We start from the raw sequence: 57,671 nt of genomic DNA on the forward strand, positions 1-57,671 counted from the left end.
GCCGTAAGGGACTTGGTTTGCGGAACCCATCAGGGCCAGCGGTCAAAACCGCGCAAACAGGCCGGACACACGACTGCGTCTGACAAATGCACAAATCAGATCAAAAAAGTCTTGCTATGCAGGAGCCATCCACACATGACATTCGCTGCAGCCGCATTGATAAGAAGTCGGCATAGCCAAAGCAGACAGTCAGGATCCATTGTCAAAGCCACCTTCAGGAGCGGAAGTGATGCAAAAGCATCAACTGCCTGATCTGTTGCACTATCTCAGACATACACGTTTAATGATCGCAGCGTTTTAATTTTCTATGTTTGGAATCAGGAAGATGACTGAAGGACTCCCGGAATTTCTTAAACAAGGCGAAGCTGCGAGGCTCTTCCCAGTATTATCCACGACTTCAAAAGAAGGGAGGACAACGTCGATAGTCCTTGCCTGCCTTTCTGTTGTTCGCGAGCTTGGAAGTGACCTATTGAAGTCTATCGGGCAAAACGTTGGTGTTCGAACGAAGGTCGAATGCTACACGGAAATTGTTTTCCGCAATTCTACGGCCCCACATGAAGATCGGCCAGATGGTCTAATTGTTGTCAGCAATGGAAACCGACAATGGCGTGCCTTAGTCGAAGCGAAAATCGGCTCTGCAACACATAGTGTTGAACAGATTGAAAAGTATCGAAAATTGGCACAGGAGCAGTCCGTTGACTGTGTGATCACTCTTTCCAATCAGTTCGCGGCACAACCCCAAACACATCCACTTGAACAAGTTAGAAAGAGCCGTTCGCGGATACCGGTATATCATTGGTCATGGATGCATATCTTGACGACCAGCGATCTTCTTTTGACAAACGAAGCTATTGCAGATGACGACCAGAAGCAGGTTTTGTCCGAACTTCGGAGATTTCTGACGCACGAGAGTGCAGGAGTACGTGGCTTCGAAAGAATGCCACCCGAATGGTCTGAGCTAAACAAACTGGTATCAAGTGGCGGTTCGATACCGGCTAAATCACCGCTTTTGTTGCCCGTTATCTTGGCATGGCATCAAGAAACACGCGATCTTTCGCTAATTCTTTCTCGAATGACAGGCGCGCGTGTTTCTGAACGATTGCCCAGAAAACACCAAAAAGACGCAGCATGTAGGGTCAACGATGACAGTCAGAAGTTGAGGGACGAAGCTTGCCTTGAAAGCCAGCTTATGGTTCCGGACGCGGCAGCTCCTATCGAAATCTCCGCTGATTTGCGTCGAAGGTCCATCGATGTTGGGATGACACTCCGTGCGCCAGACGACCGAAAATCTACTTCCGCTCGCATTAATTGGTTACTTAGACAAATCAAACACGAACAGGTCGACGATTTTCATGTCAGGTTGCAGTGGCCTGGAACAAGTGGGCCTACGCAATTTCAGCTTTCGGAGCTGAGGGAAAACGTTCAAATTGCCGAGGTCGACAAATCACACCTGAGCCCGAACGGCTTTCACATCTTCCTGTCAAAGCGGTTGGGTGGTCGTTTCACTCAGCAAAGCAATTTCATTTCTGATCTAGAGCAAATCGTACCCGATTTCTATGGATCCGTCGGCTCGGCACTTCGGCAACATCAAAAGAAAGCGCCTACACTTAGACCTGATCGCAAACAGAGTGATGATGTAACGCCTGAAGCTATTCATGAGGAGTCTGATGAGACAAAAGAAAATGGCCCCGGTGATACTTAGTGTTTGATTTCCAGGAAGGCAGCCAAGACGTCGTCGATGCGGTTCTTACCGTCGCGGCGCTCCTTACGGACGAGTGGGTTCCGGGGCTGGTTGCTCTAGCAATGATCGGAGCGGCGGCGCTGCTATTCTTGGTTATGTTGAAAGTGACTGACGCGCAGTTGCGGTCACTTCGCTCGGCGACAAAACTAGTGACCAATACGACTTCGGAGCTCGAGTTCGCTGGAAAATTCTCAGAGATAAGTGCGGCTCTCGGTGTCGGTAGTCCAAAGATCAATGGACCTAAAAGACGCATCGCTGATGTTTGGCGTGAGTATCGCGAAACTCTGATCGAGCCGACTGAAGAGGGGCGGCCAATTCAAAACTCTATACGGCCATCTGCCTTCTTCAACATTGGGAATCTTGGTTTTGGTCTTAGAAGCTGGCGATTTTGGCCAGGTTTGTTTGTCTCGATAGGTTTGCTTTTGACCTTTCTTGGTCTTGTGGCGGCTTTGCAGCAAACCGGTGGGGTGCTCGATGCAGCCGATGGAGGCTCACGTAACAATGCGATGGGCGACGCGCTGAACGACTTGCTTACTGTCGCATCTGCGAAATTCATCATGTCGTTGTCTGGACTATTTGTTTCGATCTTGCTCATCGGTGCAATTCGGTGGCGGGATTCCAGTGTCGATCGAGCAGTGAGCCACCTTGCTCATTCGCTCGAAGATCGATTGCAGTTTGTTAGTCTGGAGCGGCTGTCACAACAGCAGTTGGAGGAAGCCAAAGAAACGCGCACACATATGGCCAAGCTCAACATGGAGCTAATCACAGCCCTGGCGAAACCTCTTCAGGACGCCGCAGAAGCTGGCGGAAATGCTGCTGTTGGCGCGATGAAAGGTGTCGCTGAAAAAATTTCAGCAACGTTGTCGGACACGGTCACAGAGGCAAGCGAGAAGATGGAAGCGGCTGCGACGAGTATGTCAGAGACAACCGTCGGGTTGGACAGCGTTTCACGCCGTATCGAAATGGTTGTTGGAGAGCTCAATTCTGCGGCCGAGGCTCTCTCGAGCGCGGCAACACCCGTTGCAGACAGCATTTCGCAGACCGAACAAATGACACGCACTATCGCGAAGTCGAGCGTTGAGCTGGTGGAAAACGCTTCAGCAGCACTAAAGAGTCAAACAGAAGCGGTGGTAGTGGCAGCAGAGGCCATCAGCCAACAAGTTCGAGCCTTTGAAGAGCGCGCGAAGGCGTATGATGGTGACATGGCGAGAGCTCTTGAAGGTTATCGAAAGAACTTGGATGCCGCCGTTGAGAAGGTCTCTAGGTTCTCCGGTGACGTTCACGCAGATTACTCTGATGCGCTTCAGCGCTTACGTGCAGTCATTGATAGCGCTCGCTCCTTTGAACCTACAACTGATGATGTCGCTGTGCAGGCGAGTGATGTAGATCAGGAGACACTATCGTGAGAGGTGCCGACTACTACCACGCAGAGGAAGTCGAAGAGGAAGAAACAGCATTTGTCACGATGACAGATATGACTGTCAGTATTTTGTTCATACTATTGATTCTTCTTGCTTTTTTTGCAAGCCAATTGCGTCCCGAAGGCGTCAAATCCGAAGAGATCATCGAAGGACTAAATGCACAGCTTGATGTGCTCCAAGATGAGAACACCGAACTCAAGGCACTTCTGTCAGACCAGGACATCGATTTTTCTACGTTGTCGGAAACAAAATCCAGTTTGGAGGCTGCAAACCGGCGATTAGCGGAACTGGAAAGTATCCTGTCAGAACAAGAAGATATTGAGACGCAGCTTCTTCAAGCCATGGCAAAAGCTGACCTGCTTAAGAAACAACTGGAAGAGTTCAGCGAAAACCGCCTAGATCGTCTCGAAATTTATAATTCAGCCGTCCGCGACACGCGAGTTGGATTGTTACAAACCCTAAAATACCAGATTGACGCGGAGTACCCTGAACTACGGGTGCGACTGAGTGCAACGGAAGACGCGCTTCAATTTGTTGGAGAGGGCTTGTTCGCGTCCGGCAGTCGCAGCCTTTCGGTGTCAAGCACGGACAAAGTCCGTAGAATCGCTGAAATATTAGAAAATTCACTGTCATGTTACACTATTGGTTCCCGCTCAGCATTCGCCGAGGAGTGCAACGAAGGTTACGCGCTGATCGACGCCCTGCAAATTGAAGGTCATACTGACAGTGATGGAACGCTCAGCTTCAATACCAGACTTGGCGCAGACAGAGCGGCGGCGACCTACGGCGCAATGGTCGAGCATCTCCCAGGGTTGACGGACCACCGCAACTTCGCAAGCCAACCGGTGCTGTCTGTAGCTGGATACGGAGAAGACCGTCCTGTCGCACCAAATGACACAAACGACAACAAAAGCCTAAATCGCAGGATAGACTTACGCTTCATAATGTTGCGGCCATCTAGCGTCGAGGAAATCGACGAGATTAAGAGCGTTCTGCGAACCTATGCGCCGGGACTGATCGATCCATGAGTTTAGCAAGCGCCATTGTTAGCCTGTCTGCCCCCGTTCCAGGCCGCACTACATTGTCTGCGGCGCGGCTCGAAGAGGAATGCCGTTCAATTCGGGACAAATATCCAGCGCCAACACTTGTAACAGACAGCGCATTGAGCGCATTGGTTGAGCTGTGCCTATCTCGCGTAACAAGTGGCAATTGGAGGGGTGTTACAGAAGCAAACGTACTACCGCTAGTACATGCACTTTGCCGCGGAAGTATAAGTGAGCCTACAAAACTAGTTGAATTCCTTAGCCGCGAAGTCAGTCTGACGCGCCGTACGTCGTTCTTGGCAGCCGCCATGGAAGGTTATTTGGAAGGTTGGTGCGGAGGCTCGACACATACACGTCGTGCAGCAATACTGCTTCAAGAGCGCCAGCGCGACTTACCGGAACCTTATTCAGATTGTGTTTCCCAGGCTCCAGAGTGCCTCGATCCCGAGTCCGGCGCTCGAAGCATTGCGGCTCGAATCTTGGAAAGCGATGAGCCTTTGGAAGCAATGTCCGACCTTGGGTTTGGAGAGCCGTTTTCTCCGGGTTTTGCAACCGAAGTCGGCAACAGCTTCGTCCAGGATTATCCGTCGCCAGAGTCTCTTGCGCTTGCTCAACGCCTAGCTCGTTGGGCGCGGCCAGAAGACGGCGGCGGGATCGGAGGCGAGGGACTGATTGGTGCGCTCGATAAGCTTCTGTCGCCATGGCATCAACGTGTGCCAACCGAGGAAATTCAGGCATGGCTACTTGATTGGGTTCTCAAGCATATTGGCGACCCCCGAAAGCCTGGAGAAAGCGGGCGCTGGCTAACGGCATCGGAGACGAGCAAGCGCACCGTTCTTACTTGGTTAGCAGGTCAGAGCATAGAAGCTTTCATGAACGTCATTTCCGCGGTTGAAATTGAGCGCCCCGACATGTGGAGTGAGCGCAGAAATTTCTGGATGTCTCTATACAAAGAAGGGGTAATCACCGAAGCTTGGGTGGCCCTACATCCAGCTGCGCAACGAGAGGCAAAACGTCGATTTGACGAGACGAAGGAGCCCGCGTTCGAAGCCTTTGCGCAACAACTGGGAGGTCGCAAAGACACGTCCCTTCTCATAATGAGAGCTGGCGATCACATTTTAGTCGAAGGTTCAAAAAACTATCGAATACATGTTTTTGATCGCGACTTTCCGGGCCGTCCCGAGCTGTATCGGGATTCCTATCGTGATCAAGACATAACGCTTTCGCCAAGCAATCATCCGGCCACGAAGTACCATCGTGGAGGGATCAACAACTGGGGCAGCTGGGTTCGGAGACAGTTACGATGAGCGGTCTTCAGGTCAGGGAGATTTTTGAGAACGGAGTCATTCTGGAACCTACGCGCGGGAATCGCGGCGCTTGGAACAGGTTGCGCCGTTCTCCCGTCATCGACCTTCGAAATCCGCTCCAAGAGGACAAGGATCTTTCCTTTGCTCTGGCCCGCATTCGAACGCTTGATCATTCCGGCAAGGACGCGGTTATTCGGCCAGACAGCCTGACCTTGTCGCACGGTATTGTTGCCAAGATCGAAGACGTTTTCGCGCCCGCACTCGGACTGCCAAAATTAGAGGATCAATTAACCTTCGCAACGAAATTCTTGGGCACGCTTGGCAGTTCGGACGCGCGCCTAGAATGGCACTGGGAGAGGCTGGGCAAGCCAGAAATGGTGCCACGCCGAGGAGCCTTTCTTTTCCCAGATACACCAGGTTCGCGACGACGGATACCGGCCACCATTTTGCAAGCCATTGAGCTATCGGAGACATTTGACCCTACTTCTCCTTTGCCTGCACACTGGCGCGCTTTGGCTGCATTTCGCGACTGCCTGGGAAGCGCAGGCAAACGCGCATCTCCGGACAGATTTCTTTCGGACTTGAGGATTACTTCCGTTGCTAGGATTGGCATTGAAGTGGACACACAGGATGAGGCCGCGTTTGCTGCTGTACCAGTCGGTGCTAAGGCGGAAATTGGCGAAACCGATGAACCACTGTTTTCTAAGGCTGTGCGAAAAAGCTTTTCGGATGCGGTCGCAGACCATGGTGCGCTTCCAGCGTACCGCTTGTCGGATGGTACATTTGCAGTCGTTGATCAGAGTGCTGCCCCAGTGCTCGAACTCGTTGCAAAGGCCATGAGGGGAGACAGAGCGCAACGCAAAGCCTTTATTCTGGATGCTCCCAGACTGATCGAAGAAGCCCTGGAACGTCATTTCTTAGAAACTGGTCAGATCAATGAGGATACTACGCCTGAGCAATCGGCTGAATTGGTTGCGACCGCGCTTGAAGACGGCTGGGCGGAAACCAATGGCTGGTCGGAGCGGGTCATTGGCATAGGTGCCGTCGCCAGACTTGAAATGGAAATTTCGGTGGGTTCAGGGTTGCCTTGGCTCCCAGATACTCTTGAGCAGTCACTAGGTGAACTGCTGGGATCAATTGCGGATGATAAGCTAGAGGCGGCTATTCAGGCTCTTCAGAGAGCCATTTTGAATGGCGAAGTGAGCATAGAGTTTGACGAGGTCAGTGTACCAGTCCACCCCGACGTAATTGAGGCACTCAGACGTCGCTTGGCCATGCGCGCAGATACGACCGAGGTTCGCGGTGAGCCAGATGAAGCGCTCTTGCCATTGGTGCACGCTAACCTTCACGATCTTGACTATTTCGCGCACAAGTCTCCTAGAGGCCGTGCTGAGGAGGGCCTACCTTCTTCAGTCATATCCGTGTTGCGCCCATATCAGTTAAAAGCGTTCGACTGGCAGCTAGCCGCGTGGACAAAGGGTATGCCCGGACTCCTCAATGCCGACGAACAAGGCCTAGGTAAGACTCTTCAAACACTGTCATTTCTTGCTTGGCTTACTCGCGAGATGCGCAATGGCAAAGTCGCGCCGAGGCCGATACTGGTGGTTGCTCCCACGTCGTTGTTACGCAATTGGCAAGACGAAATCGAGCAACACCTAGATGCCGGAGCTTTGGGGCCGATTCACCGTCTGTACGGAACTGAACTGTCAAAATTCCGAGGCACGCGTGGACGCGACATAGTAGACGGTGAGACCCATCTGGATTTGTCGGATTTGGTCGGAACAGTTGGTGTAGTTGTCACAACTTACCAAACACTCGCAAACTACGCAGTCAGCCTGAATCAACTGCATTTTGGCGCATCCGTCTTTGACGAGATTCAGTTCATAAAGAACCCAAGAACACAAAGAGCAACAGCCGTCAAAGGCGTCAACTCCGATTTTCATATCGGTTTGACTGGGACACCTATAGAGAACCGAACTCAAGATCTTTGGTCGATAGTAGATACTATAGCACCAGGCTCACTGGGCGCTCTGGCGGGCTTTAATCGCATTTTTGAGAAACCGGACGGGGCACGCTTAGAACAATTAAGAACGGCACTGTTTGACTCTGCGGGAGGCGGAACACCGCTTTGCCTCCGGCGTACAAAAGAGGAAGCGGATCCTTCCATTCCACCGAAAGTGAGACTGCTCTATTCGCGAGACATGCCTCGCCCACAGATGTTGAGGTACGACGAAGCGAGGGCGAAAGGCGGTGGTATCTTGCAAGTTTTGCAACACATTCGACGCGTTTCAGCACACCCCGGAATGCTGGAGGGTGAACTTACAGACGATTTTATTGGTGCTTCGGCGCGAACCGAAGCAACCCTTGATATTTTGCGCTACATTGCGTCGAAAGGTGAGCGCGCCTTGGTCTTTGTCGAGAACCTTGATCTGCAAGCCTGGCTCGCTGAATTCCTAAAGATCGAATTCGGTCTTCGTGAGGTCATGGTGATTAATGGTGGAACTTCGATAAACGACAGGCGCGAAATCACGAGAAGGTTTCAACGGCACCTGAAAGAGGACGAAGGCTTTGATGTACTTCTGCTTGGTCCAAGAGCCGCTGGTACTGGCTTAACCTTGACGGCTGCTAACCATGTAATCCATCTCACAAGGTGGTGGAATCCAGCAGTCGAAGAGCAGTGCAACGACCGAACTCTCAGGATTGGTCAGACGAAACAGGTTACCATCCACTTGCCAATGGCAATTCACCCGGGTCTTGGACCTGCTTCGTTCGACTGCCTTCTTCATCGCTTGATCTCAGGCAAAAGAGCATTGGCCTCTAACGTGATGCAGCCTTCGCTTGTTTCTGAAGGTGATCTGCGACTTCTCCACAATGCTGTAATATCTGGAGAAATCACAGACGACCTACCAAAATCAAACGCGGAAATAAACTTACCTGATCGCAATGATCTGTCGGTTGAAAACCTTGCTGAGAACGTAATTCAAATTTCGGGAAGCAGTTGGAAAGGCACAATTTTGGTTGGTTTTGGTGACGCGATCAATGACTTAGCCCAGTACCAGACCAAAGATACGCTGTGCGCAATTATGGTTTCGCCGCAGGCTATCGAATGGGATTTAGATATTCCACTTAGCAAGGTTACTGACCAGCGTCTTTGGCCTGACCTCGCACTTCCATTCTAGATCATGAACAGGCGCTAGACTGCCAATTTGTGCCAATCTGAGCTTGGTTCATTCCGGTTACAACCGATACGAGTTGATTGCTACATGATCGACGAACTGCTGCTTTGGGGAATGCCGCATTGCGGCCAAAGGGCCTTGACCAATGTCGAATCTAGGTCGCCCCAGTAAAAATTCGGGTACCTCCTCCATGACGTGGAACCGCCAACCAATGCTCCGTAACTCAGCCTCACTATTAGACCCAATATTGGCATTACCGACCAAAGGGCTTGGAAATGTCCAAGTTCTTTTCCTTTGATTGAGCTCTGGCCTGCGGCACAATGAGGAAATTGAATCACTAGAGCCGCCGATGCAAATTTCCAAAACAGATTTCATCCAATTCCTGCATTGCCCGAAGTCTCTTTGGCTGCTGAAACATAAACCTGAGGCTTACCCACATGGCGAGTTTTCCGACTATGCCGAGAAACTCGCAGCTGAGGGTTATGAGCTGGAAGCCTATGTGCGCGAGTTGATCGAGGCTGGTGTGGATGCAGCGCAGTTCTCCTTCCAAACGGTCTTCCAGACGGAACGCGGCCTCTACGCCAAAACGGACATAGTTCGAGAGAACGAAGACGGTACCTTCAATCTCTACGAAGTTAAGTCTTCAACTAGGGTGAAGGCGGACGCGAAGCACAATCAGATTAAGGATGCCTGCTTTCAGATGATCGCCGCTGAGGAGGTTAGAAAAGACGTCCGCGACGTCTTCATCGTTCATCTGAATGGAGACTATGTACGTGATGGTGAGATCAATCCCGACGCCCTTTTGACCTTTGCCAAAGTCACGTCCAAGGTGCGCGAAATCGAAGCTGAAACGCGAATTGAAATCAATAAAGCCCTGGACCTTCTGCAGACTGCGGAAATCGACGAAAGCTGTTGCTCATGCCTGACGCTGAGCAAGGCCAACCATTGCGACAGTTTCGAGCATTTCAACCCAGGCATCCCCAAACCATCGATCTACAATCTGCCGCGAATCTCCAAGGCCAAACTTGAGACCTTCGCTGGCGAAGGACGCTTTGATCTAGAGGATATCGGTCTCGACGAAGTCACGGAAAAGCAAGCGTATGTTTTACGCTCAGCACAGCTAAGGGAGCCGGTGGTTGACCAAGGCGCTTTGGCGCGCTGGTTCAGCAGAGCGAAGTATCCGCTCTACTTCCTGGACTACGAAACCTATTCCTCCGCCATCCCGATTGTGGACGGTGCCCGCCCTCAGTCTCCAATCCCCTTTCAATACTCGCTGCACATCAAGCGTACGCCTGACGATCTGGAGTTGGTTCACGTCGAGTATTTGGCTGAAGAGGCGACATTACCGCGCGCCATGGTCGATCACATGCAGCGGCACATCGGGCCAAAAGGCAGTGTCATCTCTTGGCATGCCTCGTTCGAGAATACCCAGAACAAGACAATGGCAAAGCAGTTTCCTGATAAGGCGGAGTTCCTACAAAGCCTGATGGACCGGACGCTCGATCTCGAAGACCTATTCGCAGCGCCCTATGTCGACATCGCATTTGGCGGGTCGACATCAATCAAGAAGGTGTTGCCGGTGCTAGCTGGCGATCTTGACTATGCAGGTATGGACGTTGCAAACGGGACGGATGCGATGAATGCATGGAAGCATCTCATCTCAATGCCCGACGGTGACGTGCGTAATCGCCTCAAAGAGTCCATGCTCGAATATTGCAAGCTCGACACTTACGCCATGGTTCGGATTTTCGAAGAGATGGAACGCGTTTGATAAGATTCTGTCGGCAGTTTGCGAACAAGTGGCTTTCCTTTCAGAACAGGGCAGCCTGTCCAAGCTAACAGACAGTTTTGTCCGTTGTTATCAGGCTCGGGTTCGGAAGCTTGCTAGTAACCTGTCTGAGCCAGGAACGATGGGGTATTGTCCCTTTGTCGCCGCTTAAGGCCTGGCGGACAGCCGCCACAGCTCCATTCTCGCAAATGCAGCGAACGGCGGCTATACGGGCTGCGATCGCAGCGATCGAGCGCCGTGTTCAAGGTTGCCTTTGGGCCGGGCCATCTCCACCATTTTCAGCTAAGAGTTCCTGATGACAGACACTTTGGATGCATGGTGCGACCGTCTGGGAACAGCACTGAGCCGGCTCGCGGAGGTTCAAGCACCCTTTCTTGAGAAATATTGGCAGGCGAAGTCATACCCGACACGAGTGTCATCCAATGGAGTGGATGAAACACCCTTTCCAAAAGATGACTTGGCTGACCTCTATGATCTCGCGCGCTTGGCCTCGCGACCCGTCGAAATGAAGTACTACAAGCCACTTCGTGATGCCATAGACCCAGTGAGGGGCATCCTGCGGTCGCACCCATCACTCGCTAGGGCGCTTGGAAACCGTATTGGAAATGATGAATTTCACGTCGGAATATTGAACGGGACATCGCTGACTTGGCTGACACGGATCGTAGCCGGTCTATTTGAACGTGCCGATGCCCACGGTGATGGTGGATTCAAGAATGCTGCGAATGAACTTGGATCGATCCTTGATCGGAGCTCGACGACTTTACAAGTTGGTGTCCCGAATGGTCTCGATGTGGCCTACGACGTTCTGCTCTTCCATGGTCCCGAAATTCGCAAAGAATTTGAGATTCAGGAGGGTTTAATCGTCAAACCTGCTGCCATGCTCTCAGGCTATCTGGAGCGCGAATGGATCCGGGATTCTGTGCCTAAGGAGATGGACCGGCGTGATTGGCGACAGATTGGAGCGGTGGTGCGACCGTTCCACTGGCGACCGGTTTTTCGGAGGAAGACTGCCTATCGGGAGGAACCGGCTAGCCGGCCACCGAGGTTTGAGGATGACGCTCTCACGTTTCTTGAAATCTTATCCGTTGCGAACCAAACGCCGATTTTACCGTTCAGGTTGATGAGCGGATGTGTGCATCGTTCCGCAAATGGCTTGCTGGGTTTAACTCATAGCCACGGTGGCTCGCAGCCGATCCGTCAAGTTGGACCTCGTTACGATTCTTTTCGATCCCCTCCAAAGCTTCAGTCCCGCTCGATCGACTTGGCTAAACAGGCCTATAACAGCCGAGGCGACGGTGAGTTCGAACGCCTTGAGCCAGTTATTCATCGACTTTCAGAAGCTCTGGCGCGATTGGGTCGCTTTGGGGCCAACGACCGCATTCTCGATGTTTCGCAATCGTTAGAATTGATGTTCAGGCCGAAGAGCGGTGGGATCAGTCGACAGCTCCAGGATGGGATGGCCGAACTGCTCGGCGTCGATGAAGGCCACAAGGAAGTTATACGAGCTGCAATCAAGCAGTTCTATGACGTTCGCTCAGCAATCGTTCATGGCGCAACCGACGCAAGGCGCAAACGCAATTTGGAAGATCGGCAAAGCGCATTCATCAAGGGCTTCAATCTAACTCAACAAGCGCTATTCAAGATGCTATTGAGCAAACCAAGCGCCCGTGACTAATTCTGCGCAGCTACGATTTCCGCGTGTCGTGAGTTCGAAAACATCCGGATTGTGCCCCTGCAGTCAATGTCCGCTAAGCGGGCTGCGGACGCAGCGATAAGAACGTTGCGCCAATGTCTGAAATGGGCCGCCCGTGAAGGCGGCCCATTTTGCTAGATTTCGATCGCTTCAGCGATGGCGAGTGCATCCTCAAGCTCGACGCCAAGATACCTGACCGTGCTGTCCATCTTGGTATGGCCGAGCAGAAGCTGAACAGCGCGCAAGTTACCTGTCTTCTTGTAAATCTGCGTCACCTTGGTTCGGCGCATCGAATGAGTTCCGTATGCTGTCGCTTCGAGGCCAATCGAAGTCACCCAATCACGAACGATCCGCGCATACTGGCGTGTTGAGATGTGGAGACGCTCATGAAATCGTCCAGGCCAAAGATACTCAGACCCGACCATCAGCTCATCCTCCATCCACTTCTCGACTGATGTACGCGTCCCCTCCGTTATCTCAAAACGAACCGGCTTCTGCGTCTTGCTTTGTAAAACAGACGCGCGTTCTTTGACCTGACCAGATGCCATAATGTCGACCACTTGCATGCGGACCAGGTCGCAGCCTCGTAACTTGCTATCGATAGCCATATTGAACAGGGCGAGATCGCGGTGATTTTCTGCGAGTTCCAGTCGGACGCGGATCGCCCAGACATGCTTTGGTTTCAGGGGTCGCTTCTGACCCACGATACGTCCTTTGTTCCATGCAGGGCGAAGTGCTCGAATGGCAGGTAAGTTTGGTGTTTCCATGACAGATCCTCCTATCCGCCATGCCCTCCACAACGACAACCCGACGTTGACGGACGCAGCATATCACAGGATTGCTGCGCCGCCTCTGAGGTCGGCAACGAGTCCGAATTGCGGAATGCTGCGGACTGCACGAATGGCTGTTTCCGGCATGCGTTCATCCCGCTCTGGTCTAGGCATTTCGGGAATTTGCAGGCAAGTCTGCTCAAATGGAACAAGAGCAGATAGGAAAACTCCTTAGGATTGGAGGAGCGGCAGCGACAGTCGGCGTCGTTTCGTGTGTGCATGCTGCAGCAGAGCTCATGCCATTGGGTCAAATCATGGCCTTCCGAGCGATGATCTCTGGGCTTTTGATCCTGCTGTACGGCCTCTGTTTCAACAACCCTGCCGACTTGCTTCCAAAGAGCTGGAAACCTCACCTCATTCGGGGACTGTTGGCCTGTTGCGCCATGGTTTTGAGTTACATCGCATTCGCTCGACTTCCCGTCACTCAAGCACAAACTCTATCGTTTCTCGCGCCACTAATCGTTTTGCCAATTGCAATAGTTCGCCTTGGGGAGCCTTTGACCGCGCGGCTAGCCGTGGGGCTTCTAACTGGGTTTGCCGGGGTCCTGTTGATTTTAGGGTTGTCGTTTGAAACTGGACCTTTCGCATTCTGGGGAGCTGTCGCAGGGATCGCAGGTGCCGTCTTCGTAGCGATCATTCAGGTCAAAATCCGCGCAATGACCATGACTGAGACTGCCATTTCGATTTCACTCTCTTTCACGGTGATCGTTGCTTGTGTCACTGGACCGAGTGTTTTTCTGGGGAATTGGGTTTGGCCCGATAGTGTTGGTATCCTGCTCCTTATCGCAGCTGGCATTTTTGGTGCCCTCAACTTGGTTCTTTTTGCAGAAAGCCTTGCCAGAGCACCGGCCTCTGCTGTCGCGCCGCTGGACTACACAGGTCTTATTTGGGCTCTTTTGGCGGATTTCTGGATTTTTTCACAGGTGCCTGGCCCAACGGGCGTACTCGGTAGCGTGCTGATAACAGTTGCCGCGCTCATTGTTGTTTTGAAACCACGTGGTAAGCATGGCCGATAGCCAAACACAGTCGAAAACATAGAAGCAGACCTTCGTAAAGGCGCAGCGAAAGAGCGTTCTATCCGCGACTCCCGCCATAGCTCTTACAGGGATGCTGCCCAAGTATTTAACGTCCGGTTTGGGAAAGCTGCGGTGCGGCGTCAACATTATGAGTGGATGTCTTCTTTGGGCCGTCCTCATCGATGCGATCCGACGTTGGGCACAGGATGCTGGGTTCGCTCCGATGGCCGCGAACAGCGAAATTTGTGAATTTGCTTTTTTCGCCGCATGCGCTCGTAGCACAAAAACAGCTGCTCAACTTGGTTCATAACGCCGCTGTGCGGCGGCGAAACCGCTCACTCACACATGCCGCAACACAGATGGTATGGGCAAGGATCAAGTCGCGGACAAGGCAGTGCTTTGCCGCAAGTTCGCCGAAGCCCGGTTCGGCGCAACTTGCAACAAACGTTGGTTTTTGAACGCCATACCGTTGTGGTATTTTGATTCCGGAGAGTAAATTTGGCGAAATTCTAGATGGATGGAGCAGAGAATGAGGAAATCTTGGAAGCGAAAGAATAGTCTTGGCAGATTACAAGTTCATAGCCAGTATCCCCTCAGTCGTATTCAGGGCGGTTCATAGTGTCACGCGAAGAGAAAGGCTTCTGGGCGGAGATCAAACTTCATGCTGCGAAGTCTGCAGTGGGAGCAGTCATTGTGGCTGCAATAGCACTTTTACTCGCGTATTTTGGAGGAGTATTTGAGAATGTTAGATGTGCGATTTTGGGCTGGCTTGATATTGTTGGTTGTCTGTAGTGCAAGTGCGCTCGCTCAAAGCGTAACCGTGGTGGATTGCGCAGCGTCCGCTACGACTAGCGGGACTGAAACCTTTAATCAAAGGGAGTGTCTTCTCAGCGAGCTGAAAAAGACCGTGCAAAGAGTTGATGTGGCAGAAGCTGAACTTGAGCAACTTGCTAAAGAGTTGGAACGTATTGAAGAAGTTGAAGGATCAACCGAAGTCATCGAGAATAAATTGGAAGAGCTGTCGAATTCTTTGGAGCGAGCAAGAGCCGATCTTTTTCAGCTACAGCAGCAGATCAGAGATCGAGGGAATAACGTGGATGACCTCATTGCTCGTGTTCAACGTCTTGAAACAAGCACTCTAAACAAGGAAGACACGGTACTAACTGCAACACATGCTGCAGCCGGAGGGGCATGTCTCGCGTTGGCTCCTCCCGTTTCTGGCGCAGCCCATATTACTATCCCGCGGCGCGCCCGCGAGACTTGTGCAAATGCTTGCGGGACTCACCCAGGCAACTACCCGAACTGCCGTGGCATGGTGGCGATTGGTAGAATTTTGACGGGGCGTTCCACAAGCCACACTGAAGCAGTAAATATCAACTATCGCTATAAGTGCAATGATACCCAAGATGCATATGATGAAGTAAGGGGCGATGACAAACGAGGCCAATATACAGCCTATTGTTGTTGTTATCGTTGACTTTGTCCGCAGGCAAGACGGCGGCGTCTGGCATCGTGCGTGCTTGCATTGAATGCTGAAGTTTGTACGGGCCTCGTTTTGAGCGTTCCGTAACCAAACACAACTCTCGTGTGATAGACCAGAAAGCAGACACTCGCCTAACCGAAGCGAATGCCCGCGCGGTCCGCATCTCGAAGGTCTAAACTACTAGCAGCAAAAGCGCGGTATCGGTCGGGGCCAGATCGACGTCAGCGAATGACTGGTCCGGCGACCTGCGCCGCAATGCAACGAACGTTGTGCCGAAATTGCGAAACTATGTTGCGTCAGCGAAGGAATGATATGCAAGGTCGGTTTTGTCCCGCGATGCAGTCATCGAGCAATCCTTAGACCTCGCTGCCGCAGCGAACGGCGGCTATGCGGGCTGCTGCCCCAGCATCGAGATCTGGTGTTGGATGTCTCCTTTGGGCTGTCATTGACAAGGCATCTGGTGTTTCACCGCACGCGTACCCTGATGCTTTCCCCGGCGACGTTGATTGTCTCGCGGCCTTTCTTGCTCGCCGTGAAGATGATTTCGACTGCAGGGGTCCAGCCGCCACAGCGCCTGCTCTTTGTTACACCCCATTTGCCATTGCTCAACACCCCCAGCTTGGTGGCACGGGTTCGCTTGGGATCGACATTTTGTGGACGCTTACCGCACTCTCCACGAAAACCGTGCACAACCATGGATTGCCCCACTGTGAGCTCAACTGAACGGTGAAAGGGGATCTGGTTGTCAGGATCTGCCAAAGCGCCGTTGGCGGCCATCATGCTAACCACTAAAATGATACGGAGCATAAAAACCTCATCTAAAAATTCACATTTGAACATATCCGGAAATTGGCGCCGATCAATTAGAGGGAAGCCGGGGTGGGGCTTCCCGTCACAGACCGGACCTTCGTCACAAGTTATCGAAGTTTGAAATAGTCCCGCGGACGGTTGGCTCGACCACTTCGAGACCGAGCAGATTCAGCGAACGTCCGAAAAGCGGGCTGCAACCGTAGCATCAAAGTCCACGGTCGAGTGACCGCTTTGGGCAGTCCAAATGCGGACCTTGGATTTAATGTGTTCACTTTACTTGCAAAAGAACATCGATCTCGGATCACGATTACTCCAACCCCAAAAGGCAACTACACGTTTCCAGTCCGAATGGTTATCGATGTTTGCATCAGAAAGCGTGTGGCTTGTTTCAGATAAGTCAGAAAAGCCCAAGCAGGCTTCGATGTCGAGATCAACAAGCTCAAAGCTAAGTTGAATGTGACGAAGGACAGAAATTGCTCCGAAGACAACCATCAGGGCGGCCCCACCCACTTGATAGTGCCAAGAAAAAAACTCCGGAAAATCAACGGTACTGCTCAAGCTTACGTATAGGAAAAGCCCTGCGTACGCTATGAAATAGCAGAACCATTTTCGGTTCTCGTCTATCGATAGGAGAATTGCTTCTCTAGCGTGACGATATTGGTGACCGCTCTCAACTTTTCCATCGAGGATGGCTTGAATTCGTGTCCAAAGCTCGTGCCTACAAACCTGGCGCGAGCCCTTCTTGAATTTTCCGGTTTTGGGATCGCGCACTCGATGATCGACATTCAAGAGCTGCATAATTTTCTCGAACCCGTCGCTATAGCGAGTGTGGTGAACTAACTCTCGTTCTTTGGTTCGCAGGCGAATTGGTAGCAAAAGCGCAAAGCCGCGGAGACCCCAATCAAGAATGAACGCTAGGACGAGCAGTGAGATAAGACTGGTGATGACGGCAACATACGCAGCTGAACCGATGCCAGAAAAGATATTGCCACCGATTGCGTTTAAGGTAGGCCAACTGACTTCTGCCTTTGATAGCTGCATTGCGACTGCTTCAAGGGCGGCTGCCAGTGCAGACCAAACTTGTTCTACGTCTTCAGGGTTTGAACGCTCCGGCATTTCCTCTGGGACGGACTGCCGAAGAGATGCAGCAAGTGTTGTTGATATAGCCCCCCACATCCAGTTGAGCGCGCCTGATACTGCATTATTAAATACTATCAATAAGATAATAAAATTTACTAGAGGAGGAGCAAATACTCGCAACGCGCGGCGGGCGAAGGTATCAAAGTTGTCCCAATGAAAATGCATAAGTATAGCCAAAATGCGAAGAGTTTTGCAATCGTTCAGCACAGTGGCATCGCTGTCAACTTTCAATACAAGTCAAGCAGGTTTGCTTGTACCGAAAGTTCGCAATCGCAGCGAACGGCTGGTTCGACGGGCTGCATCGCAGCAAGCCGCGTTGGGCACCAAGGTCCGGGATGGCCGTCCCTATAATCAGTTGTTAGCGGGGTCCCGGGCTTTGCTGCATCGGCACCGGGGTCCGCTGTGAGCCCATTGTGTCTCAAGGACATGGCGCGTTCTAAACGCCCTTTTGGTTGCTTGGTCCGTGGTCTTTAACGCGTCGCTGCAACTCACGCTCCGGCTTGTGCGGACGCACTGCAACTACTCTTTTGGCCTCAAATTCACGACCATTGTCGGCTTTGATTTTGAGAACACAATCCAATTGCGAAGATGATTGAGATACAACCGTTACAACAGCACGATCCACCCATGCGTCGGATAGATTTCGAACTTTCAAGTGTCGTTGGAATGAAAGCCGATAGTAATCAAGCGTCTGTTGAAAAACACTTACTATTCCCTTTTCGCGCGTCAAATGAAACTGCAACTGCTTTTCATGCGTCGCCTGGAGGAACGACTGAAATTTTCCCAAGGCCCAATAGCCATCAATATCGTTGTATCGACTTACAAAGCTATCCAGCAGATCGTTGCATATGCCTTTAAATTCTTTTCGCCGCCCCATAGTTAGCTCCGAATATCTGGGAAATGGCTAAAACCTACCAGTTCGCGCCCCGGCATTCTCATACGCAGGGCGTGTTCGTACAAGGTATCGTTCCCAATGGCAACTTCGTCCCGCGTTGCGGAATTCGATTGCAGCCCAAATCGAGCACGTGCAGCGAATGGCGGCAAAGCGGTCTCGACCGCAGAATCTCAAACGGGTGCAGAACGGCAGGAATGGGCCGGAATTACTTCATGATCCTAAAAAACGCATTTCGAACGAAGGTTTTGGCATGACCTATGCGCACAGGTTCGGCATCAAATTGACTGCCCAAGAAGGCCTGCCTCATAGCGCATCCGCAACCCTAAGACATTTGTCATTCCTTCTTTTGCGACAGGATCATCAGGGTTAATCCGTAACGTTTCGGCATAAATCTTCTCCGCAAGATCTAGCCTTTCAGTCAGGTCTGCCCCATCTTGCCCGGTTTCCGCCCTCAGCCTCACATAGCTGAGCGTTATGCTTGCCAGGTTCACGGCAGCTTCGCGACTGTAGGGCATCAGGTGCGCCGCCCATTCCGTCCAGTCCATGGTTTTTTCGAGCGTTTCGACAGAGGAAACCTGCCGATGGAGAAACAGGGCGCTGTTTACGACCGTATTGGCGAAGAAAAGCCGCGCCTCCAGGGCCTGACTGGGCGTCAAATCAGTGCGGCCCACGTCCCCGATGCTGGCCCATGCCATGTTGTAAATTCTTTGCAACGGCTGCCACAATTTTTCGGACGCTGCGTGCGTGTGGCCTTGCATATCCTTTCCAGCAACCTCGTTTTCGTCCTCGATAACCTCTTCCAGTCGCTTGCCGACGGCTACCACGTCGTTCGGGCGCAGCAGATCCCTAATGGGGCGCGCCTCAGTCCGCAGCGCCAAGGCACCCACAAAAAGTGGCGCCGCAAAGCTTGATCCAATTGCGCCCGCCGGTTGCAACACAGAAAAGTCGAGGAAGGGACTTTGCGCGAAATCCGGTCCCGCCCAATACGCTTCTTCGTGCCCATTTTGGAAACGGCGATCTTCTGTCTGAAACCCAATGGACAACACGCTCGGCGTTCGCGCCGGACAGGAACCGATGTCTTTCGCGTTGCCACAGGCCGCAACGACAACGGATTTTTTGCCTTGGCACATCGCCTCAACCTTGTCGCAAAAGCATGGCTCCAGCGGGCATGAACCGGCATGAGGCGGAGCAAGCTCTTCGGACATCATGTGTCCCGCCGCGTCGACGAAATCGAACGCGTTCAGGGCATCTTTTATCGTTGGGCTCAGAGCGCGGCTCATTTCGGTCTCGGAACCAAGGCTCATGCAGATGTAGTCAACATCCATTTCGAGCGCCATTTTGAGGGCTCTTCGCACGTAGATCGCGTTGACCTCTCCATTTTCCATGATTGAAAAATGGTGGAGCTCGCAGGCAGGAGCGACAGTTTTCACCAGCAGCGATACCAAGCTGCCGTGAACATCGGGAGTGTCGGACCCAATGACATGGGTTGTGATGTCCGAAAGCGCCGGAATGGTTGTGTCAGGATGCGAGTCGATGACGGCAATCCGCGAACCTTGCCCATTCAAGCCGTCCTTGTGCGCCCAAGCCACCGCTTTCCAGAACGGGCCCTCCAGCGGCACTTTCCATTTTTGGGAAGCCCGATCGTATTTCCTAAGGAAAGCCTCGTCGTCCTCGGACCCGAACAGCGACAGTCCCATGGCTATGGTTCCTCGCTTTCCAGTTCTTCGAACAAATCTACACGACCGAATTTCGGCTCACCGTCGGTCTCACTGTCCTCCACGCCGAGCCGCCTAATCCCGCTCCGATCGTACCAGCGGGTGCCGTAAACCTCGAAGGCGACAGTTGCCACCGTCCCGTCCTCGCTGGGCTCGGGAACACGTGTGATACTGCCAGAGCCGCTTGTCTTGGTCAGCGACACGCCCACATGAGCAAGTCGCCCAAGGTTCAGCACCGCGTCCGAGCCGCTCGCTTCAAGTTTCCATTCAGAGCTTTCAGAGACCAAAAGAATCCCGGATGCCGCGCGTTTCACCAAGAATATGACGTCAAACTCTTTGGCACCTTTGAACCGCTTCAGTTCTTCAATCACCTTTTGCTTGTGCTTGAAGACTTCGTTTTGAGTTCCATCCAATTGCAGCAGGCATCCGCCTTGTTGGTCGAACCCGAAACTGATTTTACCCTGGGCAACTGGTCCAATATTGCCATTCGCGCTGACACTGGTACCACTTTTGTGGAAGGAGGCAAAGCCTGAGGCGGCTTCTGTCATCCCAAACTCAGTCTCGAAAATCTCGGGCCGTTCGCTCCACTCGCTCACATGCCCCCGCTTTTCAAACTTACCGTTCTTGAATATCCCGTAGTCCCCCACCCTCAGCAGCGATGTGAAACGGGTCAGGGGATAAGTCCCGTCATAGTCGAAGTGCTTTCGGTAACTGCGCAGAAACTCTCTCATAAAATCGTCCTAAATGATAACGTCGCGCGCATAGGTTGAATGCATTAATTCTGTTTATCAAGCCTCTCGTCTCCGACAGTGACAAACCTGTTTCCTAGAAGTCCGCTATCCAGGCTGCTCGTGCTGAAATCAGATCATAAGACCAATGACCGCTTTGGGCCGTGCGCAAAGGTGCCTTAGGGCATTTCGTTTGCGCTAGCCGCTACCTATGTGAACAGTATGCGTTTCGCTATGTTTGATAATGCCAAGATTGAGGCAAGCCCGGGCGTTACTGGAACTTGTCCTGGTTGCAAGTCTCCATTGGTTGCCAAGTGTGGTACTAGAAAGGTCTGGCACTGGGCGCACCATGGAAAACGCCATTGCGACAATTGGTGGGAACCCGAGACGCAGTGGCATCGCTCTTGGAAGGATCGTTTTCCCAAGAACTGGCAGGAGTACCCTCTGCGCAGCAACGAGGGAGATTTGCATTTTGCAGATGTCAGGACGCCGAGTGGCCTGATTATCGAAATTCAACACTCGCATATTAGTGATCAAGAGATACGCGTCAGAGAAAAGTTCTACGGCGATTTAGTTTGGGTTGTTGACGGAACTCGGCTTAAGCGTGATCGTTCCACTTTTCTTTGCGGCATGAACGAAAATCGCGGACTGCGAGGAAATCCAGGTGAGTATATGTTCAATGGAAATGGGCGCCAGATCACCCGGAGGTGGGCAGTCAGCGAAAGACCAGTATACCTAGACTTTGGCGATACGGGACTGTTGCATTATTTTTGTAGGTTCACAGTAACCCGGCAGGACGTCAGGGTCATGCGGAGGTTTCGAACAGTCCGCGGATGAACTCGATCTCGCCTCTGATGCCTGGTTGTTTGTGATGGATGTGGCCACGTTTTATCGTTCGGATTGTTTCGAGGCCGCTTAGTGTCACTTTGGCTGATCGAAGGGACCGAAAGCTCTGCCGATACCCAAGCAGCCGCTTCATGGCCGCGTGATCGCTTTCGATCAGGTTGTTCCGCCACTTGCGATCGATATGTCGGATGCTGTCGAAATGCGGATCATATCGGTGATTGATATCGCGGATGACGCGCCGGTAGGCGTGCGCTTTATCAGTACAGATGGTGACCGGTCGATGCAGCCGTACGCGTTCGATTGCCTTGTTGAGAAAGGCTTTGGCCGCCTTTGCATCTCGGGGCGCGGTGAGCCGAAAATCGACCATCTGGCCGTTGGCATCGATGGCGCGCCACAGGTAGCGCCATTTCCCGCCGACCCTAATGTACGTCTCGTCAACATGCCAATCGAGGCTCGCCCGGCGCAGACGCGTCTCGGTTCGTTTTGTCAGTTCCGGCGCGAACTTCTGAACCCAGCGATAGACGGTCGACCGATCCACAAAGATACCGCGCTCTTCCAGAAGATCGACGACATCCTGATAGGACAGGGGAAACCGCAGATACCAGCGCACAGCGCAAAGGATGATATCGCACGGAAAGCGGTGATGTTTGAACGGTGACGGGTGCGGCATGTTCAACCTCAAAACTCCAAACTTGTCCGCACAAGCCGAATAACGCAACAGTCCCTTTGAAAAGGAGCTTCTATTAATTGCTTTGACGTTCTGATTATACTCAACAGTGATTTTTTGGGCGATGCAAAAGGAAGATTTTTATGACGCAGCATTACGAACCGTGGGCACGGGCCCGCATACGATATTTTTATAGTCGTTTTGGAAGTCAAATTCGCGAACGGTTCGAACAAACACCGTTCCCCGTGTCGATGATAGTTGGCGTAGCAATCGAGGAAACAGGTTATATTTGGAACGCGTTCGAAAAACGTAATCTTTCAGACGAGCAGTTTCTTGGCCTAATTGTTGGCGATAGCTATGGCTTTGGGGTTCGTACCCGCTGGCCTACTTCGAAGGCACAACTCCTTTCAGAGACGGGTGGCAAAGATGTCTTCGACGCTATGCGTCAAGCGCTAGAGGAAAGAGCCGCATTGGTTGGTGGCCATGCCGCACAATATGTGCGAAACCCCAACAACATAATGATGGCTTGTGGGCCGTGGCAGTATGATCTGGGCTTTGTAAGATGGGCGGGCCCTGAGTTCTTTGCTGAAAGAAAGTGGCGCTCTTTAGAGCAATGCATGGCCGTCTTTCACAAAGAGATCGAAAACCGGAGGAACGCACTTAGGATGCCGGTTCGCAACCTAAGTCGATACCAAATGGCGTTAATAGCCACGGCCTATAATACAGGTGCAACAGGTTTTAAGCCTGCTAGGGGTTTGAACCAGGGAAACCGTACGCAAGGAAGATGGTACGGCCAACGCGTGCATGACTTCATAGGTTATGCGCGCAATATCATCGGAGATTCATACCCTGATCGGTAGCTTTGGGTTCTTGACTGGCCTTCGCGGCTTACCCGGATGAATGTCCGCTTTGACGGACAGCGTTGCAGCGACCAAGTTTCAGGAAGAACGGCAGCTATGGGCCGTCCTCGACGTTGGGAGCAGTGTCAGTCGCTGAGACGCTGCCCTAAGCAGATTCATTCGATGCAGCCTGGCATCAAAGTTTCGGATATTCCCGTAGCGGATCTCATTCGACTCTATAACCGTATGTCTTACAGTGACATCAGATTTGCGAGCCTGAATGCGACGTGAAGAGGACAATGGGTAAGAAGTTTCTTTTTGTTTTGGTGCTCGCAGGCGCTGCGATTGCGATCTTCGTAACGAATGGGCCAGGCTTGCCTACATCGAGGCAATCGACACCTTTCCTCCCGGTTGTTCACCCTGACGGGACGAAGGAATTTCGACTTGTCAATGCGGGTGTTGATCAGCGGAAAGGCACATTAGACGACGAAGAGTGGGTTCTTCGCATGCCGGAAGGTCTTTGGGCCAAATCCCGAGACGAGGGTCGTACAGCGCGGCAAATAGAGGAAAACCCCAACTATCCATATAATCTGAACTTTTCGTTCGTCCTCAAGCTGCCGGGGCTTGATTTCATGCCATCCCCTTTCGAAGAGGTTCGGTATGATCGCGCGATGATTACCGTGCACGCGGGCCAGGAACCATATGGGTCTGGCGCATTCGAAGGAGGGCTGGAGAACCCGTTTTCGGTTAAACATGACCTCCGTGCCAACTACAATTGTCGACGTGACGCCATGGTCGGGCCGGGAGTATACGCTCTCCGAAGCACGACAGAGGCAGAGGCAGCGGAAATGGTACTACGGTTCAAAGATCGGATACAGCCAGCGGTCCTGCGCCGGTTCTCACCGCCCGAATGCAACCGGCCGCTCTCAGGAGCACTCCGCCAAGAATACGCGATTTACGATAAACGAGGGCACGGCGTTGGCTTTGGCACTTGCGTGGCGTTGAAAAGCTCCGATCTACAAATTGGTCCGAAAGGCACCTGTAATTTCAGGTTTTGGCTACCTATCGATAGAGAGTTTTCAGTAGGCCTGCGCTCTGAGTATGTGCCGGTTGTTCAGAGCCTTTACCTCCGGGTGGTCGACATTCTCAAAGATGCAACTGATACGACTGAGTCCAAAAATGCTGGCACGTGGGGAAACCGGCTGTGATCGACCGCATAGTGCGATAGAGGACTTTCATTCCGAATTTGCCAATGGCAGTTCTGTCCGCTCTTGAGACGTCGACCACGACCAATATCGCGCAGGCGCAGCGAATGACCGCTAAGCGGGCAGCGACTGCAGAATCTCAAAGCTAGGTCGAAGGTGCGCAAAGGGCCGCCTTTGCCAGGGACAGCAATTCTTTAAGTCACGGCTTTGGCGCATTGGTAAAAAGAGCTTTGAACAGTTCTTCTGACCGACGTAAGCCGTCGTTTGTAAGCACGACAGACTTTGCTTTGCCGACCGGATCCAAAATGAGTCCCTTTTGGCGCAGCCGACCGAGCACGTTCCAGTCATAGCCCTTCCAAGCGCGTCGCCGGTCGTGGAGCGTCAGCCAGAGCAGCGCCAGAACCGCGTCGTCAACACTGTCCTCATTGATCTCCATATTCATAGGGAACGGCAACAACTTGGGTTTCGTCAAGCTTCAATGCAGCTTATGGCCTGAGAGATCAGAGACTGCTTTGGGTCCGTGAGCTACGACATCTTCTGAAACCGTCGGTTGGCCACAGATCGAACAATGCTGTCATACTGTCTCAAGACGGAATTTTAGGAACTTCTCCCCTTCGTACTCGATCTGGCCAACCGGCTTTGCGCCCAGTCTGCCAAGCGCTCCTAGGTTATTGCGAGACGGTGGCAACAGGAAGGTCACAAATGGAATGCGGTCGTCTGCTATGGCGAATTCAACCGCCTTCATCGCGATGCGCCGTCCTAGGCCGAACGCGTTAGGCTTCAGAACCAAACCGAAGTCCCACTCTTCGCCTTCTTTCTGGAAACCGCCCCACCCGACATAGACGTCGTCGACCAGAAACGCCCAGTGCCCAAGCCCGTCGCGCGCCCAGTATTCCTCCTTTTTGGAGACAAACCCGGCCGCAACCTTGCTGTCCCACGCAAAGGTCAAAAGCGGCATGTGTTCAGCGACACGTGGGTCGGACATGTGAGCTACGATTTCAGATGGCTCAATTTCTGTGAGCCGGACAAATGAGATGTCATCTTTCAAGTTACTGTCCTTCAGCGTCCATATTCGGCCTGCGCGTATCGCAGGCGCCCCGTTCATTTGAGATTGGGGTAAGGCCCGGGTATCCGGGCCTTCCAGTTGCGGGAGACATAGCCGAGCGTCCTTAGTGCTTGGACTTTTGCACCCTGTTCCAAAGATTGATCATGCTGATGTCTGCCGTGATGACAGAGATCTCCTGATCAGAATAATGCGCTCGCAGATCTCGCCGAAGGTCTGACAAGTCCATGTCCCTATCAAGGTACGTCAGCGCTTCGGTCCAGGCGAGGACCGCCTGTTCGGCTGGCGAGAAATGGTCCGCCTCTCGCCAGACAACGAGCGTATCGAGCTTTGCCTGCGAAACACCTGCTTTGCGTGCCTGGTTGAGGTGCATGGCCACACAATAGGCGCATTGATTGATTTGAGACGCCCGAAGCTCGATCAGCACAGACAGAGCATGATCCAGGCCATGATTTGCCATCAGTGCATGGGTATTGCCGAGATGCCCGAATATCTCGGGCTGGTTCTTCTCGTGCATCAGAGGTGGGTTGGTATCAGTCATGGATGTGTCCGTTTTGGTTGGGGTTAAGTGTAGTGCACGTCAGCGACGATCGGCGCCGGCTTCCACCGCCACGCCATCACAACGATGGCCGCCATCGCGATCAGTTGAAGAGCAAGATGGTAGGCGTCATCCAGGTCGATGGGCGCAGGCGGGGTCATGGTGACCGTCGTTATGAGTGCCGCGACGAATGTGAGCGGGCGGGCGAAACGACGCTCCAGTACAAGTGATAGCGGCACCATGGAAATTGGCACCGAGACGACCATGCCACCGATCAACATCAATTCTGCTGTGATCTCCATGCCGTTGAACTGGCCCGTCATGATGGTTTCGAGGAAACCCGGCATCACGAATTGATGGAGATCGCGAAAGATGATGTTGAGCAGGATGAAAAGCCAAAGGGCCGCGAGTTTTATGTGAGTTTCTGCTGGACGCATTTCTGTGTTCTTTCCTTTGCTTGTAGGGTGTTGATCGTGGTTTCGGCCCCGAGATTTTCGGCGTGCACTGGCGCGCTTTTCTTGCTGCACCAGCGAACGGTCGATTGCCCAAAAATGGACACCAGCAATACGCAAACGCATGGCTGGGAATGCGGTACCCGTTACCGAAGCGAAGGGCGGGTCGGCTTGCTACTTGGACAACAAAGGGTGGATGGCGGCAGTTGGGCTAAGCGCTGCCCAGATGAGAAACAGGCCAACCGTCCCAAAAATAGTGGCATAACCCCGTGAAGATGCAGTTGGAGCAAACACCAGAACTCCCGCAGCCCCGACATTGGAGACGATGCCCATCAGCACAGCCGCCCAAGGAAACACGCCGTTCATGCTTTGCCAAAGACCCACACTGTAGCCCACGAGCAAAGCTGTAGCAGCCATTCCGTAGAGCCGGAAAAGGGTCGAGGAAGCTGCGGCGACGCCGGTCATGGTCTCGAGCTTGTGTCTCGGCAAGAACAAGAACGGTCCCGTCACCAGAACAACTGTCACCACAATCTTCGCACCAAGTATCAATGATATTGCAGACATGATCTGAAACCTTATTGTGAACTCAGACGCCTCGTAATGGAGCTAAAACCGAATGTCAAACCCAGATACTACATTTCGTCGGCAATCCCCTGTTCCCATAGACAAGTGCGGGGCAGCCCTCGCGACCGACATCATGTCAGATCGCTGGACAATTCTGATTATGCGCGAGGCATTTTACGGTGTGATGAGGTATGATGACTTCCGCGCCGACATCGGCATACCGCGATCAGTTTTGACGGACCGCCTCAAGCGTCTGGTCGACGCCAAGATGCTCGAGCGCGTACCCTACCGAGAAGGCACATCCAGAACCAGATACGGATATGCGCTTACAGACGTTGGTATGAGCTTTGGTCTGACCCTACTTGCTTTAATGGCCTGGGGGGACGCGCACTTTGCGGAAAACGGAAGTGCGATAACGATCGTCGATCGGTCAACCGGAAAGAAATTGAAGGTCGCCATAGTGCCCGAAGAAACGCCGGAAGTCAGCATAACCGGCGTGAGGATTGTTACGAACTAGGTCGGACGAGGAGCGTTGATCCGTCGCGGAACGAGCCGCAGGTCTGACGCATTTTTGTGCGCCAGCACGCCCCATCACGACACGACTAGGGCGCACATCCGCCAAACGCCTTTCCGCGTGAGTGTTTGCTCTGTCCCGGGGGTTTCCCGTTCAACTATTCTTAGATCGCGCGCCCGCCGCGAAAGTCCTATCTGGCGGCCGCAACGCAGCGGTGTGAACACCTGGCCAATGGCAGGTGAGGGCCGCTCATGGCGGTAACGATAATGGGACCCATTATCGTTGCCTTTAACTGATGCGATTTGGCCTAAGTGGTGGGCGTCAGCATTGAGGAAGCTGCGCAGCACCATTTGACCTCAACTTCAGCGTCAGCTCCGCGAAACAGGTAGCAGGGGGATGTCGACCGTTCTCTGGAACAGTTCGCTAAAGCTCGAAGAGCGATCTTGCAGAACCGGTTATCTGGGCGGCGTGTTTTCTTAGTCTGTTTGGTCCCCGTGATCAGAGTCCGAAGCAATCTCAGGGGAATGCGTCATCAGACGGATGTTGAAGCTGTTGTAATACCAGCGACGCAAGGTGTCCCATGCACCGGGCATGCCTTTTCGCCCCTCGACCGAATCGAACAGCTCAAAATAGCGACTATCGCCGCAATGACTGTCGAGAATACGCATAGTTGTCTCTTCTCTACTTTGAATGGTCTCGTCCCACGCATGAGTGCGCGCGGCAAAATAGGGTTCGAAAAATCCATAGTACTTCTGGGTATCCTGCCAGAACGTCTGACAAATGGTGGCCTGATCACATTGTCCACGGACTAGGCACAGGCTTGCCTCAGACGAGATTGCCCAAACCGCGAACAAGGCGTCAACTACCTCGCGCTTCTTGGTCATATGCAAGGCCAGATCTTCCAGCGCCTCATAGATCAGGCTGCCGTCCGCTTTATGCCGTTCGATCAGTTTCTTCCAAAATGCTGGTGCGTTCCACTCTCGATCTAGCACAAGGCGGGCGACGAGGACATCCTCGGTCTGATAGCGTTCATAGATATTCAAACTGCGCTGGATCCGGGTATCTTGCTGGCGCTGCAGGTATTCGTTCAAAGTCACAAGCAAACCAAGGATCGCCAGAACAGCCTTGACGGTCGTATCATGACGTTTGAACCAGCCTTCGGATTGCGATGCCTTGCGACGTGACACACGCCGATAGACTGCCTGCTTCACGATACCCCGTCTTAGGCGCCTCACTGACGTCTCCAGTCCTCAAACGCGCGATTGAGACGTTCTCCGTTTTGATCCCAAAAGTCCTCATCAAGTTCGAAGTGGCCGAAGACGCCTTCCATCTCACGACAGCACGCTTTCCGGCAGCCCCCACTTAATCCAACGCAAGGGCAGGTTCCCGCAGAGCAGGCTTGGACAAACTGATCGTTATCTGGCGGTTGACCGTTCAACTCGTCCACCGGGACGGAGTATCTGCCGTCTGTACCCTTGATGAAGGTTTCAAACCCTTTCGGACTGGTGGCGTATTCCAAGAACGATGCTGCCGCGTCGTTGTCTGCTGCCTGGGTTGGCATGGCGAGATAGTCGTGCTGCACTAGCATGAAGTCGCGCGTTGCCCCCAGCGCCGCACCGCTCTGCATGGCGCTGTTGAGCGTCCCGGCCCACAGGATTGCAAATGTTGCGTTGCCTGAGTTCAGGCTTTCGACCGCTTTTGCGCTGTTTTGGGTCCAGAGCGCATGCGGCACAAGCTGGTTGAGCTTGCCAAAAGCACGGCGAATTCCATCATCTGTTGCCAGGACGTCATAGATGACACTGTGATCAACACCATCAGCTAGCAGTGCCATTTCCAGTAGTCCTTTGGGAGACTCCTGCAGAGCACGGCCACCAGGCCGGTTGTCGACGTCGAAGAAATCAGCGGGACTCATCTGCCCGTCAACAAGGTCGGTGCGATAGCCAATGGTTCGCCCGTAAGTGACGAAAGGCACGCCGCAGTTTGTCGGGCTTGTCAGATGGCTAAGGTCAAGGTTTATATCCGCACCCGCATTTGCCAGCTCCCCCGCCGCGCAGAGTGCGCTTTCCTCCTGCCCAGAGAGCATCAGCACATCAAGGTCATGCGCCATAGCCTGTGCGGCACCAATGGGCACCTCGCGTATCCCTACGGACTTGGACGATTCCGCGCGCCATGCATCGACCACACTGCTTTCGTATTGCTCGCTGAACGGGCTTGCAGGCAGGCCGATGTTGACCTCCTGCGCGAACGCGACGCTAGCCACGAACATCGTAGCCAAGGCAATCAGACTAGAGAATTTTGATCTCAGCATATTGGAACCTCGTGGGTGATCAGTTGACGGGTGTTGGGGCTGCGGGGTTTACGCACCCAGCCGCAGCCCCGCCAAGGTGCCGACAGAGGGAAGCGCTATCGGCACCTATCCGTGCTTGCGCTTGAACAGGCACGGATAAAGGCCCAGACAAAATCGGTCTGCATGCGGGTGGTAACATCGCCAGTGAAGAACCAGTTCGGATTGGGGCTTCCGACTGGGCCGGTGCGTCGGGGTGTCGGAAGGAAGATGGGGTTCATCTGTCCCGCAGAATCGTAGGCAGCGCGCGAATGGCAAGTGATGCAGCTTGATGTCCGCTGAAAACCGCGCTCAATGATGGAATTTGCCAGAACCTTTGGTCTGCCGCGGCCATCCGTGAAGTCTATCTGTGTGCCGCGAAGTATGTAGTTTTCCCACTTGGTTCCGGACACCACCGCTGGCGATTTGTCGCATCCCGTCGGTTGCGTCGGGCAGGTGTAGGCATCAATCGACGGATCGAGCCACCCTTCATGTCCGGCGATTCCTCCGGCAACCTCGCTTTCGCGATTGTCGATATGTTCGAAGGTTGCCCAGAACCAGTTCGGCAAATCCTTCGTCGTGATGTGCAAAGCTGTCAGGCCATAAGTTTTCTGCGCACCATCTGCAGTGATCGTCGTCCAGTGATAGCGGGGCTTCTCCGCCTCGGTGATCTCGCGCCAGCGCGCCTTGATCTCCTTTGCATTGCCGGGGAAGTTCATCACACCGCTCGTCGGATCAAAGGCGGACTGCAAGCCTTCGAGGCTATAAAGCCCGTTTTGCCGGACGAAAGTATAGGTGGACTCGTTCATGCGTGTTTCATTCACACCAACAGGAAACACTTCGTCGATCTGCGGCACGGCCAGTCCATCGAAGAACGCTAGCTGCTGTATGGGTTGAGTATCAACATCTGAACTGCTCCGGGCAACAAGAGGGGCGCCGGCAAGCAACCATGGCCCGGGATCACTGCCCGCAATGTTGAAAACCTCACCGGCGGAACCCGTGCGCACATTTCGCCACAGCTCCCACGTCGCGGATCCCTCACCGCCTAGAACGGCGGAAGGGTCAGCAGCCTGGTTGGCCGGGTCTCCGGGCCAGTTAAGCCCCACAAACAACTGCCAGGCGTAACAGTCTGGTTCAAGAATGGCGGCAATTGTATCGTTTGGCTCTTGCCACAGGTCCACCCCCGCAGCGAGGTCATCGGCACAGCTGGCGTAAGCGGTTGAGCAGGCGAAGAACGCCGCGACCGCCGCAAGCGGCCTGAGTAGTCTCTGTCTCATGTCGGCTCCTTTCATGGAGTTTTTCCTTCACTAATCCAGCGCTCAAACAGGTCGACATCGGTGGCAGGCCAGGCACCATCGCAGGGCATGGAACCGTCACGTAGCCGCGCCAGAATGACATCTGCGTGGTCGGTGACTGCATCATGCGATCCCAGATCGAGGTTTCGCACAGCGATCATCATGTCGATGTCCACGGGTCGAAAGAGAGGGCGGATGTCGATTGCAAAAGACAGCTCACCGCCCTCAGGCAACACCTCTGCACAACCCGGCATTCCGATGGGTGCGTGAAAGAGCGTTGTCTTGGCATTTGATTGGGCGTGGCAGCGGACCCCTGCCAAGGGCCTGTCCGCCCCCCAGTAGTTCTCAATGTCGATTTCAGGGATCACGGCGCTTGCCGTGACCGGTGCCAGCACCTGCGGCACAATAACGTCCTGAGGGGGCGGCGTTGCGACAAAGTCGAAGTCCTGTACGCCATCTTGGGGTTCGGTCACATAGACATGCGCAACCAGGCGGGGGTCTGACCAGAGAGGCGTTCTTGTCCGGCCCATGGCCGTGATCACCAGATTGGGCGGGTTGGACTTCTGCAGCGCCATAGTCACGCTGTCGACAGCATAAATGCGGGTGGTCATTTCAATCTCCTTCGTTTCAGAATTTGATCCCCAGCGACACCTTGAAACTCTCAACCTTGGTAAGGTTGTCGCGGGTGCGCCCGTGTGTGTAGGTCAGGTCGAAACTCGCAATCTCCTTATCATCGAGCGGGAAGGACAGGTTCGCGATGCCCTGCGTGGCCTCAACACCTGATTCCAGATCGCGGTAGTGGGAAATTTCCAGCCCGGCTTCGGCCACCGTGCGCTTGGCATTGCGAAACTTGACTTTCGCACCCAGGTCGGCCCCGACCCAGAGGTAATCCTGGCCGTTGCCAAGCCCGGTGTTTCCGCCCGTGTCGCTGTGATAGGCATCCAGCCGAAATACAGAGCTGGTGGAAAAGATAACTTTGTCCTGCCGATTGTCCACCAACGCGTTGTGGTTGAGCGGCCCGAAGACCGGGACATAAGCCACTTCCAGTCCATGGCCCTTTGCATCGCCATCTAGCCCGAACCGATAGTATGGCACCACATCGAGAACGCCGTAGGAAAAGACCGGGTTGCCAGGCAGGAACATGGCTTCATAGATCAACCCGACCCGGCCCGTGCCCGACGTGACGCCCGCAGAGGTGCGTTCGCCGTCGATTTCCGCAAAGGCAATCAGAGATGAAGACACCAGCGACGGGAAGAGACCTGCAAGCGCGCTTGGGGAGCGGGTTTCCTTCAGCACGTAGCCAAAGGCGGCATCCGTCGAAACCGTCCAGCTGTCGGCAATCCCGTCGCGAGTATAAGAAAACTTGGCGGCACGCCCGCCGGTGAAGGTGCGGCATGTGCCAAGCTCCTGCCCGATCTGCGTGCGCACCATGTCGTTGCGCAAGAAAAAGCGCTGGCTGTCCACGCAGGTGCGTTTCGGGATCTCCTTGCCGCCGGTCAGGTCAGTGTCCTGCGCGGCCACCGTCAGCGGCAAGGCTGCAAAAGCCAGAGCACAAAGCAGATGATTTCGCATGTGGTATCTCCTTCAGGCGATCACGACAAAGCCGTTCGCGCGGTAACGTTTTCCAATTTCGATGCAGACCCCGCGAAAGATCAGCTCATCAGCGAGATCGCCATAGGCGGGGATCACGTCATCCCTCTGGAACACCGCAGAATTGGCAATGATCTGAAGCGCCAGCGCAGGTGCATTGCCCTGCTGGAAAAAGAGAGACATCTTGTCGTCAATCTCGATCCCGGCGACGCGCAGATGCGGGTAAAGCCGGAACATGGTGCGCTTGAACTCAGCCCAGATGTTGCCTGATACGCTTTGAACCGGCCCGGTTTCGGGGGTGGCAAAGGGCGGCCAGGGCGGAAACGGACCACCTGGCACCGGCGGCACGGGAGGCCAGCCTGGCGCCGGGGGCCACTGGGGAGGATCAGGGCACCAGGGATGAGGGGTCAGGCCCTGTGGTTGGTACGAGAGCCATCCGCTAGCACCAAACGCCCCGCCCCGTGCGGCTTCGGGGAATGCGCCTGGCGGCATCGCACCGCGTTCCAGCAGGTCATCAAGCGTTGCAAGGCGCAGGTCCAGCTGATCCAGCACAGTTGGCATGTCACAGGCAAGCGCATATTCGCCTTCCGGCAGGCTTTCGCCCTCTCCAGCCATGTGCAGGCCAACAACCGTGCCGGAGCCGGGGCTGACCCAGCAAGCCCCGCTGTCACCCAGCGTTGAGATCTCGGTCTCAGGGTCAGCGTCATCCTCCGGAACAAGGCGGAAGCCCTGGATTTCGAAGGCCTCGTAAGTACCCGGGCCAACTCGGTGCAGGACACGGTATGTCCCCTCACCATCCACGCGTGCGCGGGTCAGTCCGCTCCCGCGGCCGTATTTGCACAAGACATGGCCCAGTGTGGAACTGCGGACCCCGGCGAGACTGATGTTGAGCTGCCTGAGCGCTGGATACCAGGGGCGATGGCCGGTTAGCGTGGCAAAGGCTGCGTCGCCGTGGCGCGACAGCATCGACTTTTGCAAGGTGGCAATTGGGACCCGATCACTGCCTTCGCCATAAATTGGGTCCCCCGCCTGCCCAGCATAGGTGGAAAGGACGTGCCAGTTAGAGAGAATGCCCGTCGCACCGGTTTCGTTGTCAATCGCGATCGCGCCGATGGTCCCTGACCCGGTCTGGGGCCGATGACACGCGCTGCCGGATAGCAGGGCCTGGTCACTGCGCTGCTGACCAAAGCCAAGCTCGCGCCGCGCGCGGTAGGGACCAGTGATCACATCAATGGGTACGCCATCGACGTCTTTGGCGATCTTCTGCGCATCTGATATCGTTTCTAGCGGCAATTTGGCCGTAACGTGCACGCGCAAACACAGCTCCTCCGTGCGCTGGCCCCCGACCCACCGATACCCGACATCAAATCCAGTGACGTTATCGATGTGCTGATGCATGCCACGCAGCTTGTCCAGCTTTTTGCGGCACTCCTCGGCCGTGAAGGTTTTGTTCGCCTTTGGCATTTCGGGCTCCTGTTAGTCCTGGTTGAACCCAGCATGCCTAGCATCCGTTATTGTTGCGTGATTCAACTCTTTAGCGATAGTCTCGGACGCATGCCGTCCGCGCCGCTGGGGTTCTGCGGCGAAGTGTGCTGTGGGAAATGAAGTGATGTTTGCCAGTCTGAAAGAATACGAGGCGCCGGATATCACGCGCGCTCTTGGATCTGGTGCGCCATTGATGGCACCGCAGGCCTGTCTGCCGGTTTTGCAAGAACTTGACTATCTGTTTGTCGGGACACCGGCCAAAATACGCGCCCTCACTGTGGCAGGCGGGGTCATGCGGGATGGCACATCAGTTTCAGGCGCGGGACGCAACCCATTTGCAGCACTGACACGCCTTGCCGGAGAAACTGCCGAACAGTTGGGCCTTCGTGGTGCGATGCCGGAGCCGCACAGTGAAGCGCGGAGAATGTGGGAGGATCATCCCTTCGCCAATGGTGCGGGATGGGTTGCCGCATCAGACTGGACCGGCGAAAGGAACCTTTGTGTGCCCTCAGCACTGTTGCCGCATGACGCCGACCAGACGGCGGGTTTTTCTGAAGGATTGGCCGCTCACCCGGATCAGGTAGCGGCGCGCGCGCATGGCGCGATGGAACTGCTGGAACGTCATGCCGTGGCGCTGTGGTGGGCTGGAGCGCAAATGGCTGTATCACTTGTTGGCGCGCAGGTCTACTCCACAGCACGGCTGGGTCCGCGGCTGGGCCGCGCTACGCTCCTACTTGATGTGAGTTGTGAAAGCGCCGTGCCAGTCGTTGTGGCCGCGTCTTTTGATAGTGACGGAGGCTCGTTCTGTTTTGGCGCGGCAGCTGGCTGGGCCTTGGATCATGCCGCCAATGCCGCGTTGCGGGAACTGGGGGCGGCGGAATTTGGCCTGACACTGGAACGCAGCCGCGACCAACCCGGGGGTGGGGGCGATAGCAAATGGTCCGATATTGTCGATCGCCAGACCTTTGAGACACGGCTGGTGGGCCAAGAGGCGGGCATTGAACAACAAATCACCCGATATGGGACGATCACGCCCCATGACTGGAAGGACCTCATGGCAGAGCTGGAAATCAGTTTTGTGCCGCTAGGTCAGGTCGGCGGGCATTTTCAGGTTGCCAAAGCAGTCTGTCCGAACCTGCAATCGGGCCGCGAGACCTACGTCACGGCTCAACTTGCCCAAGCGACAAAGGGCAATCATCGCGCTTTCGAGGGGGCGCTCTATTGACTGTCGCGACTGACAACACTCTCCATCTCCCGCCAGGACAGCAATCGAGGCTGTCCATTCAGCTGATCGGCGGCCTACAGGTCGCATCCGGCGCGCAGCGCGTCGTGGTGAAGAAACAAAAGGCTGCTGCTTTGCTGGTGCTGCTGGCCCTGTCGTCTGATCTGCGGCTGAGCCGGGAACACTTGCGCGGACTGCTGTGGCCTGATAGCGACGAAAACGCCGCCCAGACCAGCCTGCGCAATGCGCTTTGGGCGCTTAAAACCACGCTGTCGCGTGCCGGATTCGAGGGCCTGCAATCGGACCGGACCGCAATCTGGCTTGACCCGCAGGATGTTGTCGTTGACGTCGATCACCTGCTTGAGCGGCTAGAGGAAGGCGACCTGTCGCCGTTACGAGACATGGATCCGCAGGCGCTGGTCTGTCTCGACCGTGATCAGGTGATCATCAACGACATCACGACAGCGCGTTTGCGGGAAACCTCGGCCCATCTGGCAAGACTGGTGCGCCACCGGCTGGATGCCGTGGCATCGGACGCCTCTTCGGATGACCAGCAAACTCTGTTTGCCTTGCAATTCATCGCCGATATGACCCCCGAGGACGAAGGCGCTGCCCGCAAGCTGATCCACTGTTACTGGCAGAAGGGTCAAATGGCCAACGCATTGGCCGCTTATCAATCGCTTTGGAACTTGCTCGATGAGGAATTTGGTGAAGAACCGTCGCCCGAAACCCAAGACCTTATTGTCAAGATCAAGGCAAGCGATCGCCGCACACAGGCCCTTCAGACCCGCCCTCGGATCATCGTAGCTGAGGCGTCTGTCGATCATCTGCCCGACAGACTTGCCGCACAGGCGGGTCTGCTGCGCGACACACTGTGTGCGAACCTGGCACGGTTTCGCGAATGGCAGGTCTTTGACGCACGTTTAGTGACTCAGCAAACTCCGACCGAAAACGCGGCCCGCACCTATCTTCTGAGCCTTCAGGCTCAGCCATTGGAGCAGCAATTGGCCTGTCGTGCGGTGCTGTCGGACAGCCAGACAGGCGAACTACTGTGGTCCGAAAACATGGGCGACCCGGTGCCAGAGGTGCAGCAAGACCGTTCCGGGGCTGCCGACCGGCTGGCTGTTGCGCTCAACCTGCATCTGTCGGCTTATCGCGGGCGTCAGCCCGATACGAACCCGACCAAGACCAACGCGTATGAACGCTGGGTCGAGGCACAGGGCTTGGTCCTGCAGTTCACGCTTCGAAGCTGGCAACAAGCGGAGCGACTTTTGGACTCTCTGATAGCGGACTATCCGAACTTCAGCCGTGGTTATTCCAGTCGAGCGTCGATCGAGAACATGCGGCAGATATCCTTCCCCGGGCTTTACAGTGTTCCGGCCATGCATGTGGAGGGCCTGCGCTTTGCCCGCCGGGCGATTGAGCTTGACCCCATGGACAGCAGAGGTCAGCTGGCGATGGGGTGGTCAGCCGCGATGTCGCGGCAGTTCGACCGGGCGGAGCTCGCCTTTGATCTCGCGTTTCAGTACAATCAGAACGATCCTTGGACCATCACCTCAGCCGCCGTTGGCCTGGCCTTTTGTGATCACTACAATGTTGCTTCTCGGATGCTTGATCTTTTGTTCCGACTGAATTTCCGGCTTGAGGCTGCGCATTGGTCCTATGTCGCCGCGACTCATTTTCTTGGCGGCAATTTTGAAGCTTGCGTCAAGGCTTCGGAACGCTCAAAGGAGATTTCTCATGATGTCCCTGCCTGGCATGCAGCTGCGCTCGCCCTGCTGGATCGGCGGGAAGAGGCCGCTGAGGTTGCAGCCAGGTTCGAGCAGATCGCCCGCGCCAATTGGGTCGCGAAAGGGCCTGTAGAACGCGCAGAAATTACCCGCTGGCTGATCAGCGGATTTCCCATCCGCAACCGTGATACCTGGCTCAAGTTGCGTGACGGCTTGCGGCTGGCCGGGATGCCGGTGCCCACGCTGGTGCAAAGCAACGAGATCGCGCTTGGCTATCAGATGGACACCAGCGACGTCAGACCTCGTTAAACGCACTTGCGCATTGCGTAGTCCGCTATGCGTTCGGAGCGGAAATTCTTGCTATTAACAATATTCGGCTCTGAATTGTAGACCCGATTATAAAAGTCGGGCAGTTCGTATTCGTCTTCAGTAGGTGGATCTTTCGCCAGATCTTCTGGATGGGGCAGTAGAACGCTTATCGATTCCGACGGCGTCGCACGGAGATACGAAATATTCTCGTCCTGCTTGTCGGCCTCATGGAACCCCGCGCCAAGCGCCATCACATTGCGCAGACCACCATCATCGAACGCTACATCAAGGAGAGCGATGAGGTCCTTGATCCGGGCGGGCCGTGGCTTTTCGCCAGTGGCCCAATCGGCAACGCGTTCCCCCAGCTGTTGGAAGTTCAAAATTCTGATCTCGTACGGGTCGTCAGCCATGGAATTCTCCTTTTTGTGAGTTGTGGCTTTACGTCAGGAAGCGGGCAGCTGGGAAGTTAGCGCTGCCATCGAGCAGATCGGATCGCCAGGAAATGTCATGTCTTCCAGTGCCTGCGCGGCCTGATTATCCGGCGTTCGAGTGCTGCTGTCCGTCAGCAGAGGGATGAAACAATCACCGATGATGGCTGATCCCAACAGCCCGAACGTGCGACCGCGCGTCCCAGAGTCCTGGGCCTCGAACAACAGGTACATGAAAAGTGGTGGGGTGCGGCGCAGCGGACTCAAATCAACCGGATTGCCCGAACCGTCGCGAGCGCCGAGTTCATCGATCCTCAGTGTTTCGAACCCATCGGTGATGATGCGGTCAAGCGTTGCTTGGGGATCGCCGCTCAGTACAGCGGGCAGATGGCGAGCCAACTGCTCCACAAGCGCCTCTACAGGTCGCAACCGGATGTGAAAGTCGGCAAGCAGATCGCGGATCGGCGTGCCCGCTGGCAGGGAGGGATCGACTTTGGCAGCGGCGACGTCACCGCTCATTTGGTGTGCAAAATGGGGGCCGAGTTTAATTGCCCAATTGATGGTGTCGTCGACCACTCCGGGTTCGGGAAAGAACAACTTCCAATCGATCCGCCAACTGCGCGGTGTTGGAAGAAGATGAGGCGAATGCAGCGAGGACATTCGCAGGAAACGATTAAGCTCACCTCTGAATGATCCGTTCAGCCGATACCTGTCGCGAACCATCGAATGCCCGACGCGGGCGGCGAAGGCGAAATGCTCGAAAGCCTCGTCCTGGCGAAGGTTCAATAACTTTTGGGGTGCTTCAAAGTCATAGAGCGCCAGCACGTCAGGGTGCATGAGCTTTGGCAGCAGGTCATACCGCAGAATGCGGTGATAGATGCGCAGCGTTGCAAGCCGTGCGATCCGGTTGCGGTGACGTTCAGGGAGAGCGCCAGTTCCAGTCCCATTCGGCGCTTGGAAGCTATGACGCGCCAGCATGTTATAGAGCTTGTGAAACAGCACCGAAAGCTGCGCGAGTATGTTGTTATCGTCGTTGCGCGCGTCAGCGATCAGAACCTCGGTATAGGGGGCATTCTCACCCTCTGGGCCATCGGGATCAAAGCGTCCGCGGGGCAGGTCTTCAGCAGGGGGGTGTCGCCGTTTGGTATTAGGGTCTTGATCTCTGAATTGACCAAGCCGCAACAGATGGACGCCAGAGCCATTTGATGGCTGGTCATAGGCATATGGACATCCAGCTGGCCCGCCGCCGAACACCGTTTCAAGTGCCAGTGGAGCCCGCCGCAGGTTTGATGGCTGCGGCGCATCGTCCTTAAAAGGATGCACGTGGCGTGATGACTGCAGGACGTCATGTGCAGCAAGCTGCAGCAGGTACGTGTACCCTGCGGCAACACCATTGAATCGTCCGTCCGGGGCATTCAGATAATGTTCGTGTGCAAAGGTCTTGGACTGGGACTCATTCAGTTTGATCCCAAGGTAGGTCAGCGCCGCTGCTAGCCTTTGTCCTTCTGTTGGAGACTGCGCTTTCGATGTGAAGCGCAGTTTCCCCCCTTCAAAGAACCCACCAAACCCCAAGTCACGATGCGACACGTCTTCTTCACCTTCTTGCATTTACGGAATATTAACAGCCGAATTCTCGTTTCGTTAAGCAAAATGGCGTTGCGAAGGGCCGCTGTTCGCCTTTGATTTTAAAGGTTTTCTCCAAAGCGCTTAAGGGATCTCCTAAAGAGTGTGACCGGAATCACGTAGAAATCACGAACGTGGCAGCGCCAGAGTACCGATCTTTGCAGTCTTTGACTGATTTTCCATCATCGAAAAGAGGTGGCCTGAAAACTAATCAATTGCGGCACGTAGAATCTTTGCCCTTTATCCGCCGACGTGCCAGTACGACAACGCTGCGATGGTGATCTCCAGTCTCAATCCTAAATCTCAGCGTTATTCAAAGATATGATAAGTCTAAAATTTATTTCCCGTTACCGCAAATCTGCCCGCCAGATGGGTGATCCAGTGGTCAAGCATGAGCGGTGTCTAGCCAACTGTTATAGCCCCATTGATTTGGTTTTTCTCTACTAGGCCTTCAGGCAGTTGTCGGTGCCTGCTAACAATAACATGACAATCAACAAAAGATAACAATTGCGTTTGGCAGTGAAATCGCTGGATCCGGTCTTGATTGCTCGTGCCAGCTCAGCAACGTTGATCCGAATACAGAAGTAACGATAACTAGGAATTATCAGTTTTCGAGCTCTGATGACGGTTGATTGCATCAGTACCTTTGTTATTTTTGCATTCTGCACTTACCATATTCGTTGATTAGGTGTTCGAGTACCGAGCACAACTCCATGTCTGACATTTGCAGGCCATGCTTGGTGTGTAGCTTTCGATCATTGAAGTCATCGAATAAGTACTGCATTCTTGAAATTGAATTTCGAAAATGCCTCCCCATTGTATAGCTTTCTCGGCTTGCGCGCAGCGCGTTGGTTGCAACCTTCAAAATCTCGTCTACCCGGCTTTGCTTGGCATAGCTGGCAAATGTTGTTTCATTGCCAAAACGGGTTTCTCTCAAAACCCAAAAGGCGGCAGAGCGACCGATCTCTATTGGTGTAACATGCATCGGAGCTTCAAGTTGTTCGGCTAGCCGGTTTATTTCTCGAATATAGTCGTAAACCTGCCTAGAAGCGTCATTTGTCCAAGTTCTCGGATCAGTCTGTTTTTGGTTGGGATTAGGCTCGCTTAAGAGAGCATCATCAATTAGTACCTGCAGACCATAGACTTGGTTAAGTACTGGGAATGGATGGCGAATAAGCAAGTAGTTCAAGATCGATCTAACGCGCAGCATTCGCTCATCTGAATAGTTTAGCTCAGCTGCGTCGAATTTGGACAAGTGAGCTTCACGACCAGCAACGCATGCTGCGTCGTAGCTGTCTTTGAGCCAGTCTTCGAGAAAACGCTCGAGTCCGTTCACGGTTTCATCAATCGCAGCTACGATAGGGAGTTGTGGTCCGATGAGATCAAACTCATGCTTTAACAGGTCGTTTGTACACAGAATTAGATCACAAACTGTCGTAACTGCACTTTCAAGGACGACACCACCCACGAGGTAGTCGGTGTCTTGCCGAGCAGAAGCTAGTTTCTTTAGTCGCCCATACTCCCCACAACAATAGTATGCGAAGTCAACAAGTACCTTGACTGTATCTAGTCTATGCTGTTTGCGGCCTTCTCCGCAAATAGTCAACTTAAGCATTTCCAGAAGGTCCAACTTGGCCGTCTGGAATTCACTCATGTTCTGTGAGGGGTTTGTATCGTCTGTTTCATTCTCTGTGACTTCTTGTCCGAGCGCATAACTCGCGGCTTCGAATGTCCGTAGTCGCTGCAGCTGAGAGGCCGCATACTGAGCTGCCATAAGGTACTCTGAAGCAGCATCGTCAAGGAAGCCTGCACGTTCATTCAATCGCGCTCCGCATGCGATGAAGTTCAAGCCAGCAACGACTCGGGCGATTGATGGCGATGGCTCACCGAAAAGAACTAATTGTGGATAGTTCGTCTCGTCGTTCCCTTGCCAAGTGCCGAAAAACTTGTCGGTCAAAATGGAGTAGGGATCGTCAGAAGTGGAGATATCGTCGCCCTCAAAAAAGGCATCAGTCGCCTTGGTGAACGCTTCATGCATTTCGTCCGGCGGACCTACGATTTTCTCAACGCTACTGAAGTCGTCATATAGTGAAAGTATTGACGTTCGCGCGAGCACCGCGTCAGCCATGTCCGCCAAGTTTGACGCAGCGGAAAGATAAACGAAATCAGCCCAACCACCTCTTTCAAACGTTTGGTGCCGCTGGGTTCCTACGTTAAATTTCCACTCTGATGATTTCCGACGATAGGTAACGAAACGACGCACTTCGTGAAGGCCAACAGCATAGTGATAGTGCGCTTTCAGGACTGTCCCTTCAGCTCCCGTTCCGATCCCTTTCTCTGCAACCTCTTTTAGGCGATTGAAGACAAGGAACGACCGGCCTTTGAAGAAGTAGAGATCGCCAGCCTTATTGTGCATCTCTGAACCGATTAGGGCCAAGTGCGCATGTGTGACACCGCCAACTGCGTCTGACGTTTCAGTTGATTTCGCAGTGTTTTCACCTTCTTCGGCAAGTTCGTATCCAGTCTGTGGATCACTTAGAATTGGTAGTGATTTTCGAAGCCGGTGCAACGCATCCTCTACGATAGATATTGAACCGTCTACGCTCGATGGCAGTTTCTGTGACACCCATGCTTCCGCGAATATTGCTTGATACACCACATTCATGTGTTTCAAAGTAGTCATGTCGTTACCCGTTGGGCTCTTGCTAGAAACACTCTTTTGCAGCAGATCAATTAGCTCTAGAGATGTCTTCGTGGCATCTCGGTAGTGGAGCTGAGCCATTTCAAGGTCATTTACTTGCTCATAGGTCAATCCTATTTTTAGCATCAAGCGAAGGCGTCGAACTGCCCAGGGCGCATAGACAAGGAAGTTGTGCTTTATTTCCCTGTCCGGTCCTAGGAATGCCGCTAGTGTGGCCACTTCAGACGCGGCCTGCCCTGGGGCATAGAGAATTGGAAGATCGTGGAAATCCTGTAATGGTTCTCCTTGTTTGGGAAGCCTTGCCTCGGCGGCGGTTGCAAAGGGGTCGGTGCTATCTAGTCGACTACCGACGTGGTAGAATAGCGTTTCGTCATTGATCCGGATCGCGTGGCGGTAATGATGACGAGCTGAATCGAAGTCCTGATCATACTCGTAGAGTTCTCCAAGAGCAGTTACCAGATCGATGTTCGCGGCAGGCGATTTTTCCAGAAGTGCAATGTAGGTAGCCTTCAGGCTTTGTGACTCGTCTAGCGTGAAGTTGAAGGCTGCTTGCTCAGTTTCAAACAGCCGTGATAGCCGCCGCATCTCAACCGAAAAGTCGGAACGAAAGCGAAATGCATACATGCCATTCAGGATTTTGTGCAGAAAGCGTTCAGAGGAGCTATCAAGAACCTCGTGCATCAGTGACCTGAGCTCTGGAGCTCGGTGCATGTGTGCCATTTCCTCAATCCGCTCGAGACTACCCCAGGAGAAACCTCGCCCATGAAATTTAAAAAGAAACTCATACATGTAGAACATAGACAATAGTCGTTTGTCGTCGCCCGGAACAACCGAACGCGCAAATGTTTCTCGGGCATGCCGAAACAACGTGCCAACGAGTTGAATCCGGTAGATGTCATGATCTTCAAAATGTAGAACGTCGTCTTCACAAAATACATTTCGCACCCGCCTTAGCGCTTCAAGATCTCTCGCAATCATTCCTCGTCTGTCTTTGAACATGTCTGCAGGGGGTGGAGCGACACGTGCGGCAGGTGCAATGAATTCCCCAAGTTGTTGTTGCAGCTTCTTGGGGTTACCCATGCTGCGAAGCGTCAGAAACCTTACGAAGTCCGTTATGATAGCCCGTCTCCAAGTACGGTCCTCTATTGGCTCTCCTTCAGAATTCGTACTGCCCGGGTAGTCAATCTGCTGACCGTCCACTGAGCGATACAACTTCAACCAAACATCGCCAAATTCCGGTTCTGGTTTCTTGTCGAACCTCCAAGCGCCCCGAATCTCCTGTACTCGCACGTGAGTGTCCGAGTACGCCTGACGCGACAGAGGTTCATTGGTTTGCCACATAAACGGGGATGTACGCATTTGAAGAGCCCGCCGATAGTTCCTCTCAGATTGCTTGTGTACCCGATGCAGATACTCGAAAGTACGGTCCCAAAGTGGATTTTGAGGTGGTGCCCTTTCGGTAACGGAGCCAGTGTCCAAGAGAAGCGAGGGTAGGTAGATCTCTTCGTCAAAGATACTTGTAAGTAGAGGAGTGCGACGGGTTGCATCTGCGATCCACTCATCATGAAGCAACCGGTTTCCTACAAAAATGAAGCGAGCAGGCGCTGCAGAAATCACGCGCTTCATATCAGAAAGGAGGCCTCGCAGAGCATATGCCCGCTGGCGTTCCGCGTCGAGGGCTTCGATATCCTCAATCTGTCGCCGGTCGGGCTTATCCGTCCCTACGAGTCCCGTAATCTTGTCGAGTTCGTCAAAGACGAAAGTGATTTCTGGACGAGGAATTGATACCGAAAAAACAGTCTCGAAGGGAAGTTGCAATCTGCGGCGCTGCATATCCTCCAGTATGCCGAAGAGTTGGTATTCGACCATCCGTGGGTCAAGGTTATCCTTCCGGACCTCTGAATATTTCTCACGTGAGAATACACTGCTCAGCCAGCCGCTGCCTCCGTTCCACCCGTGCCGCTCTCCATGCATTTGATGGGCAACTAGCATGTTGATCAACTCATCTATGCGGGCAGCCGTACGGGAGTAGGGAACTATCGGGTAAATACGGATAACACCATTTATCGCCCCCATCACTAACAACAGTAGGATTAGATGATAAAGGCGAAAGCTCGGATCCTCTGGGTTCTCAAGTTCAAAGTTATCGGTCTTTCCGTCCCGCAGTACCAGTTCCGGGCGAACCCTTTCAATTCTATCTTTTCCAACAATCTCCGGAAGGCCATTGTTCTTGTGAAGGACATGGAAAATGAACTTGTCGGATAAGTGTTGTGTTTCGAGTTCTACGCTTAACAACGGAAGAAACATAACCGGCAGAATGGCTTCAGCAATGGCTGGGAACGCGCGACAGAACGCAAGAGGAACAGCTGCTGAGTTGCTCGTAAACTGTGATGATGCCGAGAAACCATTTATGTCATGCCACTTCAAGTATTCGCAGTATTCAACTCGCAAACGAGTCAACCCGGTGGTTCTACTCTGATCGTCTGATGTGTCGGTCGCGTCGATCAATGGTGCAGAAATAAAGGCCTGCTGGTGCGTTTCTGGCATGGCGTCGACGGCTGGAAAATCAATCAAACTCCGTGCGATGTATGTCGTCACCAACGAAGCGATAAGCAACTTCGTTAACCAGCCACTCATTGCAATTTCGGATCTGAAACCCAAGAATTTTTTGCGATACTCCGAACGTAACCCAGTCAACATAGCCAGAGTCACCCCGCGGTGATTGAGCTCATCAAATCCTAGATTTACCCTTACGACAGTGGATTGCATCATCGAGCGATAGACTGCATAGCCCATCGTTGTGCTTTCGATGAGATGAATTACTTCGCGTCGACGTTCTTCCAGTGCCTCGAAGTTAGTACGCGACATGCTTTCGAGGACCTTGGAGGATGTTTGTCCGCCGTGACCTTTATTCAGTCGTACGGTTCGTGCCTGAGCGACCCAAATTGCAATGGGATCAAACTCAAATCCAGGACGCCACTTGCGTCGCATGGCCGGGTTGATCGCTCTTGCGTCTTGGACAGAAACACCCGGGCGATTAATCCATTCGTAATCCAAGAAAAATGCCAGGAGAACAATCAGTACAAAGAAACAAAGCCAAGCCGTTTCTTCCCACGGTCCTGCAAAAAGAGAGAATGCAAGGGTTTCGGGCTCTAGGTATTTGCCGTCGGCATCTTTGGGAAAATTGATGGTTATGGGAGGATTGCCGAGTTTGTTTGCATTGCCTTGCAGTGAAACGAAGAACTCGTTCGCTAGGATTTTTGACGTACACATTGGCGGCTCGAGCGCAGGACGCGGAGTATCTGGGGCTCGCACCGGCGTTGGCCAGCCTTTGAACGAGGATTCGTCGCTATAGTTGCTAAAGACGAATCCACCAGCTTCTGCGGTTCCTGGCATCGTGTTGCCTGAGTCTAGAACAATGTCACAGTAGTCGGTCAAGGAGTCTGGTAGCTTCGGGTCAACAACGAGACCGAGGGCGCCGTAAACGATCTGGGTAGAAACCGTTGCCAAGATAACGGCCTTAAATACCAAGAACTCGCTAATTGGATGCCAGATCTGAGCGTGGCCGTTATCACGAACTCCCGTGAATCCAGTTCTAAACAGCCGCCACTGAGTGATCGCAACAAAAGTAACGACCAATGCGGCCAATACCCCCAAGCTGAGCCAGTTAACTCTTATGAGGCCGCTTGCGTCAGTTCCAGATTGAACTGCAATCACGTACTCGATGAACCAAAATGCGAGAACTGTCCCTACTGTAACCAATAGGATTAGGCCACCGAGCTTACCAAGCTTCCTTTCGAACTCTGCAAACTCAAGGCTTTCTGGGGACGGAAAACCTCTTCTAGCTCTTGCGTACTTGGCTACTAACATCCCGCCGGTTGCGACTGCAGCGAGGCCAAAATTGTTTAGGATTTCGTCCGTTGGTTGAAGTGTGGCCCCGCGTGTATCCCCAACTGAAACAGGGAATAGAGACACCCAATCCAGTATCGGCAGTAGATTCAACATACTTGGGATGCCGAAGATCATGATAAAGAATGGGATTCCGAAGCGTATTGTGGTGCGGACTAGGCGGGATAAGTTCTGCTTGAACCGCGACCAAGTCCATTCCCATCCGAGTGGGCGAAGAAAACCAAAATTCGTTGTTTCACCCAGAAAACCAAGGACTGCTAGTCCCAGAAGTGCTCGGGACATAAAAAGTGCTGGGGCGTTTTGACTGAACCAGATACAAATTGCTCCGGTTCCAGCAAAAGACAAAAAAGATACCCAGGGAAGAGGTGTACCAACGCCATGTATCCGTGAAGCTGCTTTCGCCATGTGAATGGACAAGATCAAAGGCAAGATCGCGACCAGACCTGCCGGAAGAATGCCGATAATCAGCAATGGTGAGTTTGAAAGTTGCGGTGAAAACAGTTCTAATAGATCAGCCGCAACTAGCAACAGAAACCCGATTAGTGTGGCGATTGCGATCAGCACAAAGTGATCAAGCCAAGACTTTCCGTGATCAGATCGCAGGAAGCGTCGGAAAACAAGGCGTTCGTAGTCGTCAATACATGCGTCTACAAAGGTGGTTTTGCCGATACCGCGACGCCCTGTGACGAGCACTGCCGTACGCGCACGTGCGTCGAGCAGGATGCGTGTCAGTCTGCCGCGTTGTTTCTCCCGACCTACTAAAGTCTCATCAGAACCAGACGCGCCAACAAAGCGAAACCTACCAAAGGGAGCCGAATATGATTGGCCCCGCTTGTTCAAATTTTCCAAAAAAATTCCTCTCTCAGCTAGCAGAAACTAGACAAACACACCTCTGGGAGGTCAAGCCGTAAGTTGGCGGAATTGGACCGGCGGGTGCTGTTCTTGACTAATCACGCCTGACTTTGATGAAGGTGACTTTCAAGAATTGGTCGAGTCAGCTGCAGAATGCTTCCCTCAGACTACTTTAGCATGAAGTCAAATGGCCCTGCGCAACTCCGTTTAGTTGCCAACAGCGCGAGTAGAACCAGTACCTGGGGTAAGGGGGTTGATAATTCTCGGTTATCGTTACTCCGAGATCCGAGGCTGCCAAGCGGGCAGGGCGGTAGCGACACAGGGAGCCGTTATCGTCGAAGCTGCCGCTCAGTGCGTGCCGCTACGGAGCCACTCTTTGGACCGAACTGATCTTTCACTGCGGCTGCGCCAATCGCGGCTATGGATAAATTGACCTAGTCACACATGGCGGTTCTTAGACTCATCTTCGCTCAATGCGGTTGTCAATCATCGACACAGAAAATTAGGAGACTGTTTTAGTAGAGTGCAGGATGCACGACCGGTAGCTCTTTCAACGCAGTTGCGCCCGTGAAGCGAAAGTCGCACCCTAAGGCAAGTATGTCGGAACACTTGATGAAACCCTTACCCTCATTTGGCCGCCGGTTGCGGCAGCAGCGGCGGGTGCTCGGATTGAAGCAGTTGATCATCGCACAAGAGTTGGGCGTTGACCAAGCGACTGTGTCTCGGTGGGAAAGTGGCAAACAGGTGCCGCAAACAAAGGTCCAACATGCTGTGTTCGATCTGCTGGCCCAATCCAGAACAGATGACCATGCGTTACGCCGACTTGTCGAAAACTCAGGCGATTGCCTCCATCTGGTCGACGAGACCAATCATATCTGTCTGGCGTATTCGCGTAGCCGAGCACAAGACTGGTTGGTGTCGCAAAGAGCGATGCTTGGAGCGTCGCTTTGGCGGTTCTCAACGGATGAGATCCGCCACGCAGAGACCGAACTCGCGGATTCCGACTGGTGGTCTGTAAAAGAACCAAAAGCAAAGCTGTTTAGCACGTCCGAAGCTACTCATAACGCAATCCGGATCAGCGCAGGTGCTATCCTTTGGGAAAGGCTTTATCTGGCAGATGGCACGCCGGTCAGACTGGTTTCAGGCGTCTGATCCTCACATTTTTTATGCGTGGATCAAAGATCGCGCCCCCAGTATCCGGACAGTATGTTACGGACTTCATTCGGCAGTGGTCTTCTTGTGCTGGTCTTATGGCTGGCGGGCCTTGGCGCTGCGGCGCAATTTGCCAAGTTTGCCGTCCCGTTCGGCACCGTTCGTTTGCTCTATCCTGAAGCCGGAACCGAAATCGGCTGGCTCCTGACCCTTATCAGCGCTTTGGGTGCGGTTTTTGGAATGACAGCTGGCGTCCTGATCGCGCGCATCGGACTCGCGCGTGCTGTCATCACGGCCCTTGTGCTTGGTGGCGTTGTTTCCTTTTGGCAAGCGACACTGCCGGGGTTTGCGATCATGTTGGTAAGCCGCGTGATTGAAGGTGTGTCCCATCTGATGATTGTCGTCGCTGCACCAACGCTCATTGCGCAAATCACGTCAGGGCGTTTTCGCGGGATCGGTATGACTCTTTGGAGCACGTTCTTTGGTGTCTCATTTGCGGTGATGGTCTGGATTGGATTGCCATTTGTCGGAAATCGGGGGCTCGACGGGTTACTGGTGGCGCATGGGGTGTACATGCTATCGGTGGCCCTCTTTCTGGGCTTTTTGCTTAGCAATGTCAGGCGTCCTGAAACCGCTGCCGCTGTTCAACGCGACCAAACCCCGATGATCCAGAAGCACATTGATGCCTACCGATCACCCGATGTGGCTGCGCCAGCTATTGGCTGGCTGTTCTATACCATGACTTTCGTTGCATTGCTGGCCGTGCTCCCAGAGCTGTTGCCATTATCTAGCCGCACCTTGATTGTTGGCTTCATGCCGGTTGTCAGTATCGCGGTGTCCCTCATCATCGTATCGGCATTGCTCGCAAAAGCGACTGCGGTGGCAATTACAATCGTGGGGTTTCTCGTGTCTGGAAGTGTCGTGATGCTTTTCTTCGCAGGCCTTCCTTTGCCGCATCTTTCCATCGGCTTGTTCGCAGCGTTGGGGCTTGTCCAAGGCGCGAGTTTTGCCGCTGTGCCAGAGTTAAATGCCACTGCTGAAAGCTGCGCTTTGGCCAATGGCGCTATGGCGCAGATGGGTAATCTCGGAAACCTTATCGGAACGCCTATCTTGCTTTCAATTCTTGGGTACGCTGGTCACGCTGCCATGTTTTTGACGGTTGTGCTTCTGTATCTTTTCGCCGTGATAGCGCATGTTGTTATGGCTCGTGCTCGGGCCTGATTGTCAGTTTTTGCAATGACGATTTTTAGATGATGATCGAGGCCCGTCATCCGGACCGTTTGTGTGGCCCGCCGCATCGGGTAATTGGGGCTCAGCGCGGTCATATGAGACCACGCGGCCTTTTCTCTTGCCCAAACTCAAAAAGACCTTGCGGCCGGCCCGTTGCCGACCTTCCTGCTTTTTGAGGTTGATCATGGCGCGTCAGTCACCGTTCAAGCCTCACCGCTTTCCGCGTGACATCATCCTTTGCGCGGTGCGGTGGTATCTGCGCTACCCGCTGTCCTACCAGGACGTGGTGGATTTGCCCGCAGAGCGCGGGATCGGCATTGATTGGTCGACCGCGTATCGTTGGGTTCAGAAGTTCAGTCCGGAACTGACGAAACGGACCGAAAAGTATCTCCGGCGGGCCAACTTCGATTGGCACGTCGATGAGACCTACATTCGTGTCGGCGGCAAACGGCGTTATCTGTGGCGTGCGATCGATGCGAACGGTCAGATGGTCGACTTCCGCCTGACAGCCAGAGGGGATGCGAAAGCCGCCAGAGCCTTTCTGAACAAGGCAATTGAGCGTGTCAGGCTACGCAGACCGGTCACAACCGTAACGGACAAGGCCCATTCATATCGACGGGTCATCCGTGAGATCAATCATCGCTACGACCCACATTTCGACGGCATCCGGCATATTGACAAGAAGTGGCGGAACAATCTGATCGAGAGCGATCATGCGGCTATGAAGCGGCTGCTCGGTTATCGCCAGAGCTTCCGCTCCCTGCGAACGGCCAAAGCGACCTTGAGCGGGATCGAGACGATTAGAACAATCAAACGCGGCCACATCCATCACAAACAACTAGGCGTTCTGGGCGAAATCCAGTTCAGCAGCAAACTCTTCGCGGCCGCATGATCCAGTGCATCAACCCACACCACCGATCAGCGCACATCAATTAATGCAACGGCCCCATTCAAACACAGACTCTTCTGATTTTGAACTTTGCTCAGAACAGAGCAAGGCGGAGACCGATACACCCCATGATCAAGACATCGGGAAAACGGCAACGGGGCAGGGTACGCCTACGCTCCCCTTGGCGCTTGTCACCAAAGCCTGTCCCGATCTGGCGCTGTTTTAAGGAACAGAGATCGGGCAGTGGCGACATCTGGTGAATGCGGCGGACAAGGTGCGCCCAATGATCGGGATCAGCGCGGATGCATGGCACAGGGCCTGCGCCACAATGGGGCCAGAGCAGGCGGCGACCACGGTGGCGGACATCCTGCAACGCGGCCCCGACATCCAGAGCCCGGGCGGCTATCTGCGCGCCCTGACACGCCGTGCCGAAGCACCGGCATTTTCGCCGGGACCGATGGTTATGGCGCTGCTCAGGGCCGCGTGACTGCGGCGTTGACAGCTGTCAACTGTGCGCGACCTTGTGTCTTTCTGGCCGCAGAGCCGAAGCAATTGGCAATCGGAAAAAACCCGTTTTGCGTTTGCGCGGAAATCGGGCACGGTAGGCGGTAAATTGCTTACACGAACGCGTTATTGATTCCCGTTTAAAGTGTAAGTGCCGAGCGAGGATTTTGAATTGCGATATTTCTGTCAGTGGCGCTTGTTTGGAACAGTTCTTTTTGCAGCGGTCGCCGCCATGGTTCAGGCCGCATCAGCGCAGTCCCTTAACGCATCATTGTCGCCCACCACCATCTCCTCGGGCGGGGTGACGTCGCTGACACTCAGCATCAACAACTCGGGCGGGCCGATCGTCAACCAACCGACAATCAGCTATTCCTTGCCGGGCAATGTCACGCTTGTCGGGACGCCGACGACAGACTGTTTTGGCGGCACGATTTCATCCAGCAGTGCCGCGCAATTTGCATTCGCCTCTGACGCGCTGCCGGGCAACAGCACCTGCACAATCAGCGCGACGCTGACATCCTCGACCCCCGGAACGGTCGTCTTTCCGGATGTTGAGCTGTTCACCGAAGGCGCGTTGACCAGCACAGACAACGTGTCGTCGCTCTCCGTTGACGGGGCGCGGGCGATTGTGACGCAGCAGTTCACACCGGCGTCCGTAACCGCGGGCGCGGCGGTAACGCTGACGTACACGTTCGATTTCAGCAATGTCTCCGACACCCAAGTGGCGGGGTTGAGCGTGACGGACACCTTGCCGGCCAATGTTGAAATCGACACGCCGGTCACGGTTGCGCAGACCTGTTCGGGTGTGGATGTGCTGGTGTCCGCAGACACCGGCGCAAACGAAATCACGGTGTCGTCGACGCAGGTCAACTTTGGCCCTGTGCCGTCGCCGGACCCAAGAATTGCGACACCGTTCACATGCGATATCACCGTGCCCCTGCGCGCCACGACGTCCGGGACCGCGATCAACACAGTCGAAACGGCCAGTTATCAGAACGTCTTAGACTTTGGATCGTCGGTGTTCCCACAGGTCCAAACACTGGACGCAGGTGCCGCAGAGTTCACCGTGGTGGCAGCGCCCGCGGGCGCGCCGCGGCTGGCCAAGGCGTTTTCGCCAAACCCCGTAGATGGCACAGGCGCGGTCACGGCCACGTTCACAATCACCTACACCGTGCGCGATACCGCGCTCACCGACATCGCCTTTACCGACACGTTGCGCGACACCGGGCTGGAGGATCTGACTTTTGACCAGATCACCGGCGACAGTTGCGGATTTACCGCCAGCCAAAGCACGGCCTCCGATGTCACCTTTTCGGCGGGTTCAATCCCGGCCTCGACCAATACATGTACGCTTGAGGCGCGCTATACATACAGTGCGGGAACTGTGGCGCCGGGCCGGTTCGACTATCCGACAAACGCGCTGACCGGCACAATCAGCGGCAACCCGGTGACGGGCAACAGCACATCCGCCAGCCTTGTGATACCCACGACGACCGCACCCACCTTTGGATTGCAGATCGTCGATGCGGCGTCGGGCGGGTCGGTTGTCACCAATGCAGCACCCGGCGACACGGTATTTGCCGAGTTCACGCTGACCAATACATCCACGCAGACGCTCAGAAACGGTTCTTTCACTTTTGATGGCAGCATGGTGCCGGGCACAGTGTCGCCGAGCCCGTCAACCGGGTTCTGTGGCGCGTCAAGCCAAGCGGCATTGGACGTCAGCTTTGCCGAAATCACGTATAGTGCGCTTGAATTGGCGGGATCGGCCTCTTGCTCCTTTGTGGTGCAGCTGAATATCGACACCAGCGCATCGGGATCGACCGTGTCGTTGCAGTCGTCAGACCTGTTGGCATTGGTGTCGGGCACAGGGTTTACCGTGAGTGGTGCCAGCGCATCCTTCACCGTGTCCGGTGCGCTTGGCCTGACGGCGACGCAGACGGTGCCCAGCGTGACGGTCGGCGCCGCAACGACACTGACCACGACGCTGACGGCAGGGGCAGAGAACGCCACCGACCTGACGGACATCACCTTTTCCCAAGATGTGGCGAGCATTGGTTTGCTGGGCTTCGTGTCGGCGCAAAGCAACACATGCGGCGGCATGGTCAGCGATGCGGCGGGCACCTATACCTTTGCGGGTGGCACATTGGCTGCCGGCGAAAGCTGTGAGGTTGTGGTCAACGTGACGGTGCCCAACTCGGCAACGCCGGGCGCGTCAGAGAGTATTTCGACATCCGGTATCACCGCCAATGGCGGTGGCCAGACCTTTGCCGCAGCGGTGGGCAATGTCACCGTCCTGTCGGGTCTTGATTTCGCGTTGGAGATTCTGAACGGACCAGCGCTGCCCGGCGGCACGGTGCGGGCGCGGTACACAATCGACAACACCGGCAGCGCTGATGCGACCAACCTGCAATTCACCCACAGTATCAACAGCGGCTTTCCCGGCCTGACCTATAACGCAACACCGGTGTCCAACACCTGCGGAGGCACGCCATCCGTCTCGGGGACGACATTCCTAATCTTTGCCAGCGGAACACTGCCAGGTGGTTCGTCCTGCCAGATCGAGTTTGATTTGAATGTACCGACATCCCTGCCGACGGGCGACACGGTGCCCACAACGACAAGCGCATTGTCGGCAACGCTTGGCGGGGCCAGCGTGACGTCACCGGCGGCAACGGGTTCGATCGAGATCGAAACGGTCGGGTTCGAGGTGGCCAAATCCTTTGGTCAGTCCAGCGTGACGGCGGGCAATACGGTGCCGATGACCATCACCTTTACACCGTCCATCTCGGAAACGCTGTCCAATGTGTCCCTGACGGACGACCTTGATGCCTTTGTTTCGGGCGCGACGCTCGACAGTGAGGTGTCTGATAGCTGCGGCGCGGCGGCCCTGACATCCGGCGCGTCCCTGATTTCGCTGAGTGGTATCGTGTTGACCGGCGGCGCGGCCTGTTCGGTGACGGTCAATGTGGCGATCCCGTCTGGCGCGGCAGCGGGGACGTTCGAAAATACCACGAGCACCGCGGCAGCGACCCTGTTCAGCACTACAGTGACGGCTCCTGCCGCCAGCGCGTCGCTGTCCGTGATCTCGCCCACGGCGTCGGCCACGCTGGCCAAGAGTTTCACGCCCAGCACCGCAAACGCGGGTGGCACCACCACGGTGTCCTACACCATCGACAACCCCGCAGGCGGGGCCAGCCTGACGCGGCTGGGGCTGAGCGATCCGATCGGGACGGACATTCCGGGTGCGACCCTGTCCGGCCTGAGCGGCAGTTGCGGCACCGGATCGTCCATTTCGGGGACAACCACACTGGATCTGACGGGCGGCATTCTGGCACCGGGCGAAAGCTGCACCTTCTCGGCGACAGTGAACGTGCCCAGCGTGACACCCGCCACGTTCACCAGCACCACCAGCGCGCTCACGGATGTGGGTCTGACGGTGGCGGCGGGGCAGGCGGCGTCGCTGACGGTTGTGTCGCCTCCGCCGATCGTGACGGTGGCGACCTCGGCCAGTTCCATCATCGCAGGCACCGATGTGCAGGTCGTCTACACGATCGACAACAGTGCCAGCGCCGTGGGGATCACCAACCTGAGCTTTGCGCAGGCATTTGGCGCGTTCCTGCCCGGACCGGGCGGTACGGCGTCCAACACCTGTGGCGGCACCTTTTTGCCCACGCCGACCGGGGCCACGCTGGTGGGCGGGTCGATTGCGGCGGGGGGCAGCTGTGCGCTGACCGCCGACCTGACATCGCTGACGCTGGGCACCCAGAGCCTGCCCGCACCCACCGTAGGCGCGACCGAATTCCCCAGCATCGCAAACACCGCCGCATTCAGCGTCGAGGTGGTGACACCGCCGCCGCCGCCGCTTGCGCTTGCCTTTGCGCCAGCCACGATTGAGCAGGGCACCACGTCGACCGCGACGCTCACCATCACCAACGCAACCGGCGCGATCCCGGCCACGTCGCTGGACCTGTCGAACACGTTGCCTGCGGGGCTGGTGGTTGCGACCCCGGCCAATGCGTCAACCACCTGTACCGGCGGAACGCTGACTGCGACCAGCGGGGCAGGGGGCGTTTCTTATACCGGCGGCACTGTGAATGCGTTGACCAATTGCACTATCACCTATGACGTGCTGGGCGCATCTGCTGGCAGTTTCACCAACACAACCGGCGCTTTGACGTCTAGCTTTGGCAGCAGTGGCACGGCGGCGGCCACGTTGACGGTGGATGCACCGTCCACGGTCACCGCTGCGTTGGCCTTTGCGCCCACATCCGTCGCCCAAGGTGCAACATCCACCTACACGCTGACCCTGACCAGCGCGGCGGCAGCGCTCGACACCGTGAACATCGCGGCGAGCCAGACCTTGCCCGCGGGCCTGGTTGTGGCCGATGTGCCCAATGCCAGCACCACCTGTACCTCTGCAACGCTGGGGGCCACTGCCGGTGGCAGCAGCATCACCCTGACCGGTGGGACGCTGACGGCGGGGGCCAATTGTGCGGTGACCGTCGATGTGGTGTCGGTTCTGACCGCGTCCTATCCCACGACGCTGTCGTCGCTCGGCTCGGATTTCGGGGTGCAGGCCGTCCTGCCGTCGGCCACGCTGACCGTGGTGCAGGCACCCGCAGCAACGGTGACATCCGCCTTTGCCCCGACAAGCGTCGCGCAGGGCGGAGTGGCCACCCTCACAGTGACACTGGACAACGCGGCGGCGGCTGTACCCACGACACTGGGCGCGTTGCAGGATGCGCTGCCCACGGGTCTGAACATCGCATCACCCGACAATGCGGCCACGACCTGTGTGGGATCGACGGTCTCTGCATCCGGCACGTCCGGCTTTGCGACGGGCGGGGCAGGGGTCATTCCTGCGGGCGGCAGCTGTACCGTTTCCATTGACGTGACCAGCGATCAGGCCACCACATTCTCGAACCCGATTGATCAGGTGCCGCTGACCACGGGCCTGCTGACCGGCGTGGGGTCGGCTGACATCACCTTTACCCCCGCGCCCGCGCCCACGGCGGCGATGGCCTTTGCGCCGGACAATATCCCGCAAGGCAGCACCTCGGCGCTGACGGTCACATTTGACAACAGCGCCGCACTGGTTGCCGCAGGCACGGTGAGCAGCGGATTTGCCCTGCCCCCCGGTGTCAGCCTTGTGGCGCCGGTCGCTGACACCGGCACCTGTGGTGCGGACGTGACCCAAGGCCCCGGCGGCGTTGGTCTGAGCCTAACCAGCCTTGCGGCAAGCACAACCTGCACCACAACCGTGACGGTCACAGCCGTGACCGCAGGCACGGCCAGTTTCACGCTGAACAGCGTGGCCTCGACCCTTGGGGCGGGGGCGGCCACAGGGGCCGACCTGAACGTGACGGCGGCGGATGCGCCAACCTTTACCAAGGTCTTTGCACCTGACAGCGTTGAACTGGGCGGCGAGACCCGCATGACCCTGACCATCGACAACAGCGGCGCGTTGGTGCCCGCGACCGCAGGCAGCATCACCGACACCTTCCCGGCGGGACTGGAACTGGCGGCCACGCCAAATGTCGTCAGCAGTTGTACATCGGGCGCGTCCACCGTTGGCACAGTCAGCGCGGCGGCGGGATCATTTGGGGTCGCGGGCATAACCGTGGCCGCCCAAGAGAGTTGCACCTATGCGGTCTCTGTCCGCGCAACCCAAGGGCCAAGCCTGACAAACACCACGGACGCTTTGTCCACGTCGCTGGGCAATTCCGGCACCGCGTCGGCCACGCTGACCGTTTCGGATGCGCCACGTCCCACGCTGTCGGCGGCCTTTACACCTGCGACGACAGTGCAGGGCGGGACAAGCCGCCTCTCTGTCAGCTTCACCAACTCTTCCACGTTGATTGACGCGACTGGTGCGGCGTTCTCTGCGCCATTGCCTGCGGGTATGGTGGTGGCCGCTGTGCCGAATGCGAGCCTGACCTGCGCCTCCGGCACGGTGACTGCCGTGGCGGGTGCAAGCACGGTGTCCTTCCTTGGCGCGACGATCCCGCTGGGCGGGACATGTGCGTTCGCGGTGGATGTGCTGACCACATCGCTGGAGACCAGCCAGACCGTGACCACCGGCGCGGTCGAGACGGATATCGGCAATTCTGCGGCAGGGGCAGAGGCGACACTGACGCTCACACCCGCGCCGCTGCCCACCATCGCCAAGGTTTTTGCCCCCAACAGTGTGACGCAGGGCGAGGTCAGCACGCTGACTTACACGATCAGCAACAGCGCGTTGCTGGCGGCGGATATTGTCACACTGGGCGAGACTTTTGCGGGCGGCCCGGTGCTGGCGGATCCACTCAATTTCGGCGGCACCTGTGGTGCGACGCCGACCGGGACGGCAGGTGACGCGACATTGAGTTTTAGCGGCGGCACGATTGCCGCCGGGGCCAGCTGTGATCTGACCGTAGATGTCGCGTCCGCGACGGTTGGCACGTTCGACACGGTGTCGGGTGATCTGGTCACGACGCTGGGCAACAGCGGCACCGCATCGGCGACGTTGACGGTGACTGAAGCCCCGCTGCCGGTGCTGACGGTTGATTTCGACCAGACAACCGTTGCGCAGGGTGGGGCGGCCACGCTGACCTATACGCTGGTCAACAGCGCATCGATTGCAGCCGAGCAGATCAGCTTTGCCAACACGCTGCCCGATGGGATGAGCGCGGATGCGGCAGGCACCCCCGCCAACAGCTGTGGCGGGACGTTCTCGTCCACGGCACAGGGGCCGGACGTGTCACTGACCGGCGGCATCGTCGCCGCAGGGGACACCTGCACCATCACCCTGCCGGTGATCGCAACAACCGTCGGCACCAACGCCTATGCGGTGGCGTTCGCCACGTCGCTGGGCGACACGGTCGAGGCATCCGACAGCCTCAACGTAACAGCCGCGCCGGTGCCCGTCATTTCCGCCACCCTGACCCCCGACACGGTGGTCGAAGGCGG

Annotated in this window: 41 protein-coding genes (1 of these 41 running past the window's edge); 20 read left to right on the top strand and 21 right to left on the bottom strand. The window is 55.0% G+C overall.

Features of this window, described 5'->3' with window-relative positions:
• Positions 1 to 325 precede the first annotated feature (325 nt).
• From Q1A85_RS19375 to Q1A85_RS19405, 7 genes are all read left to right on the top strand, one after another.
• Positions 326 to 1,702 (top strand): hypothetical protein, encoded by a 1,377-nt coding sequence (locus tag Q1A85_RS19375; RefSeq protein ID WP_299693500.1) that lies wholly within the window; start codon positions 326 to 328, stop codon positions 1,700 to 1,702.
• On the top strand, positions 1,702 to 3,147 hold the full coding sequence (locus tag Q1A85_RS19380; protein ID WP_299693503.1) for a hypothetical protein: 1,446 nt from the start codon (positions 1,702 to 1,704) through the stop codon (positions 3,145 to 3,147). The genes Q1A85_RS19375 and Q1A85_RS19380 overlap by 1 nt, the downstream gene beginning before the upstream one ends.
• Positions 3,144 to 4,190: an OmpA family protein gene (locus Q1A85_RS19385; RefSeq protein ID WP_299693506.1), complete on the top strand. Its 1,047-nt coding sequence runs from the start codon at positions 3,144 to 3,146 to the stop codon at positions 4,188 to 4,190. The genes Q1A85_RS19380 and Q1A85_RS19385 overlap by 4 nt, the downstream gene beginning before the upstream one ends.
• Positions 4,187 to 5,512 (top strand): EH signature domain-containing protein, encoded by a 1,326-nt coding sequence (locus tag Q1A85_RS19390; RefSeq protein ID WP_299693509.1) that lies wholly within the window; start codon positions 4,187 to 4,189, stop codon positions 5,510 to 5,512. Before Q1A85_RS19385 ends, Q1A85_RS19390 begins: the two co-directional genes overlap by 4 nt.
• Complete coding sequence (locus Q1A85_RS19395) at positions 5,509 to 8,691, top strand: SNF2-related protein (RefSeq protein ID WP_299693512.1); 3,183 nt, start codon at positions 5,509 to 5,511, stop codon at positions 8,689 to 8,691. The genes Q1A85_RS19390 and Q1A85_RS19395 overlap by 4 nt, the downstream gene beginning before the upstream one ends.
• 295 nt (positions 8,692 to 8,986) lie before the next feature.
• Positions 8,987 to 10,459: a DUF2779 domain-containing protein gene (locus Q1A85_RS19400; protein WP_299693515.1), complete on the top strand. Its 1,473-nt coding sequence runs from the start codon at positions 8,987 to 8,989 to the stop codon at positions 10,457 to 10,459.
• 313 nt (positions 10,460 to 10,772) lie between these two features.
• Positions 10,773 to 12,155 carry a HEPN domain-containing protein gene (locus tag Q1A85_RS19405; RefSeq protein ID WP_299693519.1) on the top strand — a complete coding sequence of 461 codons (1,383 nt, stop codon included), beginning with the start codon at positions 10,773 to 10,775 and terminating at the stop codon, positions 12,153 to 12,155.
• A gap of 152 nt (positions 12,156 to 12,307) precedes the next feature.
• On the opposite strand, the gene Q1A85_RS19410 is transcribed toward Q1A85_RS19405, so the two are convergent.
• Positions 12,308 to 12,940, bottom strand: a complete 633-nt coding sequence (locus Q1A85_RS19410) for a tyrosine-type recombinase/integrase (protein WP_299693522.1) — start codon at positions 12,938 to 12,940, stop codon at positions 12,308 to 12,310.
• A 206-nt stretch (positions 12,941 to 13,146) separates the two neighbouring features.
• Between Q1A85_RS19410 and Q1A85_RS19415 the strand changes: the two genes are divergently transcribed.
• Positions 13,147 to 14,019 carry a DMT family transporter gene (locus Q1A85_RS19415; RefSeq protein ID WP_299693525.1) on the top strand — a complete coding sequence of 291 codons (873 nt, stop codon included), beginning with the start codon at positions 13,147 to 13,149 and terminating at the stop codon, positions 14,017 to 14,019.
• 742 nt (positions 14,020 to 14,761) lie between these two features.
• Positions 14,762 to 15,496 carry a hypothetical protein gene (locus Q1A85_RS19420; protein ID WP_299693528.1) on the top strand — a complete coding sequence of 245 codons (735 nt, stop codon included), beginning with the start codon at positions 14,762 to 14,764 and terminating at the stop codon, positions 15,494 to 15,496.
• A 471-nt stretch (positions 15,497 to 15,967) separates the two neighbouring features.
• Here the strand turns inward: Q1A85_RS19420 and Q1A85_RS19425 are convergent, their stop codons facing one another.
• From Q1A85_RS19425 to Q1A85_RS19445, 5 genes are all read right to left on the bottom strand, one after another.
• A complete protein-coding gene (locus tag Q1A85_RS19425; RefSeq protein WP_299693531.1) occupies positions 15,968 to 16,309 on the bottom strand; it encodes a hypothetical protein in 342 nt (113 codons plus the stop codon).
• 276 nt (positions 16,310 to 16,585) lie between these two features.
• The gene (locus tag Q1A85_RS19430) at positions 16,586 to 17,659 is read right to left on the bottom strand and encodes a hypothetical protein (protein ID WP_299693533.1); all 1,074 of its coding nucleotides are present in this window, start codon (positions 17,657 to 17,659) and stop codon (positions 16,586 to 16,588) included.
• A gap of 229 nt (positions 17,660 to 17,888) precedes the next feature.
• Entirely contained in the window at positions 17,889 to 18,329 is a 441-nt protein-coding gene (locus tag Q1A85_RS19435; RefSeq protein ID WP_299693536.1) for a hypothetical protein, read from the bottom strand.
• Positions 18,330 to 18,622: 293 nt separating this feature from the next.
• Complete coding sequence (locus Q1A85_RS19440; protein WP_299693538.1) at positions 18,623 to 20,044, bottom strand: S8 family serine peptidase; 1,422 nt, start codon at positions 20,042 to 20,044, stop codon at positions 18,623 to 18,625.
• A gap of 2 nt (positions 20,045 to 20,046) precedes the next feature.
• The gene (locus tag Q1A85_RS19445) at positions 20,047 to 20,793 is read right to left on the bottom strand and encodes a hypothetical protein (RefSeq protein WP_299693541.1); all 747 of its coding nucleotides are present in this window, start codon (positions 20,791 to 20,793) and stop codon (positions 20,047 to 20,049) included.
• Positions 20,794 to 21,024: 231 nt separating this feature from the next.
• On the opposite strand from Q1A85_RS19445, the gene Q1A85_RS23010 reads away from it, so the two are divergent.
• Entirely contained in the window at positions 21,025 to 21,627 is a 603-nt protein-coding gene (locus Q1A85_RS23010) for a competence protein CoiA family protein (protein ID WP_366140616.1), read from the top strand.
• Here the strand turns inward: Q1A85_RS23010 and Q1A85_RS19450 are convergent.
• Positions 21,596 to 22,306, bottom strand: coding sequence for an IS6 family transposase (locus tag Q1A85_RS19450; RefSeq protein WP_299693856.1), 711 nt, complete (start codon positions 22,304 to 22,306; stop codon positions 21,596 to 21,598). The genes Q1A85_RS23010 and Q1A85_RS19450 overlap by 32 nt on opposite strands.
• Positions 22,307 to 22,446: 140 nt before the next feature.
• On the opposite strand from Q1A85_RS19450, the gene Q1A85_RS19455 reads away from it, so the two are divergent.
• Together Q1A85_RS19455 and Q1A85_RS19460 are read left to right on the top strand one after the other, a co-directional pair.
• A complete protein-coding gene (locus Q1A85_RS19455; protein WP_299693544.1) occupies positions 22,447 to 23,163 on the top strand; it encodes a hypothetical protein in 717 nt (238 codons plus the stop codon).
• A gap of 278 nt (positions 23,164 to 23,441) precedes the next feature.
• On the top strand, positions 23,442 to 24,350 hold the full coding sequence (locus tag Q1A85_RS19460) for a hypothetical protein (RefSeq protein WP_299693546.1): 909 nt from the start codon (positions 23,442 to 23,444) through the stop codon (positions 24,348 to 24,350).
• A 196-nt stretch (positions 24,351 to 24,546) separates the two neighbouring features.
• On the opposite strand, the gene Q1A85_RS19465 is transcribed toward Q1A85_RS19460, so the two are convergent.
• The 5 genes from Q1A85_RS19465 to Q1A85_RS19485 form a co-directional block, all read right to left on the bottom strand.
• Positions 24,547 to 24,783, bottom strand: coding sequence for a DUF6429 family protein (locus Q1A85_RS19465; protein WP_299693549.1), 237 nt, complete (start codon positions 24,781 to 24,783; stop codon positions 24,547 to 24,549).
• A 138-nt stretch (positions 24,784 to 24,921) separates the two neighbouring features.
• Entirely contained in the window at positions 24,922 to 25,395 is a 474-nt protein-coding gene (locus Q1A85_RS19470) for a GNAT family N-acetyltransferase (RefSeq protein WP_299693552.1), read from the bottom strand.
• Positions 25,396 to 25,516: 121 nt separating this feature from the next.
• A complete protein-coding gene (locus Q1A85_RS19475) occupies positions 25,517 to 25,951 on the bottom strand; it encodes a carboxymuconolactone decarboxylase family protein (protein WP_299693555.1) in 435 nt (144 codons plus the stop codon).
• A 23-nt stretch (positions 25,952 to 25,974) separates the two neighbouring features.
• Entirely contained in the window at positions 25,975 to 26,526 is a 552-nt protein-coding gene (locus Q1A85_RS19480) for a DUF6326 family protein (RefSeq protein ID WP_299693558.1), read from the bottom strand.
• A 48-nt stretch (positions 26,527 to 26,574) separates the two neighbouring features.
• Positions 26,575 to 26,964, bottom strand: coding sequence for a hypothetical protein (locus Q1A85_RS19485; RefSeq protein WP_299693561.1), 390 nt, complete (start codon positions 26,962 to 26,964; stop codon positions 26,575 to 26,577).
• 133 nt (positions 26,965 to 27,097) lie between these two features.
• Between Q1A85_RS19485 and Q1A85_RS19490 the strand changes: the two genes are divergently transcribed.
• Positions 27,098 to 27,481, top strand: a complete 384-nt coding sequence (locus tag Q1A85_RS19490) for a helix-turn-helix domain-containing protein (protein ID WP_299693564.1) — start codon at positions 27,098 to 27,100, stop codon at positions 27,479 to 27,481.
• A 473-nt stretch (positions 27,482 to 27,954) separates the two neighbouring features.
• Here the strand turns inward: Q1A85_RS19490 and Q1A85_RS19495 are convergent, their stop codons facing one another.
• From Q1A85_RS19495 to Q1A85_RS19520, 6 genes are all read right to left on the bottom strand, one after another.
• Entirely contained in the window at positions 27,955 to 28,689 is a 735-nt protein-coding gene (locus Q1A85_RS19495; protein ID WP_299693567.1) for a hypothetical protein, read from the bottom strand.
• A 20-nt stretch (positions 28,690 to 28,709) separates the two neighbouring features.
• Positions 28,710 to 29,786, bottom strand: coding sequence for an extracellular solute-binding protein (locus tag Q1A85_RS19500; RefSeq protein ID WP_299693570.1), 1,077 nt, complete (start codon positions 29,784 to 29,786; stop codon positions 28,710 to 28,712).
• Between the two features lie 95 nt (positions 29,787 to 29,881).
• Positions 29,882 to 31,093 carry a hypothetical protein gene (locus Q1A85_RS19505; protein ID WP_299693573.1) on the bottom strand — a complete coding sequence of 404 codons (1,212 nt, stop codon included), beginning with the start codon at positions 31,091 to 31,093 and terminating at the stop codon, positions 29,882 to 29,884.
• On the bottom strand, positions 31,090 to 31,707 hold the full coding sequence (locus Q1A85_RS19510) for a hypothetical protein (protein WP_299693575.1): 618 nt from the start codon (positions 31,705 to 31,707) through the stop codon (positions 31,090 to 31,092). Before Q1A85_RS19510 ends, Q1A85_RS19505 begins: the two co-directional genes overlap by 4 nt.
• 16 nt (positions 31,708 to 31,723) lie before the next feature.
• Positions 31,724 to 32,668 carry a hypothetical protein gene (locus Q1A85_RS19515; protein ID WP_299693578.1) on the bottom strand — a complete coding sequence of 315 codons (945 nt, stop codon included), beginning with the start codon at positions 32,666 to 32,668 and terminating at the stop codon, positions 31,724 to 31,726.
• Between the two features lie 12 nt (positions 32,669 to 32,680).
• A complete protein-coding gene (locus tag Q1A85_RS19520; RefSeq protein ID WP_299693580.1) occupies positions 32,681 to 34,150 on the bottom strand; it encodes a hypothetical protein in 1,470 nt (489 codons plus the stop codon).
• Positions 34,151 to 34,295: 145 nt separating this feature from the next.
• Between Q1A85_RS19520 and Q1A85_RS19525 the strand changes: the two genes are divergently transcribed.
• Positions 34,296 to 35,396, top strand: coding sequence for a YcaO-like family protein (locus Q1A85_RS19525; protein WP_299693583.1), 1,101 nt, complete (start codon positions 34,296 to 34,298; stop codon positions 35,394 to 35,396).
• 182 nt (positions 35,397 to 35,578) lie between these two features.
• Positions 35,579 to 37,432 (top strand): BTAD domain-containing putative transcriptional regulator, encoded by a 1,854-nt coding sequence (locus Q1A85_RS19530; RefSeq protein WP_299693586.1) that lies wholly within the window; start codon positions 35,579 to 35,581, stop codon positions 37,430 to 37,432.
• Here Q1A85_RS19530 and Q1A85_RS19535 read toward each other — a convergent pair.
• From Q1A85_RS19535 to Q1A85_RS19545, 3 genes are all read right to left on the bottom strand, one after another.
• Positions 37,429 to 37,842: a hypothetical protein gene (locus Q1A85_RS19535; protein WP_299693588.1), complete on the bottom strand. Its 414-nt coding sequence runs from the start codon at positions 37,840 to 37,842 to the stop codon at positions 37,429 to 37,431. The genes Q1A85_RS19530 and Q1A85_RS19535 overlap by 4 nt on opposite strands.
• A 33-nt stretch (positions 37,843 to 37,875) precedes the next feature.
• Positions 37,876 to 39,468, bottom strand: a complete 1,593-nt coding sequence (locus Q1A85_RS19540; RefSeq protein WP_299693590.1) for a hypothetical protein — start codon at positions 39,466 to 39,468, stop codon at positions 37,876 to 37,878.
• A 664-nt stretch (positions 39,469 to 40,132) separates the two neighbouring features.
• On the bottom strand, positions 40,133 to 46,942 hold the full coding sequence (locus Q1A85_RS19545; protein ID WP_299693593.1) for a hypothetical protein: 6,810 nt from the start codon (positions 46,940 to 46,942) through the stop codon (positions 40,133 to 40,135).
• 615 nt (positions 46,943 to 47,557) lie between these two features.
• Here Q1A85_RS19545 and Q1A85_RS19550 point away from each other — a divergent pair.
• The 5 genes from Q1A85_RS19550 to Q1A85_RS19570 all read left to right on the top strand — a co-directional run.
• On the top strand, positions 47,558 to 48,097 hold the full coding sequence (locus Q1A85_RS19550) for a helix-turn-helix transcriptional regulator (protein ID WP_299693596.1): 540 nt from the start codon (positions 47,558 to 47,560) through the stop codon (positions 48,095 to 48,097).
• Between the two features lie 54 nt (positions 48,098 to 48,151).
• On the top strand, positions 48,152 to 49,318 hold the full coding sequence (locus Q1A85_RS19555; protein ID WP_299693598.1) for an MFS transporter: 1,167 nt from the start codon (positions 48,152 to 48,154) through the stop codon (positions 49,316 to 49,318).
• 193 nt (positions 49,319 to 49,511) lie between these two features.
• Entirely contained in the window at positions 49,512 to 50,219 is a 708-nt protein-coding gene (locus Q1A85_RS19560) for an IS6 family transposase (protein WP_299693601.1), read from the top strand.
• A 232-nt stretch (positions 50,220 to 50,451) separates the two neighbouring features.
• Positions 50,452 to 50,703 carry a replication initiation protein RepC gene (gene repC, locus Q1A85_RS19565; protein WP_299693859.1) on the top strand — a complete coding sequence of 84 codons (252 nt, stop codon included), beginning with the start codon at positions 50,452 to 50,454 and terminating at the stop codon, positions 50,701 to 50,703.
• 249 nt (positions 50,704 to 50,952) lie between these two features.
• Positions 50,953 to 57,671: the 5' portion of an autotransporter outer membrane beta-barrel domain-containing protein gene (locus Q1A85_RS19570; RefSeq protein WP_299693603.1), read on the top strand. It continues 2,503 nt past the right edge of the window; only the first 6,719 of its 9,222 coding nucleotides appear in the window; its start codon is at positions 50,953 to 50,955; the stop codon falls past the right edge of the window.

Source organism: uncultured Tateyamaria sp. (genome assembly GCF_947503385.1).
Lineage (GTDB): Bacteria > Pseudomonadota > Alphaproteobacteria > Rhodobacterales > Rhodobacteraceae > Tateyamaria.

Bases quoted from the DNA above. Each gene is read 5' to 3' on its own strand.
- Q1A85_RS19455 (WP_299693544.1), top strand. From the start codon at position 22,447: ATGACGCAGCATTACGAACCGTGGGCACGGGCCCGCATACGATATTTT.
- Q1A85_RS19510 (WP_299693575.1), bottom strand. From the start codon at position 31,707: ATGACCACCCGCATTTATGCTGTCGACAGCGTGACTATGGCGCTGCAG.
- Q1A85_RS19410 (WP_299693522.1), bottom strand. From the start codon at position 12,940: ATGGAAACACCAAACTTACCTGCCATTCGAGCACTTCGCCCTGCATGG.
- Q1A85_RS19435 (WP_299693536.1), bottom strand. From the start codon at position 18,329: ATGGGGCGGCGAAAAGAATTTAAAGGCATATGCAACGATCTGCTGGAT.
- Q1A85_RS19465 (WP_299693549.1), bottom strand. From the start codon at position 24,783: ATGGAGATCAATGAGGACAGTGTTGACGACGCGGTTCTGGCGCTGCTC.
- Q1A85_RS19395 (WP_299693512.1), top strand. From the start codon at position 5,509: ATGAGCGGTCTTCAGGTCAGGGAGATTTTTGAGAACGGAGTCATTCTG.
- Q1A85_RS19515 (WP_299693578.1), bottom strand. From the start codon at position 32,668: ATGCGAAATCATCTGCTTTGTGCTCTGGCTTTTGCAGCCTTGCCGCTG.
- Q1A85_RS19375 (WP_299693500.1), top strand. From the start codon at position 326: ATGACTGAAGGACTCCCGGAATTTCTTAAACAAGGCGAAGCTGCGAGG.
- Q1A85_RS19560 (WP_299693601.1), top strand. From the start codon at position 49,512: ATGGCGCGTCAGTCACCGTTCAAGCCTCACCGCTTTCCGCGTGACATC.
- Q1A85_RS19480 (WP_299693558.1), bottom strand. From the start codon at position 26,526: ATGCGTTTGCGTATTGCTGGTGTCCATTTTTGGGCAATCGACCGTTCG.
- Q1A85_RS19525 (WP_299693583.1), top strand. From the start codon at position 34,296: ATGTTTGCCAGTCTGAAAGAATACGAGGCGCCGGATATCACGCGCGCT.
- Q1A85_RS19460 (WP_299693546.1), top strand. From the start codon at position 23,442: ATGGGTAAGAAGTTTCTTTTTGTTTTGGTGCTCGCAGGCGCTGCGATT.
- Q1A85_RS19550 (WP_299693596.1), top strand. From the start codon at position 47,558: ATGAAACCCTTACCCTCATTTGGCCGCCGGTTGCGGCAGCAGCGGCGG.
- Q1A85_RS19425 (WP_299693531.1), bottom strand. From the start codon at position 16,309: ATGCTCCGTATCATTTTAGTGGTTAGCATGATGGCCGCCAACGGCGCT.
- Q1A85_RS19485 (WP_299693561.1), bottom strand. From the start codon at position 26,964: ATGTCTGCAATATCATTGATACTTGGTGCGAAGATTGTGGTGACAGTT.
- Q1A85_RS19490 (WP_299693564.1), top strand. From the start codon at position 27,098: ATGTCAGATCGCTGGACAATTCTGATTATGCGCGAGGCATTTTACGGT.
- Q1A85_RS19475 (WP_299693555.1), bottom strand. From the start codon at position 25,951: ATGACTGATACCAACCCACCTCTGATGCACGAGAAGAACCAGCCCGAG.
- Q1A85_RS19450 (WP_299693856.1), bottom strand. From the start codon at position 22,306: ATGCCGCACCCGTCACCGTTCAAACATCACCGCTTTCCGTGCGATATC.
- Q1A85_RS19405 (WP_299693519.1), top strand. From the start codon at position 10,773: ATGACAGACACTTTGGATGCATGGTGCGACCGTCTGGGAACAGCACTG.
- Q1A85_RS19540 (WP_299693590.1), bottom strand. From the start codon at position 39,468: ATGCAAGAAGGTGAAGAAGACGTGTCGCATCGTGACTTGGGGTTTGGT.
- Q1A85_RS19505 (WP_299693573.1), bottom strand. From the start codon at position 31,093: ATGAAAGGAGCCGACATGAGACAGAGACTACTCAGGCCGCTTGCGGCG.
- Q1A85_RS19440 (WP_299693538.1), bottom strand. From the start codon at position 20,044: ATGGGACTGTCGCTGTTCGGGTCCGAGGACGACGAGGCTTTCCTTAGG.
- Q1A85_RS19500 (WP_299693570.1), bottom strand. From the start codon at position 29,786: ATGCTGAGATCAAAATTCTCTAGTCTGATTGCCTTGGCTACGATGTTC.
- Q1A85_RS23010 (WP_366140616.1), top strand. From the start codon at position 21,025: ATGTTTGATAATGCCAAGATTGAGGCAAGCCCGGGCGTTACTGGAACT.
- Q1A85_RS19535 (WP_299693588.1), bottom strand. From the start codon at position 37,842: ATGGCTGACGACCCGTACGAGATCAGAATTTTGAACTTCCAACAGCTG.
- Q1A85_RS19415 (WP_299693525.1), top strand. From the start codon at position 13,147: ATGGAACAAGAGCAGATAGGAAAACTCCTTAGGATTGGAGGAGCGGCA.
- Q1A85_RS19420 (WP_299693528.1), top strand. From the start codon at position 14,762: ATGTTAGATGTGCGATTTTGGGCTGGCTTGATATTGTTGGTTGTCTGT.
- Q1A85_RS19520 (WP_299693580.1), bottom strand. From the start codon at position 34,150: ATGCCAAAGGCGAACAAAACCTTCACGGCCGAGGAGTGCCGCAAAAAG.
- Q1A85_RS19445 (WP_299693541.1), bottom strand. From the start codon at position 20,793: ATGAGAGAGTTTCTGCGCAGTTACCGAAAGCACTTCGACTATGACGGG.
- Q1A85_RS19390 (WP_299693509.1), top strand. From the start codon at position 4,187: ATGAGTTTAGCAAGCGCCATTGTTAGCCTGTCTGCCCCCGTTCCAGGC.
- Q1A85_RS19555 (WP_299693598.1), top strand. From the start codon at position 48,152: ATGTTACGGACTTCATTCGGCAGTGGTCTTCTTGTGCTGGTCTTATGG.